This is a genomic window from Mesorhizobium sp. WSM4837 (assembly GCF_055811435.1).
Genome location: NZ_JBVVQE010000024.1, coordinates 1 through 56,182, shown reverse-complemented (window position 1 = coordinate 56,182; position 56,182 = coordinate 1). Strand labels below are relative to the sequence as shown.

Sequence of the window (56,182 nt, the reverse complement as noted above, 5' to 3'; positions counted from 1 at the left end):
TGCACCGCCTCGTATTTGATGATCTTCTCCAGGATGTCAGCTGGCGTGGACCAGTCGATCGGACGCAGGGTCAGAAAACCGCGGTTGAACCATGAGCCGAACAGGTGGGCGAAGTCGGCATCGACAGCGCGAAACGGTTCCGTCGCATCCTTCATGGCTAATAGGCGTTCGCGCATCTCCACCAGCCTTGCCGTGCCTTTGGGGGCCAGGTTCAGTCTGCGCACCAGTTCCTGGCGACGCGGCTCGGCGGCCTGGTGCAGTTCGATGACGGCGTCCGAGCTCCTGTCGCTGCGGTAGCGCTCGATGGCTTTGTCAAGCTTGGCGATGTCTGGGCCGAACTGTTCGTGCAGCATACGCGCGAAGTCTTGCTGACCGGCCGCGTCCAGTTGGGCCCAGCGCTGAAGGACCTCGGCGGCCAATGCCATGCCCGAGGCCTCGCCCCGGCTGGACAACAGCATGTCGCAGAGTGTTTCGATATTCGTCTCGGCTTGGACCGGTTCGCTGCGCGCCCCTGCCGCAACCAGCCTGCGGCCGCGATCGGTAATGCTTTGCACCATATCGCTAAAGAACGAGATGCCTGCCATGTCGGAGTCCCTCCTGGCAAAAAAATCGAAATCGGCGCAAGCAGACCCGCCGCGCGGCCTCGACGCGTGCCGGGTGCTCGGATGCGTCCACCCATTTGTGTGCGACTTGCCTTTTGTGGTATTGTTCTTAAACGTTCTTGTACGCAAAGTCAATGTTCTTGCATACAAGATTTATCATGCTGCATTGGAAGGCCCAGAAAATGTCGGAGAATGTCGTTCAGCGCCTACGTGACGAGATTGAAAACGGCATAATCTCGAACGACTTCGCCCCCGGTGCACGACTGGACGAGGTGCAATTGGCAACACGCTTCGGCGTGTCGAGGACGCCGGTGCGCGAGGCGCTGATGCAGTTGAACGCAATCGGGCTGGTGGAGATCCGGCCGCGCCGGGGTGCCGTGGTGATCGATCCGGGACCGCACCGCATTTTCGAAATGTTCGAGGTGATGGCGGAACTTGAAGGCTTGGCCGGTTCGCTGGCCGCGCGACGGTTCACCGATGCCGATCGCACAACCATCCTGGCCGCGCATGCAGATTGCGAGCGTTCGTCTTCGGCCGGCGACAGCGACGCCTATTATTACGATAACGAACGCTTTCACAAAGCTATCTACACTGCCAGCCACAGCGGTTTTCTGGCCGAGCAGTGCGTCGCACTGCACCGCCGTCTGCAGCCCTACAGGCGTCTCCAACTGCGCGTGCGCAACCGCGTTGCCACGTCGTTCGCCGAGCATGGCGCGATCGTGGAAGCAATCCTCGCCGGCGACGCGGAGCAGGCGCGCACGCTCCTGCGGCAGCATGTCAGCATCCAGGGCGAACGCTTCAGCGATCTTGTAGCGACGCTGGCGAGCAGATAGTCCGTCGCAAGTCGAGCCTCTCGCCTTTCACCGTCGCCTCAATGAAGTCAAGCCGCATGCCGAGGCCGGCATGGCAGCGGGCGTGCATCTGAGCAAGCGGGCGTTCCGGTTATCGGAAATCCCGTGTAGCAGCCGCCTGCTACCAGCAAAGCAAATTTTGGCGCTATCTTGATATGAATGGCGAACTTCGCCGAGGCGGTGTAGGGTTCACCGCAAAAGAAGAATTGAGCCGTAGAAACGGCGACGCGGAGCGAATCTGGGAGGATTCATGGTCGAGATTATCTCCAAGCGGGATGGCCCGCGGCGCGAGGACGCACACGTCAAAAGACTGATCGAGCAGAACCGCTCGACCATCGTCCGCCTTGCCGACCAGATCAGCGGTGGCGGCTATTCAGCTTCCAGGAAGCCACGACAGCAACCAAAGGCGGAAGGCCTGATCATCCATGTCGGTGGCGGCGCGGCACCGGTTGCCGAGGCCAAGCCGTCCATCCAAGTCACCATGAACGGCCGCGTCATTTCGAAGGATCGGAACACCGGCCGTCAACTTCATCACATCGGCGATATCCGCGACCGCGGCGGCGACCAGGTCTTCGTTCTGGCGACGAAGCAGAATGGCTTCTTCTCGCCGGTCGACGAAATCGTTGCCGAGGCGCTTGCCGACATGGACGGATCCCGCCTCGCTGCCACCTATACCGAAGAACAGCTTGCCTTCGACATCGGCGCGAAACTCGGCATCAACTGATCAGGCTAACGCCTGGGCGTGCTTCTTCACGTCCAACTCGCGGCAGCCTACGAACGCGACAGCATACAGAAATGGCATGCCTCAAAGGTTTTGTGATGACTGAATGAAACAAAGGTTCTGTGATGACTGAATGAAACGCGAGATAGCCCCCAATCAGATGAAGATCGATGCCCTTCCGGCGCGTAGGTCGCTGACCACCGGCCAAATGGCTCTGAGCAACATCGACTATGACGAGCATGCCACCATGCGCGCCTGGGAAAGTTTCCTGGCTGACGAGCCCAAATGCGCCGGCGATGCTGTCCACCCAAGCCACGTCCGCTCCCTCATTCACGATTCCTGGTATCGCAGTGCCACCGGCGGCATCAACGCTCAAGGCATTGAAGCGCCGCTGAGCAGTGATCGCGACGAAATCGAATATCTTACCCGGGCCAATGCAGAACTGCTTTCGGCGGCGCGGCGGTCGTTCGCATCGCTTGGCCAGTTACTGGACGGGACCGGCGCGATGCTGGTTCTGGCCGACAGCGACGGCGTGCTGATCGACGCCATCGGCGACAAGAAGACGCTGCATGACGGCATGGATATCCACTTGGCCATCGGCGGCAAATGGAACGAGGATGCCGTCGGGACGAACGGCATCGGTACGGCGCTGTGGACCGGCGAGCCGACTTTCGTGCATGCGGCCGAGCATTTCTGTGCCGGCATCAAATCCTGGACCTGCGCCGGCGCGCCGATTCGCGACCCGCTGGACGGCAAGATCATCGGTGTGGTCGACCTGTCAGGCTATTCGCCGATCTTCAGGCCGCACAACACCGCGCTCGTCGCCGCGACAGCCCGGCAGATCGAAAAGGCATTGGCCGAACAGCAGCAGGAACAGCGCACGCGCCTGCTCGAAGCTTTCATTTCATCGGCTCCCGGCTACCGCCGAAAGGACGGGCTGGTAATCGTCGACCACCGCGGTCGTGCCATCTTCTGCAACAATGTGCCTGATGGCGAGGCCACTGAGATGATGGACGGCCCGATGGAGCCAGGCCGTGGCCGCTGGCTGATGAACCTTCCGTCCTCCGGCTCCGAAGCCGACCTTGCCAGGGCGCTGCCGGCCCATCTGCGATCCTGCCATATCACCCCGCTCAAGCTCGATGGCGACCTCCGCGGCGCGGCGCTGGTGTTCCCCTCCGTGCCGGCAGTCTCCAGTGCGGCGGTGGTCCACCGGGAAGTGAACAAGCATCTTCAGGATGCTGTCGCCATGATCGTCGGCGAAAGCGAAGCGCTGCATGCCGCCATCGACGTCGCCCGCCGCGTCGCCCGGTCGAGCAGCGTAACATCGCTGTTGGTCGAGGGTGAAACAGGGGTCGGGAAAGAGCTGTTTGCGCGGCTTGTCCATGCCGGCGGCCGGCGCACGGCGAACGATCCGTTCATCGCCATGAATTGCGGGGCGATCACCAGGGACCTGTTCGGCAGCGAGTTGTTCGGCCATGTCGCCGGCGCCTTTACCGGCGCCTCGCGTGAAGGCAAACCGGGGGTTTTCGAGCTCGCCCATGGCGGCGTCCTCAGTCTCGACGAGATCGGCGAATTGCCGCTCGAGATCCAGCCGTTTCTGCTGCGTGTCCTGGAAGAGCGCGTGGTCAACCGCATTGGCGACAGCCGGGGCCGCCCGGTGGACGTGCGCCTGGTCGCCTCGACCAATCGCGATCTCAAGCACGAAATTGCCACAGGCCGATTCCGCCGCGATCTCTACTATCGAATTGGCGCGGTTTCGATCACTGTTCCACCGCTGCGCGAGCGTGGCGAGGATGTGCTGCTGCTGGTCGAACATTTCAACCGGCAGATCGCCACCGCAGCGGGCGAGGACCCGCTGGAATTTTCCCAAGAAGCGCTCGATGCCCTGCTCGCCTATCAATGGCCGGGCAATGTACGCGAACTGAGGAACCTCATCGGGCGGTTGCATGTCCTGGCGCGGGGCCGAGATATCGGGCTCCACGATCTCCCCGGTGAAATCGCGGCGCCCAGCGCCACGTCCGATGATGGCAAGACCCTGTCGGCCGAATCGCCTGGAGGCACACTCGTCGAGGCGGAACGCCAGGCGATGAAGAACGCATTGGCAGCCGAGGGCGGCAATCTCAGTCGGGTCGCGCGGCGGCTCGGTATTTCCCGGCCGACGCTCTATCGCAAACTCGACCAATACGGCATCCGCCGCGGTTTCCTCTAGGATCAGAACCCGTCACCGGCACAAAAGCGCCGAGCGGCATTCGCGCCACTGGCTGGGGAAAGTCATGCCAATGGTCAGCGAAATTGCCACAGCCGCGCCGATCTTGGTGATGCCGCCCGGACCCTTTCTCTCCCTCTAGATGTGACCGGACACCGCACCCGACCGCGCGAAATCCGGCCCATATATTTCAGGGCACGATGACGCCGCGGCCGGTGAACCGGCGGTTCTTGAAATCGTCGAGCGCAGTGTTGATGCTGGCAAGGTTGTATTCGGTGTAGTGCATCTTCACCTTGCCGTCGGCGTTGAGCTCCATCAGTTCGACAAGCTCGGTGAAATTGCCGACCAGGCTGCCGCCGATGTTGATCTCCTCGATGACGAGATGGGCGGTCGGCACATTGATATTGCCGCCATAGCCGACGACGAACAGTTGCCCGCCCTTGCGCACCATCTTCCAGCAGATGTTCTCGACGCCGAGCTCGCCGACGAAATCGATGACCACATGGGCGCCTCCGCCGGTGATCTGGCTGACCTCCTCGATGACGTTCGGCCCGCCATCGAGGACGAAGTCGGCGCCGAGATCCTTGGCCAGCACCTGTGCTGCCGGCTCGCGATCGACGGCGATGATGCGGCAGCCCGAGATCGCGTGCAGCGATTGCAGCGCGATGTGGCCGAGCCCGCCTATGCCGAGCAGCACACAATAGCTCCCTGGTCGCAGCAGTTTGGCGGCGCGCTTGGCGGCGCGATAAGCGGTGATGCCGGCGTCGGCAAGCGGCGCCACCTCGATCGGTGTGACGTTGGCGTTCAGCTTGATCAACGAACGCTCGCTGGTGATGAAATACTCCGCGAAACCGCCGTTCATGCCGAGGCCCGGAAATTGGCCGTTATCGCAGTACATATCCTCGCCGTGGCGGCAGTTGAGGCAGATGCCGCACGAGCGGAAGGGGTGGCAGATCACGGCGTCACCGCGCTTGACCGACCTGACGCCGCTGCCGACCTCCTCGACCCAGCCTGCATTTTCATGGCCCATGATGTAAGGCAGCAGCGTCCCCTCTGGATCCATGGTCGGCTTCCACACACCCTCGATGATGTGGAGGTCGGTTCGGCAGAGGCCGGCAGCACCTACCCGCACTATGACCTCGTCGGGAGCGGTAATGGTCGGCGCCTTGACCTCCTCGACCCTGAGCTGGACGTTCATATGCGGGTCGTATTCGTAAAGTCTGGCAGCTTTCATCGTCGTATCCTTTCAACGTCGGGATTGTTCGGATTGCTTCAGGCGCGGCCGAGCTTTTCAGAGCCGCCACCGCGAGCCGGTCCGGCCGTCGGGTCCTCGTCCTCGGCGAGATGGCCGATCAGCGTTTCGGTGGTCAGGATCAGCGTCGCCACCGAAGCTGCGTTGGCGAGTGCTGTGTAGGTGACGCGGACCGGATCAATGATCCCTGCCTCGAACATGTTCTGGTAGCTGCCGGCAGACGCGTTGTAGCCGTAGCCGCCGTTGATGCGCGTGACTTCCGCCACGACCGCTTCGGGATCGGCGCCGGCATTGACGGCTATGCGCCAGAGCGGCCGCGACAGCACCGATCGCACCAGGCGCACGCCTTCGGCGACATCGCCGTCGACGTCTGCCGCCACCTTGTCGAGCAGCGGCGCGATCTGGGCAAGCGCCGAGCCACCTCCGGCGACCACGCCCTCTTCGGATGCGGCGCGCACCGCATTCAGCGAATCCTCGATGAGCTGAATGGTTCGCTTTTGCTCGACCGGCGTGACACCGCCGGCATAGAGAATCGCGGTGCCGCCAGAAAGCTTGGCCAGGCGTTCGCGCAACTTGTCCTGATCGATATTCGGCGGCGAAGCTTCATACTGCCGCTGCACCTGAGCGCGACGCGACGCGATTGCCGCGTGGTCGCCGCCGCCGCGGATGATCGAGGTGTAGGACGAACTGGTCTTCACCCGGTCAGCCGTTCCGAGATCGTCGGCGGTGATGTCCTCCAGCCGACCGCCGAGGTCGCGCGCGATCACCTTGCCGCCGGTGATGATCGCCAGATCCTCCATCATCGCCTTGCGCCAATGGCCATATTCCGGCGGATGGACAACGAGGTATTTTCCAGGTCCTTGCTTGCCGAGCAGCGTTACCACGACTTCCGGCGACATTTCCTCGGACACGATCAGCAGCGGCCGACCATCCTCGGCGGCAATGCGGCGAGCCGCATCCAGCGCCTCGGGCTGCTTGATCTTGAGATCGGTCATCAGGATGTACGGCCGTTCGAGAACAGCCTCCATCTTCTCCTGGTCAGTCACCATGTGATGAGAGAGATAGCCGCGGTCGAAGGACATGCCCTCGACCACATCGAGCGTGGTCTCGGTGGTGACGCTGAAGTCCGTGGTGATGACGCCCTCGGCCCCCACCCGCTGGTGGGCTTCCGCCACCAGTGCGCCAAGCTTGGTATTGGTCGCCGCAATGTTGGCGACCGAGGCGAGAATGCCGTTGCCCTTAGCCGGTTTGGCCGAAGCCTTGAGCGCCGCCACCACCGCTGTCACGGCAAGGTCGATGCCCTTGCACAGATCGACGGATTTCACGCCGCGTTCATTCGCCTCCACACCGCCCTGGATGAGAGCGTTGGCGAGCACGATGGCAGTCGTGGTACCGTCGCCGGCGACCTCGTTGGTTTGCATCGACACTTCGCGAACGACCTGCGCGCCCATGTTTTCGAAACGGTCGTGCAATTCGATCTCGGAGGCGATGCTGACGCCGTCACGGGTCACCATCGGCGTGCCGATCGGCCGATCGATCATCGCGTTCATGCCTTTGGGGCCGAGCGTCGGCTCGACGGCAGCGGCCAGCCGAAAGACGCCACGGGCGAGAGCGCGGCGGGCGTCGGAATTGTGAAGCATTATTTTGGGCATGATTCCTCCTTCCGCCTTACGGGCGGGTTGTTGGTTAGGGGCCTCGTGCGAGGGAGGCCGTTGTTTTCGGCTCTACTTCAGGCGGTCGGCGCGGCTCGTGCCGGCACGCGATCCATGATGAAATCGACCAGTGTCGGTTCGCCGTCGACCACATACAGTTCCCTGTATCTGGTCTGCTTGAGCCCACGGCAAAGCGCGCCGTTGAACTCCATATTGACGCGCACACCGCGCAGTTCAGCGAGATGGGCGCCGAGTGCGGCAGTCTGTATGCGTTGCCCTTCCCAGGTCACGAAGACAGGATCATCCGCCCGGCGGCCGGGAAAACGCTCGATCAGAGCCGCCCGGTATCTCGGCTTCTGTTTGGCCGCTTCGCCCGCCTCGAGCCGCGCGACGTCGTATGCCGGCAGGTCCATGCCGAGGATTTCCCGATCCGTCAGACCATGCTGCCGAAGGCCCCGCAAAACCGCCTCCTGGCGCCGCTTGAATGCCTTCATCCTGAAGGTTTCGCGCAAGGCGCCGAGATCCTGATCCTCGGCAAGTTCAGCGAAAATATCGCCGAACGTCTTGCCGGCTGCCATGCCGCGATTGACCTCTTCCGCGAACATGTGGTCGTGCAGCTTGACGCGATAGGCCGGCGACCATGAGAGTTGGTCGAGCGCCTTGCGGACGCCGTCCAGCATCAGGAACGCGAAGTTGGGCGAGCACCAGTAGGTCGGCAGGCGGAAATCTATCTCCACGCTGCCATCGCCCGTCATCACGGCTCGCTCGACGAAGCCCATCTCGGTAATCGGTTCGTCGAGTTCGGGGTCGTTGACCTCACCAAGGCACCGCCAGAGCTCCTTCTCGCGGTTGCCGGAAACGCTGGCGGCGGTTGCCATGGCCCCTACTCCGCCGCGATGCTGAAGGGCGAACTGGCGAGCGCCTTCTTCTTGGCTGCGATGTCGATGTTGTAGAGACGCGCGGCATTAAGACCGAGGATCTTCTCCTTGATCTCGTCGGTCAGCTGCACGCCGCGTTCTGCGGCGATGTCGTCGGGGATCTGGTAGGCCCAGAATTTCTCGACCAGCCAGCGTGGCGTCCAGATCGCGTAGTCGGAACCGAACAGGATTTTCTCCGGCCCGATCCAGAACAGCAGTTCGGCGATGACTTCGCCGAAATAGCGCGGGCGGGCATGGATGAAGGGCAGCGCTACCGCAAGCCCGCCATAGACGTTGGTTTCCTGCGTCGCGATCCAGCAGAAATCGTCGAGGCGCGGCAGGCCGCAATGCTCGATGATCCAGTTGAGGCCCTGGAAATCCGTCGCCGCATGATCGACGTCATGCACGTCGAACGCATCCTTGCTGAGCGGCAGGATCGTCGGGCCCTTGTGGACGTGGATGTTCCTGATGCCGAGCTTGTCGCAGAGTTCGAAGCATTTGTAGGCATCGGGATCGGTGAGCTTCCAGCCCTTGGAGGCGCCGTTCCATTCGGCCGTGTACATCTTCACGCCCTTGACGTCGTAGGTCTCCTTGAGGAAATGGATGTACTCAAGCGCCTTCTCACCGTCGCGCGGATCGAAGGCGCCGTTGACGATGAAACGCTCCGGATAACGCTTGGCCACCTCGGCGTTGCGTTCGATCGTGTTGAAGCCGTTCTTGTAGAAGTCCTTGAGATAGGTCGACTGGACGATCGCCATATCGTCTGGACCGTCGATGAACAGGTCGCGATAGAGATCGTCGGCACTGTATTTCTCGAACTTGCTCTTCTCCCACAGCTGGTCCTTGGGGCTCATCCCCGTGTGATAGGCGTAGAAGCAATCGATGAACTGCTTGCCGTGAATATTCTTCTGGTTCTCCGGGCTGCCGTCCCAGAAATGGGTGTGGCCGTCGACCACGAAAATGTCCTTGCCTTCCGGTGTCCTAAACATTCTTTCCTCCGCAAGATGCGTGTTGATCGGTTCGGCGTGCCGCAATCAGGCGGCACGCCTGATTTTTTGCCGGCTATTCGATGTATTCGAACATCTCGTCCATGTTGCCGAACAGGATCACGGTGTTGTCGTCGATGCGCACCATCCGCCCGTAGTGGGTGGAGCTGTTGACCTCGAAGGTTTCCGCCGTCATCTCGCGGCCGAGATATTCGCTGATTTCATCCATCTTGAAGATCAGCTTGCCGGTGCCATCGATCCGGATCATCGCCGGTTGATAGGTTACGATCACGTTCGGCTTCAGGCCCATGAATTCGGCGATGGCTCTGGCCTCGACCGAGTCGTTCATGGTGACGCCGCACTGATGCGAAATCGTCTGTTCGAAGGTGATGTCCTTCATCGCCCTGAAGATGTTGGATTGCGATGCGTCGCGTGCTGCAGTTGACATGACGGTTTCTCCCTGTGTCAGCGCTTGAGGCCAAGTTCGCGGAGTATCTGACCAATCCGTTCCTCGGATTTGGCACGGACATCCGCAAAGGCGACCGGCTTGGAATGCGGCATCGACCAGATCGGCTGCAGGCCGGTGGCTGCCTTGTCGGCGAGCGCGCCGTGTTTCTCGACCCAGCCCTGGAAGAGCTTCTTGTTCGCCGCGCCGTGCTTCTCGTCGTTGGCGAGCATGTGCATGAGGTCGATCGTGTTGGCGAGGTTGCGTTCGTAGTCGGCCTCGGCTGCCGAGATCACCGCAGGCGTTATGAAGTCGTGGTTGGCGGCAGCGATCTGCATCAGGAAGCCTGAGCGGAATGCCTCCCCGACCAGCGGCTCGAAGACGATGTTGATGGCGAAATACTGTTCGAGATAGTCGGTCGCGCCCATGATGGTTTCGACCGCCTCGCGGGTACCTTGCCAGTTGTTGTCCTCGAGCCAGGCCTTCTTGCCAAGTTCGTCGTCCCAGCCGGGAAGGTCCATGCCGATCTCGGCAAGGTAGAGCGTGATGTCCTGGGCAAGCCGCAGCTTGTAGGACGAGTTGGTCAGCGTCGCGTTGTTGATCATCTGGGTGTAGCCGTAACGCTGCGCCTGCATCAGCGAGGTGCCGAGCCCGAATTCGGAGTGCTTCCAGGCGCCGAGCTGCGTCTGCAGAATCTTGACCCAGGCCTTGTCGAAGGTCTTGGGCGCCCCCGACTTGCGGGCGTTGTTGATGACGCTCTGCACCATCGTCTCGATTTTCGACTGGCGCTGGTAGTGCGTGCGTTCCCATTCCTGATCGGGGGCGCGAAAGGCATGCCAGTTGGAGCTCTGCGCAGCAGTGTTCTGCTTGACATAAGCGCCCTTGCCGTCGGCAAAGGAGATGATCCAGTCCTGGATCAAGTAACGCTCCGGGTCAGGCTGCACGTCGACCGTCATGTCTTCGTAGTGCGTGGCGCGCTGGCCCTTCGGGTCGAAATACCGGTACTTCCGGCTGTCGGAATCGGCAAAGATCGCCGCGCCGGCGGCTCCGGATCCGACTGAACTCGAGATAGCTGGCATAGTCTTCACTCCCTTGTTGCAGTTGTGGTTGCAGTTGCGTGGCCGTCCCCTCAGTGGGTCGGCGTAGCACCTGTCGATGTGGTGAACTTGTCGAAGAAGATCCGCTCGGTCTCGAACCCGTTCATGAATAGAACCGGCTGAAGCGCATCAATCATCGGTGGCGGGCCACAGGCATGGACATCGCCCTGCCCGTCGACCGCAAGTTGCTTGAGCTTGGCATCGACACTCTGGTGTACGAAACCGCGTTCGCCTTCCCATTCGGCGTCATCAGTCGCGTGCGACAGCACGGGAATGAAAGTGACATCCGAATGCTGGCCGACCAGCTCGGCGATCCTGTCGAGATAGAACAGGTCGTTGCGGGTCCTGGCACCGTAGAAGAAATAGACCGGACGTTTCTCGCCGCTCTTCAGATGGTCATTGAGGATCGACCAGATCGGCGACATGCCCGAGCCGGCGCCGACCAGGACTAGGGGTCCTTGCCGTTCTTCCCGACGGAAACAGGTTCCGTAGGGTCCGACGACGGTGACTTCGGCTCCAACCTTGATTCCTCCGGAATCGAGTTCTCCAGAGAACTTTCCCTCAGGGTATTTTTTGATGATGAAGCAGAGTTTTTCGGTTTGGTCCGGCGTATTTGCCATGGAGAACGAGCGCGTAATCGTCTCCCCTTTTTCCGTGGTAACCGTGAAGTCGACATATTGCCCCGCCCAGAACTTTATCGGCGAGCCGAGTTCGATCTCGATGCCGCGAATGTCGTGGGTCAGGTGCTCGATCAGAGCAATCCGGCCGTTGAACGTCTTCACGGCGATCGCTTTCGCCAAAATCTCCTCGTCGTAGTTGAGAAGCTCGACTTCCAGATCGGAGTAGGCGATGCAGCGGCACAAAAGGACGTGGCCACTCTCCTTCTCCATGTCGTTCAGCGCGAAAGTCGAGTATTTCAGCATGTCGACTTCGCCTTCGAGCAACACGCTCTTGCAGGCCGAGCATTGCCCTTCCTTGCAGCCGTGCGGCAGGGCGATGCCCTGGCGGAAAGCGGCGTTGAGCACCGTTTCGCCATGCTCGACATCGAATTCGACGCCGACCGGGCTGAGCCTGACCGTGTGGGTTTCCGACATACGGACCTCCAGTGAAAGGAAGGGGCGGGACGAACCCGCCCCCCCTTTGGCCTGATCAGTTGCAGGGGGTGATCGTGAAGCCGGCCCGGTATTCCGCCAGGTGCTTTTCACGATCCGCGGGTGACATGGCACGCAGCGCGTTGAGCGGCGACCCGAGCTTGTTGCCTCGCACGTCGTCCAGCGTCCACATCTCCTTGTCGGCGAAACGCATATGCGGCTGCGGGACCAGCGTCTTGCCGTCGGAGCGGACGAAGTTCAGGTCCTTGATGGCATCGGCCAGATCCCAGCCGTCATAGAGCGTCTCCCATTCGCGCTTGCCGCTGAAGCGGCCCATCGCGGGTGTCGGACGGCCCTGATATTCGTCGGCGAACGCCACGGTGGCAGTCCACTTGTCGAGTTCGTGGGCGAAGGTGTGCAACTGGCCGTCGATCTCGCCGACCACCATATCCTCGCGGATCAGGCAGGGAACAAGGCAGGACCAACAGCGATGTGGATAGACGTAGCCGACGTCGCTGTTGAACAGCAGTACCTTCTCGCCCTTGTGGCTGAGCTTGGCGTACCATTTCCAGAAGTCGCCGAATTCGGCGTACCAGCCCGGATATTTGTGCTCGAACCACTCGAAGTCCTTGTCGGTCTGGGCTTCGATGCGCCAGAAGTTGACCGGCCAGCCGACCGCGAAGAACTGTCCGACCTTGTGGACATAGTTCTTCTTGGTGATGCGTTCCCAGGCCGCCTGGACGTCGTCGTGATGGACCTTGATGCCGTATTTCTCGAGCGGCAGCATGTAGGTGCGGTAGTAATCCTCATAGATCCAGCGGTGCCACATTTCCGCGTAAGACTCCTTGTTCTTGTCGCGGTTGGTGGTGCCGTATTCGATGAAGGTGCCGATGGCCGCATCGACGATCGCGTGGTTCTGCCAGAAGGCATAGCGAAGGTCGCGCTCGAGCAGCAGATGATTTTCCGGCTCCTTGAGAGCCGCCATCAGCAGTGAGTGGCCATTACCGATATGCCGGCTCTCGTCCGACTGCACCGACAGGAAGACGGTCGGCAGCGCATAGTCGCCGTTGCGGGCGGCTTCCGAAGGCATGGCGACAAAGAGCGTGTTGGTGAAGGCGGTTTCGGCCACCACGGTCAGGTACATGCAGGCGGCAGTCATGGTGTCGCCGGTGATGAAACCTTCCGCGAACTGCCGGCCGATAGTCGTGGCGTAGCATTTGCCGAAGGCTTCCTCGGTGATGTCGAAGCCAGCCGGATCGATGTAGTTCTCCATGTACCATTTCTTCAGGTTCATCTGGATCGTCGAGTGCCGGAACTCGTCGATCATCTGCATCGTGAAGCCGGTCCTGAGTTCCTCGCCAGGGGCGATACGGGCGACCATCGCCATCGAGCGGGCAGCCGAAATTTCCGGGAAGGGAATGATCGCCAGAAAGAGTTTCATCCACTCGACCCAGCGCGGTTCCACATTGCGGAACATGTCGCCGCGCAGCGCCGCATCCAGCGCGCCGTAGACCCGGTTGTCCTTCTCTTCCTGCATCGGGAAGTAGGACCGCAGGACCTGCTTCATCGGGTCGCGCGGCGTCTTGTTGATCTTGTAGTCCGTCGGAAACGTCATCGCTTCCTGGACGTAGGAAGGATTCCAGCCGAGATCGGCAATCTTCTTGGTTGCCTCGCCGACGGAGATTCCGCGTTGCGAGGTAATCTTGTTGAGCGTCAGAGACGTCATGGTCATAAGCCTCCACCAGGTTTGAGCCGCAGGTCCCTTGACCCCCGGCATGGAGCGGCGCACAGCACCGCTAGTGAGAGTGCGAACGGCACGACAAAGGGTTGCGCAGTCAGGCGCGACTCATGGTCCGGCCATTCAAGTGGATCGTGGCAAAGGTTCTCGAGGCGTCTGGCAGGGACCGCGGAGCCAACCGCATATGCGATGGGCGTATCGAAGCGAGGTGACCTGCTTCCTCCGTTCCTTCGTTCTTTTGGCACCGCGTCAAAAGCGCGATGGGCTTCTTGTGGAAATATATAAAGCAAGCGCCGTGCCAACTTGAAAATGGCGCCCGTGCCTGACGCTAAAAACAAATCGCCGCCCTTTCGGCACATGAAGAGGACGGCAACTGTAACGTTCTTTTACAGTTGTAACGTACGCATGTAATATTTAATATCTATTCGCAATTGCGATATATCAAGTTAGCATTCGCAGCAAATTTGAAAAACACACATCATCTATTTTATTCTTCTCCTTTCTCTACTATTTGAGGGCGATGGCTCACGGACGGGCCTCGCACTGGAGAAAAACCGTGGCGAACGACAAAGACAGCCGGAGGCAGCCCGAGCCAATGTCCAGCCAGGCTGATGGCGTCACCGGCGATCTTGTCAGGCTGATGCCCAGTGACCTGGTCTTTGTCATGCGCTTTATGGGCGAGAGCCAACATCGCCTCCAGAGCCACTTCCAAGACTTCATCCGGGCCGAGCTTGCCGCCGGCGGCGTCACCACGGAAACGCATCCGATGATCCATCTGTTCATCGAGAACCATGCGATCCTGTTGCGCGACTTCGTGTTTTCCGGCGTTTCACTGTCGCGGCAGTTCCGCGTCGAGGAGATCGAGCGCCTTACCGGCGATACGACATCGATGATCCGTGTCGACATCTGGGATCAGCTCAAGAGCCACATCGAAACGGCCGAAAAACAGTTTCAGTCGCAGGCCGGCACATTGCCCAAATTGCTATCGGCTTTCGAAAAACCACCGGACCGACGGCTGGGACCGAAAAATGATGGAGGATCCGATGGGGCAAACTACCAGGCGTGACATGTTGCTCGCCCGCCGGCTCGATCTTGTCGCCAACGTCTCCGCGCTGACTGCCGACGCGCTGCGGCTCGATCAGAAACGCGCCGGTATCGAGATGGAGGTGCTGCGCCTGGAACTCGAAATCGGCATGAGCGGCGCCAGCGCGCAACTGGTGCAGGATTTGCATGAGGCGGAGGAGAGAGCCGCGGCGGTCATGCAGGAAGGCGCGAGGTGCGAGCAACGCATCGCCGCCGCGGAAGCCGACGTCGAGGACGTCGACCGCAGCCTCGCGGCGACGGTGGGTAACTGACGAAGGGAATGGTCATGAACCAGCACGCGATACAGAACCTGACCTTGTTCGACCTGCTGGCGCGAAGCTGGCGTCGCCCGTCGGCGATCGCCAACCTGCGCTTCAGCGCCGATGGCTCGGCTGTCGCATGCACCAGCGTGGACGGAACGGTCGCCATAGCCGCGGTCGCGGACCAGGAGCCGCCGGAATCGCGGATCAGGGTGAGCGGCGATCTCGGCCAGACGACGATCCGCCCGCGGGAGAAGCCACCGGCACCATTGATCGCCACCGCTGCGTTGGGGGATGGAGACGTCCCGCTCGCCAGCTATTTTTCCTTCGGCTTCCTCGTTGGAACGGCGGCTGGCGAAGCGGTGCATCTGGCCGCGGACGGCAATGTGATGGAGACGCTGGTCAAGATCGACGGGCCGGTCGTCGCCGTCGACCACAACCCCCGGACGGCCATCACAGCCGTCAGCAACGGCCAGGATGTCTTCCTGGCACGCGGCCAAGGCGATGCAGTACGACTGCGACACGATGCGACACCGTCCACGGATGCGCTAGCCTTTTCGCCAGGCGGAAGGCGCCTAGCCTGCGGCCGGGATGATGGACTATCGATCTGGGCGGTCGACGGCGACGCTACCCCGATACGCGACGTTTCTTTTTCGGCGCGCCCGGTGTCGATCCGCTGGAGTGGCGATGGCACATGGCTGGCCTGTGGGCTCGAAACAGGCGGCTTTGCCCTGGTCAGCATGACCGATGATCGCTATGGCATCGTCGCGGGATTTCCATCGCCGGTCAGGACACTGTGCTGGAGCCGGCCGGAGCATGCGCTGTTTGCGTCGGGCGCCTTCCGGATCGCCGGCTGGTCAATGACGGCTCCGCCACTTGACGGCGACACCTCGGGCGCGCTGGAGACCGGCCGAGCCGGGCTGGTTCCGGTCGAGACAGTGGCTCCGCACCCGGAGAAAAAACTGATTGCGGCCGGCTATGCCAACGGCCGGATCACCATCGCCCAGATCGGCGCGCGAGACGAACTCCTCGTCAGGCCGCTGGGCAGCGCGGTGACCGCGCTTGTCTGGTCCGGCGACGGACGCCATCTAGCAGTGGGCGCAGCCGACGGCACCGCCGCGATCGTCACCTTTCCCGCACAGATGTTCAAATAGCAAAGGCAGGCCGCATGCAAAAGGAGCACAAAATGCAAACCGAACCCACCCCCGAGGACGAGAGCAAGGACGAATTCTTCGAACGGCTCGCCAAGCTGTCGGAAGAAATGGTGGCCAAACACGGCAAGGATTTCAGTATGGGCGCATTGGTGCTTGCCGCCCGCTGGATTGCCGAAAACCGCGTCGGCCAGCTGAAGACCAACTAAACTCACGACCAATCAATGCGCTCGAAAAGCCAAAGCTCCGAAGGAGCTTGAGGCGGAGTCTCCGTACAGGTTTTGCGCTGGGCTGGCTGTGTATGCCATTCCTTCAGATTGCGACTTACCCTGGTCGAGGCTCACCCAGGCGCGACTCAATCCAGCGCTCGCAGATGCCGCAGGTATCACCCTACAGTCGGTGCGCTGGCGATCGGCGCAGGTACCAGTTGCGCCGTAGTCATTGATGGCCGTGTCCATCACGGAGCGCATGGGGAGCCTTAGTTATGAGCGCACCACCAGAGGCACCAGACCCTCATGGCGGTGGTCGAGATAACACACAACACGGTCGCCAATGCGCTCGAAGATGAGATCGACTTTCGCCTCGCCGATGGCCAGGTGGCGGATAACGATGTTGTCGATGCCGATCGGCAGCCGCGGGCGTTCGACGGTGATTTCGCGTTTCCAGCCGTCAACCCGAATGCCCAGGCAAGCCTGCAGCATCATGAAAGCGGCGCCAGCCGACCACGCCTGCGGCAGACAGGCGACCGGGTAGGCCACCGGTGAATCGCTGGCGGCACGCGTAAAGCCGCAGAACAGCTCTGGCAGCCGCATATTGAAACGGACCGCCGCCTCGAACATACCGCTCATCAGCTTCACGACGCTGTCGCGCTCGTGATAGCGGGCGAGACCGGAGGCGCAGAGCGCGGTGTCGTGCGGCCAGATCGAGCCATTATGATATGACATCGGGTTGAATGGGATCTCGTCGTCGGCCAGTGTGCGAACGCCCCAACCGCTATGGAGATGACCAGAGAGCAGCTGGGTGGCGACTGACTGAGCCCGTTCCGCCGACGGCAGCCCGACGTAAAGCAGGTGACCGGCATTGGACGTGCGAACCGCGCATTGCTTGCCTTCTCCGTCGATTGCCAAAGCATAGAAATCGCGGTCCGGCATCCAGAAATGCGTCTCCACCGCCTGACGGATCCTCTCTGCCAGGGCGCTCCAGTGCGCCGCCTTTGCGTCGTCGCCGCGCCTGGCGGCCAGCGCCGCCATTCCCTGATATGCGGCGAAGGCATAACCTTGCACCTCGACCAATGCGATCGGTCCTTTGGGGATCGTGCCGTCGGCATGGAAGATGGCATCGGAACTGTCCTTCCAGCCTTGGTTGAACAGACCCGTGTCGGCCGCCCTGTTGTAGGTTACAAAGCCTTCCCCGTTGCGGGCTCCGACCTCTTCCATCCACGCAGTGGCAGCGCCCAGGGAGTTCCACATGCGATCGACGAACGCCTCGTCTCCGGTGCGATCGGCGTAGGACGAAGCCAGATAGACATAGAGTGGCGTGGTGTCGACGCCGCCATAGTAGCGGCCGAACGGCAGCTCGCGCAGCACGGCCATTTCCCCCTTGCGGGTTTCATGCATGATTTTGCCAGGCTCCGCATCGTCGAATACAGAGGTCTCGGTCGATTGATAGTGGGCAAGGAAGGCCAGGACCCCACGAGCAAGGTCCGGATTGAGCCAAAGCATCTGCAAGGCGGAAATGACGCCGTCGCGGCCGAAAGCCGTCGAAAACCAAGGGATGCCGGCATACGGGTATGGCCCGGTCTCCAGATCGGTCGTCAGCAGCGCGATGTCGGCGCGTGTGCGTGTCAGCCAGTCATTGAACACGCGCCCGGAGCTGAAGATGGTGGCGCCCTGCCGGCGCTTTGAGCGCATGGCGAAGCGGGCTCGCGCAGCGGCCGCGCGAAAGCGGTCGCTGGAGGGGGTTTCTTCGCTGTGGCCGACCTCCAGGTACAATGCTCTGCTGTCACGCCTTGCCACGACGATGAGGAAATCGGCGTGATCGGGGTGCACCTGATCGGGCTTGATCGAGAATGCGATGACCGATTGACGAGCCACATTGTCGAGGCCTTCATATCGGAACGTTACGCTCGCCTCGCCGACCAGTGCGTCATGCGCGCGACCGCGGCGGCTACGCGTAGTGCCGCGCACCTCGAACATGTCACGGAAATCGGCGTCGAAGTCGAGCCGGACCGGCAGAACCACCTCGCGCGCGGAGTAGTTGGTGAACTTGATGCGTTCGAACATGCGGTCCTGCCAGATGAACCGCGTCCGATCGACGTGGACGACGCCCGGCAATGCTTCGCTGCCATTCGGCCCGATAGTGGCTAGATTGGTAAGATTGGCGGTGAATAGGATGTTGTCCTGCGACAGCGAGGCGCCGAGCAGCGACGGCATCCGGCCGCCAATGAACAGACGGAAGCGCGACAATACACGCGTGTCGTCGCGGAAAAGCCCGTCGCCGGTGCCGCGTATGTCGCCGTAGCTGTCTGCGACGACGAAACAATCCTCGTGTTTCAGCGCAAATTGCCGATGCGGCTCGCGCGGTGCCGTTTCGTCGATTGCCGGCAGCGCCACGGCTGGATCAATCTTGCGGTCTTCGAGTTGAGTGGTCATGGTCAACCTCCCGTTCAGAAGCGACCAAGGCGGCTCAGGCGCTGATCCGAGCAGCCGAGCCGTCTCCTTGCTCGATCAGGTAGACATACTCATCATTGCGGCATTTTTAGCGCGCTTGTTTTGAGAACCAAGTGCGGTCGTTATGTCGTCCGAGAGCGAGCCATAGATCGCTGCATAGTCGCGGCACATGCGCTCGACCGTGAATCGCTCTTCAAAAGTCCGTCGCACCTGTGCACGATCGAGGCCGTTTATCCGCCGTACCGCGTCCACAGCTTCGTCGAGCGTGTCGACGATCAACCCGGACACGCCGTCGTCGACGACCTCCGGAACGGCGCCGCGCCTAAACGCTATCACAGGCGTGCCACAGGCCATCGCCTCGATGGTTACGAGTCCGAAGGGTTCCGGCCAGTCGATGGGGAATAAGAGCGCTGCCGCATTACCCAAAAAGTCTGCTTTTTGCCGTTCGTCGATCTCGCCGATGAATTCCACGTTCGAATGTCGAAGCAATTGGGGTTCCACCCCCTCTTTCCAATATGATTGGTCTACCTTGTCGATCTTGGCGGCGATCTTCAGCGGCATACCGGTACGCGATGCGATTTCAATGGCCGTTTCCGGCCCCTTTTCCGGTGAGATGCGGCCGAGGAATGCGAGATAGCCCGAGGCTTTCGGGCGAAAAGGAAGAAGGTCGCGTGGCAGCCCGTGGTACACCGTGCCCGCCCAATTCACCGGCGGCATGGGCCAGCGTTGGTCGTAGGAAATCGAGACCAGCGGAATGTCATCGAACATCGCGTAAAGCTGCGCCAGGTCCGGGAGGTCGAGCCGTCCATGAAGTGTCGTAACGGTTCGCTGGGCAAAGTCCCGGAGTACGGGGAAGTGAAGAATATCGATGTGAAAATGCAGCACATCGAATTCATCGGCCCGCCTGCGCACCTTTTCAAGCATCGTCACGTGGTGGGGAATGTCGTGCCGAACCCTGGGATTCAGGCGCAATGCAATATCGCAACACGGGACCAATTCGGCAGAGGTGCGTGAATCACCGCTGGCGAACAAGGTCACGTCATGCCCCTGTCGAACAAGCTCCTCAGTCAGATATGAAACTATCCGCTCGGTCCCGCCATAGGTCCGCGGCGGCACGGCTTCGGTAAGGGGGGCGATCTGAGCAATTTTCATCTGCAACACTTCTCGAAAGCGAAGGTCATCCTCCAAAAAGCTCCGACGGCAATCCCCTTCCTCGCGTTCATTGCAGTGCGGTCCTCCCGGGCCAACTCTCGAAGGGTCGATATGTTCCCGGCGGGAACAATCGCTGCGTCAGGCGAGTTCAACTAGGGACCAAAGGAGAACCAGAATGGCTACGAAGCTTCAGGACACAAAAGCCGTCAAGGGATCGAGCAGCGAGCACGGCGGCAACCGCGCTGGCAATCACGACAAGAAGGACAAGCCGCAAAAGAGCAGCCAGGCTGCCGGCAAGGATCCAAGGCGTGGCAAGGACTAACCGACGCCCTGCCCCGGAGGCGGACAATAATGGCTGCGACCATCGAGAGGAGTGACACATGGCAAAGACAAACTTGTCTGCGAAAACCAACCAGCCTGTATCGGGAAAGAGGGCAAGCGGCAGCGACAAGGCCAAGCAACCGGCCAAGGGCGGCGCCCAAGCCAGGAACGCCCAGGAATGGGGCGGCGGATCGAAAGCGTCGAAAGGCAAGATCACCCGGGCAGACCGGGAAAACCCCAACTCAAGCCAGCGCAGCTAAGCTTTTCGCATTCATCTAATCAGTCGGCCCAATCAGTCGGGGCGGAATTTCGAACTGCTCGGCCGGATGGGTTCGGATTGGGGTTGGGTTCGGATCCCGGCACGTCTCGCCGGTCGTTGGCGCCGCTTCGACATTGCAATTCGAAAATGATCGAAGGCTCCGTGCCACGGCGCCGGTAATTGCGGCCTTGACGCGATGTGCATTAGGTCGTTTGTTGCGGGCGGAAGTGCCACGGGAGGAAACCATGGAAGTCACCCCGGGGGCGGATGGCCTCGCAGCGCGGTTCCACGTTTTCACGCCGATGACCGGCGAGGGCTGCCGCGCATGAATTCCGGGGCGATCCTCGAAGCGGCGGGATTGACTAAGGAATTTGGGGGCTTTGTCGCCGTCAACAATGTCGACCTGACGGTGGAGCGAGGATCGATCCACGCGCTGATCGGCCCCAACGGAGCAGGCAAGACGACCCTCTTCAACTTGCTGACCAAATTCCTCCAGCCAACGCGCGGCGCGATCCGCTACCAGGGCCGCGACATCACCAGGATGCAGCCGGCCGACATCGCGCGGCTGGGCCTTGTGCGCTCCTTTCAGATATCGGCGGTGTTTCCGCACATGACGGCTCTCGAGAATGTCCGCATCGCGCTGCAGCGCCGGCGCGGCGACAGTTTCGATTTCTGGCGCTCCGAAACAGTGCTCTCCAGGTTCAACAGCGAGGGTGCGGCGCTTCTCGCCGATGTCGGCCTGACCGCGTTTTCAGACATCCGCGCCAGCGATCTGTCCTACGGCCGCAAGCGCGCGCTTGAAATCGCGACGACGCTGGCGCTGAACCCTGAAATGCTGCTTCTCGATGAGCCCATGGCCGGCATGGCGCAGGAAGACATCGAGCGCATCTCGGCGCTGATCCGGCGCATCGCCAAGAACCGCACCATTTTGATGGTTGAGCACAATCTGTCGGTCGTCGCCTCGCTGTCGAACCGCATCACTGTGCTCGCTCGCGGCAAAGTCCTCGCCGAAGGCGACTATGCTGCCGTTTCCAAGGATCCGCGCGTTATCGAAGCCTATATCGGGGCCGGACATGCCTGAAGTTGAACTTGCAAGCAGGCCGGCTGCTGGCCCCTCGACGAGACCCCTGCTTCGCGTCGATGGCCTGCAGGGCTGGTACGGCGAGAGCCATGTGCTTCACGGCGTCAGTTTCGAGGTTGGCGAAGGTGAAGTGGTGACGCTGCTCGGCCGCAATGGCGCCGGCAAGACGACAACGCTGAAGGCGATCATGGGAATTCTACCCAGGCGCTCCGGCTCGGTCACCTATGAAGGTCGGGAAACGATCAAGCTGCCGTCGCGGTTGATCGCACAGATGGGCATCGCCTACTGCCCCGAGGAACGGGCGATCTTTTCCAGCCTCTCTGTCGAGGAGAATTTGATGCTGCCGCCGCAGGTGCGCCCCGGTGGGCTCACCGTCGAGCAGATTTTCGAGCTCTTCCCGAACCTGAAGGAACGGCTTTCGAGCCAAGGCACCAAGCTATCGGGCGGCGAACAGCAGATGCTCGCCATCGGCCGGATCTTGCGGACGGGCGCCAAGCTCTTGCTGCTCGACGAGCCGACCGAAGGGCTTGCGCCGGTCATCGTGCAGCAGATCGGCCGCACAATTGCCCGGCTCAAGGACGAGGGATTCACGATCGTGCTCGTCGAACAGAATTTTCATTTCGCCGCGTTGGTCGCGGACCGTCACTACGTGGTGGAACAGGGGCGCGTGATCGACACCATCCCCAACCACGAGCTCGACGCCAACATCGACAAGCTGCACGCCTATCTCGGCGTCTAGACATCATCAACGGCGCGTTGCGCCGCAATCGGAGGGAAGTAGCGATGAAAAAAATGGGATTTGTCCTGGCTTCGACGGCGAGCCTGCTGATGGCCGGCGCGGCCTATGCCACAGATGTCAAGATCGGCGTTCTGAATGACCGTTCCGGCATCTATGCAGACATCGCTGGCGAAGGCTCGGTCATCGCGGCCCAGATGGCGGTCGAAGACTTCAAGGCGACGGACAAGGGCATCAATGTGTCGATCGTCTCCGCCGACCACCAGAACAAGCCGGACGTCGGCTCGAACATCGCCCGCCAGTGGTACGACACCGAAAATGTCGACGTGATCGCCGATGTGCCAACCTCGTCGGTGGCGCTCGCCGTCAACGAGATCACCAAGGAGAAGAACAAGATCTTCCTCGCCTCGGGTCCGGCCTCGTCCGACCTCACCGGCAAAGCCTGTTCGCCCAACACCGTCCACTGGACCTACGACACCTGGGCGCTTGCCAACGGCACGGGCTCGGCCATGGTCGCACAGGGCGGCGATAGCTGGTTCTTCGTCACAGCCGACTACGCCTTCGGCCACGCGCTCGAGCGCGATACGACGGCGGTCGTCGAAGCATCGGGCGGCAAGGTTCTCGGCGCCGTCCGTCATCCTTTCCCCGGCCAGGATTTTTCGTCCTTCCTGCTGCAGGCGCAAGGGTCGGGCGCCAAGGTCGTCGGCCTCGCCAATGCCGGCGGCGACACGATCAACGCGGTCAAGCAGGCGTCGGAATTTGGCATCACCCAGGGAGGCCAGGCGCTCGCCGCCCTGCTGATGTTCATCAACGACGTGCATGCGCTTGGCCTCGAAGTGGCGCAAGGCCTCGTGCTCACCAGCGCGTTCTACTGGGACAAGAACGATCAAACGCGGGAGTTCTCTGCCCGTTTCCAGGAGCGGAATGCCGGACAAAAGCCTTCGATGATCGAGGCCGGAGTCTACGCTTCTGTCCTGCATTACCTTAAGGCCGTCGAGGCCGTCGGCGACAAGGATGCGGCCAAGGTGATGGCCAAAATGAAGGAAATGCCGACCGAGGATCCGCTATTCGGCAAGGGCACCATCCGCGCCGACGGGCGCAAGCTGCACGACATGTATCTGTTCCGCGTCAAGAAGCCGGACCAATCGAAGGCTCCATGGGACTATTTCGAGACGGTAGCCACCATTCCGGCCGACAAGGCGTTCCGCCCGCTCGCCGAAGGCGGCTGTTCGCTCGTCAAGTAAGCGAGCCTCGCCAACGATGCGCCGAACAGCTCGGCGCGTCGTTTTGTCGATAAGTCAGCTGGAGCGACCATGTTCGAACTGCTTGGAATTCCGCCTCAGGTCCTGTTCGGGCAATTGCTGCTCGGGCTGATCAATGGCTCCTTCTATGCGGTTCTGAGCCTCGGGCTGGCGGTCATCTTCGGTCTCCTGAACATCATCAATTTCACGCATGGCGCCCAGTACATGCTGGGCGCCTTCGGCGCCTGGATGCTGCTCAACTATCTTGGCGTCGGTTACTGGTGGGCTGTGTTCATCGTCCCGCCGATTGTCGGCGTCACCGGCATCGTGCTTGAGCGCGTCCTGATCCGACGGCTCTATCACCTCGACCATCTCTACGGGCTGCTTCTCACATTCGGCCTGGCGCTGATCATCGTCGGCTTCTTCCGCCAGTTTTTCGGCGTATCCGGCCTGCCGTACCCGCCGCCGCCGCTTCTGAACGGCGGGTACAATCTCGGCTTCATGTACCTGCCCAATTCGCGCGCCTGGGTGATCGTGGCTTCCCTCGTCGTGTGCCTCGCGACCTGGTTCATCATCGAAAAGACCCGGCTTGGCGCCTATCTCAGGGCTGCGACCGAGAACCCGACCATGGTCGGCGCGTTCGGCATCAACGTGCCGCTGCTGGTCACACTCACCTATGGTTTCGGCGTCGCACTCGCGGGTTTCGCCGGCGTGCTCGCCGCGCCTATATATGCTGTCAATCCGAACATGGGGGCAGACCTGATCATTGTCGTCTTTGCCGTCGTCGTCATCGGCGGCATGGGCTCGATACTGGGCTCGATCCTCACCGGCTTCGGGCTTGGGCTGATCGAGGGCTTGACCCGCGTATTCTATCCGGAAGGCTCGGCGGTGGTGATCTTTGTCATCATGGCGCTCGTGCTGCTGGTCAAGCCCGCGGGTCTGTTTGGACGGAGTGTGTGATGACAACCGACACCAACCCGATCGCTATGGCGGCCATAACGTCGGTCGGCGCTGCGGGCATGCCCCGTCATCACCTTGCGATCTTCGCCGCGCTGTTCGTCTTCCTCGTCGCCGCGCCATTTCTGCTCTATCCGATCTTTGTCATGAAGGTGCTGTGCTTCGCGCTGTTTGCCTGCGCCTTCAACCTGTTGCTCGGCTTCGGCGGTCTCCTATCCTTCGGCCACGCGGCCTATTTCGGCATGGCGAGCTACGTCTCGGCCCATGCGGCAAAGGTGTGGGGCCTGACGCCTGAACTTGCCATTATCGCGGGCACGCTGGTGGCAGCCGTGCTCGGTCTCGCCATCGGCTCGCTCGCCATTCGCCGCCACGGCATCTATTTCGCCATGGTGACGCTGGCTTTTGCGCAGATGATCTATTTCTTCTCGCTGCAGGCGGCGTTTACCGGCGGCGAGGACGGCATCCAGGCCGTGCCGCGCGGCCATCTGTTCGGGCTGATCGACCTGCGTTCGAGCGAAGTTCTCTATTTCTTCGTGCTCGCCATCTTCTTCGCCGGCATATTGCTGATCTATCGGATCATCCATTCGCCGTTTGGCCAGGTGTTGAAGGCGATCCGCGAGAACGAGCCGCGCGCGATCTCGCTGGGCTATCGGGTCAACCGCTACAAGCTCGCCGTATTCGTGCTGTCGGCCACGCTCGCCGGCGTCGCCGGCGCAACCAAGGCCATCGTGTTCCAGTTGGCGTCGCTTACCGACGTCTACTGGACGATGTCCGGCGAAGTCGTGCTGATGACGCTGTTGGGCGGCATGGGCACGGTGTTCGGACCGATCGTCGGCGCGGCAGTCATCGTCACGATGCAGAACTACCTCGCCACATTCGGCGACTGGGTCACGATCGGCCAAGGCATCATCTTCGTTGTCGCGGTGCTGTCGTTCCGGGAAGGCGTCGTTGGGGTCCTGGCAAAATGGATGCGAAAACCGCTCTGACCGGATTGTGAAACCTAAATTTCGGATGATCCTGATCCACGGTCGACCAAGTGGGGCCGCAGCGACACGGCACACAGCGTGGTCAGCATCCTCAACTAGGCAGATTTCTCATCGGATGCGACAACCAGCAGTTCGAACGTCACGCAGACGGGGTTAGCGTCGCGGCGAAGGCGACCTGAGCTTATCAGACCGTCCATGCCGACCAGCGCGATGTCGAGCGTGCAACGACCGGAGCGCACGGCGCCGTCCGTGACGAGAACTTCCGTCGCATAGGAGGAGACCGCCGAGCCGTCGTCGAAATCCGCGCCGGCCAGGCTGCCGATGCCCTGGATCGAGGCGTGGTCAAAGCCGTGCCGTCGGCAAAGTGCTTCGATCGCCTGGCCGATATCCTCGTTGGGCCTTACCGTGCAGATGGCGGCGCGGCGGCCGCGGCGCTCACCCAGGAGCGGAGCCCTGATCGGCGCGAAAAGGCGAAAATTCGTCTCGGCGTCGTCGCGCACGTCGAACAGCGCGCCCTCGATACCCCAGGCGGTGACCTCAACCGGCTCCGCCAAGCGCGAGTCGAGCGGCAGGAGATGGCCCATGCGGCGCACGCCGTCGGGGGTGCGCCAGATGCCATGGCAATGAAAAAATGCCCGCTCGTCGCGCCGGCCGGCGACGAGGCCCGCATCCTCGATGACCGTTATGCCTTCCGGTGCGAATGTATCGCTGTACCACGCGGCGTGCGTGCCATCTGGAGAGGCGGCGGGGACGACGTAGCGCATTGGGTCAACCCGCGCGTTGCGCAGGCGGATATATCCGCTGCTGAATCCGGCGACCGCGAGGGCCTGCGCCACGGCGTCATTGATCGAGCTGCCGGCTTCAAGCCGCAGCGTCAGCGGCTCTGCGGCGCAGGGCATCGCTGCGAAACGTTCCGATGCGATCGGACCGGGATGGCGGATGCTGCGCATCGGAGCCATCTCAGGCGACAAGGCCGGCATGGATGAAGCCGCCATCGACGGCGAGAATCTGGCCGTTGATGTAGCTGGCCTCGTCTGAAATCAGGAAAGCCACCGCTCCCGCGATCTCGCGCGGCGTGCCGTAGCGGCGCTGCGGCACGCGCTCCAACCACTGCCGACGAACATCCTCGGTGTGGACAGCCTGCGTCAACGGCGTTTCGATCGGCCCGGGTGCGACGGCGTTGACGCGGATGCCATCGACGCCGAGCTCATTGGCCATGACGAGCGTGAGCAGATTCTGACCGCCCTTCGATGCGCCGTAGGCGCTGCGGCCCTTGTTGCCGCAAAGACCAGAAACAGAGGTGATATTGACAATCGCCCCCGGCAGCTCCCGTTCAAGCCAGTAGCGCGCCGCAGCCCGCGAGACAATGAACGTTCCGGTGAGGTTCACGTCGACAATCCGGCGGAAATCCTCGACGCTGGTCTCGACCGACGGCCGGTCCATCGCTATGCCGGCGCAGTTCACGACCGCGGCGAGGCTGTGCGCGGCGGTGATCCGGCCGATGGCCTCGTCGACAGCCGCTTCGTCGACGACGTTGCAGACGATGCCGCGTTCCTCGCTGAGGCCGAGATCCGTGCAGGCCGAACCCAGCGCTGGCGCGGCGAGGTCGAGGAGGAAGACCTCGAAGCCGCGCTCGGTCAGCAGGCGCGCCGTCTCAAGGCCGATGCCCGATGCGCCGCCGGTGATCGCCACGGCGCGGCCTTGGTGGCTGCTGTTCATCGCCTGCTCCTCATGCCGAGAGCTTCGGCTCGGACGGTCCCAACTCGCCGCGGCGCTCCAGCTCTTCGCGAATCAACTTCTTGGCGATCTTGCCATAGGCCGATTTGGGCATCGTCTCCCACCACACGAAGCGCTTGGGCATCTTGTAGCGGGCGAGCTTGCCTTCCAGCCAGCGCTCAATCGCGATGGTTTCGCGCACAACGCCGGCGCGGGCGACGCAAACCGCGACGCCGACCTCGCCCCAGACGGGATCGGGAATGCCGAGAACGGCGGCTTCGCTGATGTCGGGATGGAGCAGGATCTTCTCCTCGATCTCGCGCGGATAGATGTTGGAGCCGCCGGAGATATACATGTCGGACGAGCGGCCGGTGATGTAGACGAAGCCGTCCTCGGACATGTGGCCCAGATCGCCGGTGCGGAACCAGCCGTTGCGGAACGCTGCGGCGTTGGCTTGCGGGTTGTCGTAATAGCCGGCGAAGACTGCAGGCCCGATCACGCAGATTTCGCCGGTTTCGCCCGGCGAGACGGCATTGCCGGCGTCGTCCTGGATCTCGACCTGCATGGCTGTGCGCTCGAAACCGCAGGTTCCGATGCGCGCTTGCGGGCCATCCTCGACGGAATGATAGGAAGGAGGCTGCACAGTGATATTGCCCGTGACTTCCCCCAGGCCAAAATACTGGACCAGAACCGGCCCGAGCTTCTCGAGCGCCCGCTTCTGGTCGTCGCGGTACATCGGCGCACCGGCATAGATGACATAGCGCAACGAGGAATGGTCGAACCGGTCGACGCTGTCGTCCTCGACCAGCATCTTGAGGATGGTCGGCACGGTGAAGGCGTTGGTCACCCGCCATTCTTCGACCAGCGCCCAGACCGTCGGCACGTCGAGCTTGTCGGTTGGCAGCAGGATAGACTTGGCGCCGTGCGCCACCTGCACGAGTTGATGAATGCCGGCCCCATGCGACAGCGGCGCCACCACGATCGAGGCGTCGTCGCGCGTCGTGGCGGGCATCAGGTCGCACAAATGATTAGTGATGACAAAGCCCATCTGGCCATGCGTGAGCACGGCGGCCTTTGGCCGGCCGGTCGTGCCGGAGGTGAAGAAGAACCAGCAGGGATCGTCGCGATCGACGGCGACGCTGGCAACGGTCCGGCCGGCAAAACGGGCGGCGACGGCGTCGTAGTCATCGCCGAAGTCGGCCGCGCCGATCGACAGGACGAAGTCGATCCCGGGGGCTGTTTCCCGGCAGGCAGCAGCATGAGCCGGGAAGCCCGCGCCGCAGATCAGGCCACGCGCGCCGCTCGCCTTGGCGAGGTAGGCGACTTCGTCCGGCGACTGGCGGTAGTTCGCCGGCACCCAGACGGCCCCGAGCCGGAAGCAGGCGAACATAGATTCGAACATCTGATTGCAATTGGCCGACTGGACGAGGATTCGATCGCCCTTTGTCACGCCGAACGCGTCGCGGAGTGCAGCGGCCATCGCGTTGACGCGCGCTTCCATCTCGCGCCATGTCCACTGCCGCTCGCGCCAGACGAAGCCAATATCGTGCGGATTGCGGCGTGCCGCCTGGGTCAAAAAATGCGAGAGGTTCATGACGCGCGTGGAGGAAGGCGTCACGCCGCCTGCAGCCATGGTCATGACTTCGCGCGCTCCAGCGAAGACACGTAGACGAAGATGGCGGCGACGTCGCAGGGCTCGACACCGGCATGAGCAAGCGTGGACGCCGCTGCCGTCGCCATCAACTGCCCGGTGTTTTCCAATTCCGACTTTCCTAACGCGGAATGCGCCCGTCCGTCGGTGTGAGCCTCCGTCATTGTGACAACCTCCTGGTGCGCGGCTTTAAAGTGGGGTGCTCGCGCACATGCGCGCGCGAGGCGAACATCTGGGCAAGCCGTTCCTCGACGCGCTTTGCCTCCAGCATGAGATATCCGACGAGTTCGATTTGCCTCGCCGGCTGCATCCGGCTGTCGATCGCCGCGATCGACAGCGCGCCGACTGGCCGTGCGTCGGCGCTGCGAAGCGCAACCCCAACGCCCCAGGAATTGGCGACGATGCGGCCGGGATTGAGCGAATAGCCGTTGGCGCGCGTCCTCTCTACATCGCGCCGGATCTGCTCGACCGGCAGCATTGGGTAGTCGGATTTGAGCACCGCGTCGTTGGCGGCAAGCACCGCTTCCACTTCCTCGTCGGGGAGTGCGGCGAGCATGGCGAGCGAGCCGGCGCCGACGCCCAGTGGATGCTCGAAGCCGGCCTGCAGCGCGTGGGTTCTGACCGGATAGGTCCCCTCCTCGCGATAGAGGCAGACTGAGTATGTGTCGCGGCGGACCGAGAGGAAGCTGGCATCCTCAGTCTTCTTCGAAAGGCGCAGCAGACTTTCCATCGAGACCTGAAGCAGGCCGAAACGTCGCGAGGCGAGGCTGCCCAGCACGTAGGCCTCCTCGCCGAGATAATAGCGCCGCGTCGTCTCGTCCTGCTCGATCATTCCCGCGCGCATCAGCGCCAGCAGCAGGCGGCGCGTTGTCGGCTTGTTGAGCCCACTTTCCTCGACGATATCGGAGAGCGAAACACCGCGGTCGGCGTGCCGGCCGACCATCGAAAGAAGGCTGAGCGCCCGGTCGACGCTCTGCGAGCCGGTCTGATCGCGGTCTGGGGGCGGCGCCATGTCCATGGTCAGCGGAGCTCGCAGACGGCGCAGCTTTGGCCGCCATCGACAGGCAGGCAAACGCCGGTGACGAAGCGCGCCTCCTCGGAGGCAAGAAACACGGCCGCCGCAGCGACGTCCCACGCTGTTCCCATCCTGCCCATCGGCACCATGGCGTTGCGGGCGGCCACCATCTCGTCAGCCGAGCCGTATTGGCTGGAAATCTGCTGATAGATCATCGGCGTGTCGATCAGGCCCGGCATGATGCAGTTGGCGCGAATACCTTGCCGGGCATATTGCATGGCCAGCGCCACAGTGGCCTGGTTCACCGCGGCCTTGGCCGCATAATAGGCGAAATAGGGATAACCGACGTAGCGTATCGCGGCGAGTGACGAGATATTGACGATCGCACCGCCGCCGCCCTTGAGCATATGCGGCAACACCGCCTTGGCGGTGCGGTAGACCGATCCGATATTGAGATCGAAGGCGGCCTGGAACGCGTCCTCATCGAGTTCAATGGGACCGCCCATATGGGTCACGCCCACGTTGTTGTGCAGGATGTCGATGGCGCCGAACGCCTCCATTGCCGCCGCTGCTGCCAGTTCGACTGAGGCCAGATTGGTCACGTCGGCCGACAACGCGATCGCCTGGTTGCCTTCGTCGCGGATGATTTCAGCGGTTTCAGCGGCGGCCGCCGCAGCGAGATCGACGCAGGCGACGCGCGCGCCTTCGCGCGCGAAGGCGACCGCGGCTGCCTTGCCGTTGCCCCAGCCGGGTCCGGACGACCCGGCGCCAAAGACGATTGCGGATTTTCCCCTGAGCCGGTCGACCACCATGGAATTCCTTACAAAAATCGCGGCAGTTATCGGGCGGTTGAGCCACATGCCCTGCCCGCCCGGGAACTGCCCTGCGCTCAGGTCAGGCTGGCGCCAACAGCCTTTTCCAGGATGGCCCAGGCTTCGTCGCCGTACTTGCCCTTCCACTCGGAGTAGAAGCCGGCGTCCTTCAGCGTCTGCCGGAACGGGGCCGCATCCGGATGGTTGATCTTCATGCCCTTGGCGGCGAGCTCCTGCTCAAGCGTGGCATTGAGCTTGGCGACGTCCTCGCGCTCCTTCACGCCGGCCTCGTTGAGGTTCCTGGCGACGATCTCGCGCATGTCCTGCGGCATCGCCTCCCAGGCCCGCTTGTTGGCGAGGAACCAGAAGCCGTCCCACATGTGGTTGGTGACCGAGCAGAACTGCTGCACCTCGTAGAGCTTGGCCGTCGAGATGATGGCGAACGGGTTTTCCTGCCCGTCGACAATCTTCGTCTGCAGCGCCGAATACACTTCGGCGAAGTTGATGCTGGCCGGCGCCGACTTGAAGGCGGTGAACATCGAGGTCCAGAGCGGGCTGACCGGGACGCGAATCTTGAAGCCTTCGAGGTTAGCGGGCGTCTCGATCGGGCCGACGGAACTGGTGATCTGGCGAAAGCCGTTGTCCCAGATCTTTTCCATGACGACCAGGTTCGATTTCTCGATCTCGCCGCGCACATATTTGCCGAGGTCGCCATCCATCGCCGCCCACACGGCGTCGTAGTCCGAGAAGGCAAAGCCGATGCCGCTGATCGAGGCATTGGCGACGAGCGTGGAAAGGATCAGCGGCGACAGCGTGAAGAATTCGACGCCGCCCGAGCGAACCTGGCTCAGCATGTCGGTGTCGGCGCCGAGCTGGTTGCTGGGGAATATCTGGATGGCGACGCGGCCGCCGGTCTCCTCGCGGATCTTCTCGACGGCTTCCTGCGCGCGCAGGTTCATCGGGTGGGTGAGCGGCAGGTTGTTGGCGTATTTGTAGTTGAACTCCGCCGCCTGCGCCCCGGCATAGCGGATGGTGCTCACGAGCGGGATGGATGCGGCTGCGCCAATCATCAAGCTGCGGCGGGTGATGGTCATCGTGTTTCCTCCTGGTTGAATCCGAGTGGCTAGAGATAGGCTACCGACAGCGCCGGGACGGCGGCGATCAGCAACAGGCCGGCAAGCAACGCACCGAGGTAGGGCCAGATGGCGCTCATAGCCTCGTCGGGCGAGACGTCGCCGATCTTGCAGGCGATGTAGAAGCCGATGCCGATAGGCGGCGCCATGAGTCCGATGTTCATCGCCGTCACGACGACCATCGAATAGTGCACGTCGTTGATGCCCAGCCGAGCGGCGATCGGAAACATGATCGGCGCCATCAGAACGATCGCTGGCAGACCTTCAAGGACGCAGCCGAGAACCATGAAGACGGCGATGGTGACGAGCATGAAGGAGAACCAGCCTCCCGGCAGGTCGGTCATGTAGATGGCCAATTGGTTGGCGAAGCCGGTTTGCGTCAGCGCCCAGGCCATTGCCGAGGCGGTGCCGAGAATGAGCAGGATGGCGCCGGACAGCGCCGCCGTCTCGACCAGCATGGCGTAGAATTTCTTCGCGCCGATGCCGCCATAAAACAAGGCGCCGATGACCAGCGCATAGAGCACGGCGATTGTGGAAACCTCGGTGGCGGTGGCGACGCCGCCGCCGACGGCGCCGCGGATCAGGAAGGGAAGCACCAGTGCGGGGGCGGATAGGAGCAGCGTCTTCCAGACGAGCGAGAACGGAGCGCGATGTACGCCTTCCATGCTTTCGCCCGAAGCCTTCCAGCGCGCGAGCACCGCAAGGACGAGCAACAGAACCACGGCGATGATGAAGCCGCTGGTGAAAAGCGCGGCGATCGAAACGCCGGCGACCGAGCCGAGCACAATCAGCACGATCGATGGCGGCACCGTATCGGCCATCGCAGCGCCGGTTGCGAGCAACGCGATCATCTCCTTGGGCTTGTGGCCGCGACGCTTCATTTCGGGGAAAAGTGCCGGAGCGACAGTCGCCATGTCGGAAACCTTCGAACCGGAAATGCCCGAGACGAGGAACATCGAGCCCAGCAGCACGTAAGACATGCCGGCCTTCACATGGCCGAGCAGCGACGCCATGAATTCGACGATCGCCTTGCCCATGCCTGTCGCGTCGAGCACACAGCCGAGCAGGACGAAGATCGGCACCGACAGCAGGATGAGGCTCGACATCCCCTCGTCGATGCGGCCGACAAGCACGATCATCGGCACGTGCGTGCTGAAGGCGATGAAGGCGATCGTGCCGACGCCGAAACAGAAAGCGATCGGCACACCGAGCAGAAGGCAGACCGCCACCACGCCGACGAGAAAGATGACGATGTTGGCGTAGCCGAGCGTGAGGAACAATGGCGAAAGCAGCCAGCCGACCACGGCCAGTGCGGCAATGACTGCGACAGCGGCGGCCAGGTTGGCGAGCGTCGCTGCGCGGATCGCGTGGCCCACGGCGATAACCGACATCAATGCCAGCCCGGCGACAATTGCCGAGGCGCGGAAGCTCATCGGAATGTTGAGCGCTGCCGAGGTGACGTACCACTCTTCCTGTACATACTGGCTTGCCGGCACGATCAGCGCGAGCAGCACCGTTGCCACGACGAGCAAAGCGAGGGCGTCCACGAAGTGGCGGCCGCGCTCGGGGATCAGGTTGAGGAAGATGGTAAGACGCAGATGCTCGTTGCGGTCGATGGCGATCGCCGAGCCGAGCATGGCGAGCCAGAGAAAGGAGATGGAGGCGGCCTCATCGATCCAGACGATCGGCAGCGATAGTACGTAGCGCGAGATGACGCCGGCGAGCAGCAGACCGATGACGAAGACGAGCAGGATCGAGGCCACCGCCTCGACCGGCCACATCAGCCGTGACCCTGGCCGCGCATCCAGCACCTCGGCCGGCGTATCGATGATCATCGTGTTGTTGCTGGCGGCTGCCATGCTTCAAGCTCCTCCGCTCGGACCAGGCAACAACGCCTGCTCACGCCGAAATCGGGAACGAAGCGATCTCCTCCCGCTCATTCCGGATTTTCGCACACAGGTCTATATCATGGACCAATTATTTCGCATAACCGATTTTTGCCATGCAATCGGCTGTATATCAGCGACTTGCGGCGAAAACGCGATCCATATTGTGGATCGATGTCGCTAGTCGCGACTATTTATGGTTGCAACAAGACATGTGGCAGCGCCGAGGCAATCTCCCGATCACTCGCAATCGAGAAGCCAGGTATCATCGAATTCCATGCCCGCAGTGGCTGCTTCGCACGAGACGATCACTGTCGTTTGCGCGGCACGCGCGTGTGCAAGAACGGCCGCAAGCAAGTCCCGGTCCTTGCAGACATCGATGTCGTCGATAAGGAGCACGGCCGCTGATCGAACCAGCGCTCGTGCGGCACGGATCCGGGCGGCCTGCATGGCACTGATTTGAGGGGGCTCCAGTCTCTGGCCGCTGTCTGGCGGTCCATCGACTGCCAGGCCGCACAGCGAGGCCGTGGCGATTATCTCTTCCTGCGGGGTCGCTGAGGGCGCTCCCAGGGCTATATTGTCGACCATTGTAGCCCGCACCAACGGGATCGCCGGCGACAAAAGGGTGATTGCCCGGCGCCGGTCGCGCCGCGAAATCTTGTCGACAGGAATGTCATCGAGGAAAATCGCCAGGCCGCTGTTTTCCTCAAAACCTGCGATGCTGGAAAAAAGCGCGCTGCGTGCTTCAGGCGTATCACCGCCAAGCAGGATCGAGGCGCCGGGCGCGGCATCCAGCACTTTTGACGGCGTGCCGTTTCGGCAATGAAATTCGATGCGCAGCCGCCGGCCTGACGTCGAGCGCGGCAGGGGAACTGGATTCACAGGATCCGCAAGCACCGGCCTTGCCAGGATGGAGGCAATCCGGCGGCGGGACTCGACATAGGCAAGCCGATAATCGGCGGCGCGAGCGAGGTCGGAAAGCTGGCCAACCGTCAGTCCGGCGAGGAGCAATAGCGTGCTGAGATCGCCAACCAGCATCGCCGGGCGGCCCGAAAACGCATAGGCCACGAGAATGACGACGATCACGGGCATGACGAAGTCGCTGGACGCGCGCGCAGCCCCCGACCACCCTGCCCGGCGAACGAGCCACATGTTGAGCGCTTCCGACATCCGGTCGATCTTGCGTGTGGACGTTCCGCTTTTGCCGAAATGGGCAAACGCCGCCCGGGCGGCAACGATGTCGCCGAGACGACCGGCAAGCCGTCCCCGCCTCCGCCGGCTTTCGCGGATGGCCCGGTGAAGAAACGGCAGGGCAACAAGACAGACGATCGACCAGGCAAGAACGCCGCAAAGCAGGAACGGCGCAACCCCTGGGGCAAGCCAGAAGGCGCCAACCACGATGAGAACGACGGAAGGACCCGCAACAAAGAGGGAAGCCACGCCGTCGGCCAGCCAGGATCTGATGGCGGAGAGGTCGGTGACGAGGCGGGTCATTACCAGGCCGAGACCGGTCCGGCCGGCGCCAGGCGGCAACGCGAAGAGTTGCTCGACCAGCAGTCTGCGGACCTCGCGCACATAGTCCAGTGCAAAAGCTGCCCCCTGTCGGCGCTGCATCACCCCGAGTGCGAAGAGGGCGATGCCGAGCGAAAGGCTGGCCACGATCAGCCTGCCCTGCCCGAGCGGCTGCGGTTCCCCGGAAACCGCTGCACCGACGATGGCGACAAGAGCGAGCGACGTGGCGGCCTTGGCAAAGCCGATGGCGACAAGAACCGCAAGGGCGACCAGTCGCGTGCCGATCAGGATTCCTGGTAGAGGCATTGTGCACCTCCAGCGATCACCATCAGGCGCGGGTTCAACATCCCTGAGACTATGCTTGCCGCGGTCGCCGGATCGGTGAGTTCCTTGACGCCATAGACAGGGACGTTGGCAGCGCCTGCTTCCCGGCGCGCCAGCGGCGAGCAGGTCAGGACCCCGCTGAGCCCGAGCACGTCGTATCCAAGCTCGCGCAGCCTTTCGCAGCCCGCCACCGCCCCCATCGCATCGCCTGCGGCAAACAGCACGCCGCCGGTCAGCTCGCGGAATTTCGGGGACTTTGCCAGCGCGGCCGTCTCGGACTGGAATAGCCCATCAGCGACCTCCAGAACCGCGATCTCCGCCCCGGTGGCGGCAAGAGAATGCAGCAAATGCTGCGCGCCCTCGACGATGGCATCGATTGGGGCAAGATAGGTCGTGGCAAAGCCGGCATCAGTAAAATCAAGAGCGGCGCATGCTCCGGCATCCATCATCGACCAGAGATCATTGCCGGCTCCGGTTCCGGTCACCTTTGCCGCACCAACTGCCCTGGTCAAACCACGCACGAGGCTTGCAGCTGTTGTCGTCTTGCCCGAATTCATCGACGTTCCGAAGACAACGATTGTCGGCGGGGTGAGCCGCGCCGGCTGCGGCGCGACCGCAAAGTCTGCAACGTTCAGAACGCGGCCGCATGAGTTGGTGACGAGGCCGAGCGGCACGATCGCAGTCGGAGACATGGTCTTGTCGTGCCATGCCAACGCCCGCGAAGCCACTCCGCCTGCCGCCACCATATGGCACGGTCCGAGATCTGCCGGAACGATCGCCTCGAACTGATCAGGGGCGTAGCGGTTGCCGTAGGCCAGGACGACTTCGTCCGTCGCGGCAAGTGCCGCCTTGCGTCCCGAGGGCAGCTCGACCGACTTGTGGTGACCGAGCGCCTCGATCCGCGCGAGCACCAGGTCGCCTGCCTTCGGTTCGGCGGGAGGCGAAAGCAACATCCGCATGCGCTCAGTGGGAATTCGGCGGGTCGTGAAAGCCCGCTTGGCCTTCGCGATGCGTTCGCAGTCAAGAATTTCCATTGTGGTCTCTCCGGTCACCAAGGGGGCGCTGTTACCGGGGGAGAACGCAGTCGAACCAGGATTATTCTCGGTGGAGTTGCAATTCTTTTCGCCACGATCGCCGTAGACCCAAGCCGCGGCGCCTACGCACACGTGTTCTCGGGCAGGCGGGCTGTTCAGGCGCCCGGTGCGATCAGTTTCAGCGATGGAAAATAGGTGCGGTAGCGGCCAACGTCGCGGGTGAGCAGCGGCAGTCCATTGACGGCCGCATCGGCGCCAATGAAGAAGTCAGGCAGCACACCAGTGCGCGATCCGCCCGATTTGCGATACTGCGTAAAGACCTTTCCGGCGAGGAACAGTGCTGCCCGGGGCATCGGAGCCATTTGGAGACCGGCTTCGTCAAGAAACGCGTCGATACTCTCGATGCGGTCATAGCGGACGGCAAGTTCGGCATAGACCGCATCGTTGATCAACAACGGCCCATTGAGGCTTGCCGCCTCAAGCTGGGCGATCGACCAATCCGCCCAGTTCGCATCGTCCGTGACAAGATCGAGCAAAACGTTGGTGTCGACCAGCGTCACGCGTCGCCACGCGTCAGTGCCATGATCGCGTCGGTGTCGAGCCCCTTGCCGGCATGGCCGCGCAATTTCGCGAAGCGGCTCACGAGCTGCTTCTTGTCACTACGCACAATCACCACATTGCCGTCATCGGTGCGGCGGAAATCAACCTTGCTGCCCGGAACGATTCCGAGCAGGTCCCGGACCGGCTTCGGGATGGTCACCTGTCCTTTGGCTGTGACTGTGTTGGTCATCTCATCTTGCACCTTGGTAATACCCATTTTCCACAAGGTATTACCATGTCAGCCGAATTTCAACCTCCGCAAGCGGCTGCCAAAGCCATGATTTTGTGACTTGTTTTCCCAGGCGCGCCTGTCGACGTCGTAATCCGCAGGCACGCACCCTATCTAGGCCGCATGAATGACATCACGAACAGACGCGCGCTTCTACTCATCAATCCAAAGGCACGACGCGGGCAGGAACCTCTCGCACCGGTCGTCGAGCGGCTGGAAGCCGGAGGGCTCCGCGTCAGCGTCGAGACATTTGAGGCACTGCCCGAGATAGCACGCGACATCGTGCGCCTTCGCCATAGGGCCGATCTTGTGATCGTGTGCGGCGGCGATGGCTCGGTGTCCTCGGCGGCGGTCGCGGTCATGGAAAGCGGGCTGCCGATGGGCATCATTCCGATGGGGACGGCGAACGATCTGGCGCGTACCCTCGAAATACCGTTGGATCTTGGGAAGGCGGCTGACGTGATAGTAGAGGGCGGACGACGTCTGATCGATATCGGGACCGTCAATGGCCACGCTTTCTTCAACGTCGCGAGCATCGGCCTCAGCACCGATCTTGCCCAGGGGCTGGATCCGGCGCTGAAGAAGCGTTTCGGCAGGTTTGGCTATGCCTTGGCGGCCATGAAAGTGTTGACCAAGGCCCGCCACTTTGAAGCAAGGATTACCGAAAAGGGCGCAACGACCGAAGTCGAGACCTACCAGATAGCGGTCGGCAACGGCCGCCACTATGGCGGCGGCAACGTCGTCGAGGAGACGGCGGAGATCGATGACGGCCATCTCGACCTGTACAGCCTGGAAATGACGAATCTCTGGAAGATGGCGCTCTTGTTGCGCTCGTTCCGCTCGGGCACGCACGGCGCCTGGAGCGAGGTTCGCACAGCCAGATGCGTCGAGTTCGACATCGAGACGAAAAGGCCGATGCCGGTGAATACTGACGGTGAGATCGTCACCTCGACCCCGGCGCATTTCAAGGTCCACCCGAAGGCGATTTCGGTGTTCGCGCCTGCCGCCGCGCGCATACAGCCCCGCACAAGGGTGCCTGGTGACGCGGTCAGCGCAAACAGCGGCTAGACTGGCGACCAAGCGCGCGTCGAACAAACCCAACTGCCTGCGGTCATCTCTCGATCAGGAGTCGGCGCTCTGGAAGAAGGACGCGGGCTGATCTGGCAACAGCAACATAGCCTTCCGGGCATGTCTTCGATCATTGCTTGACGAACGCGCCCGTGTAGGTCTGACCGGCAAGCCTGACGGTTCCGGCCAGGGTTCTGTCGGGCCGCATGACAAAACTGACGTCTGCGCCATTCGGCAGGCGCTCGAGCTTCAACGTAGTCCCCACAATTCTTCCAACGCCGGCGGCCTCTCCCGGATGGTTGTCGCCCAGAGTTCCCCACGCATAGGTGACCGTCACCTTGCCATTGGAAGAAATCGTCTGAACAGCAAGTTTGGCGTCATACATCCCCTCCAATCGTCCGGCCCATTCACCCGAAAAAGCAGCATATTTTGTCGGGACGGTCTTGGCAGGCGGAGTGACCGCCACGGATTGATCAATAATTGCCGAGCCGGAAGGAACAGCGGCAGGATCCGGGGCGATTTGGGCCGGAATGGGTCCAGATCCTAACGCAGGTTCGACAGTGGGTCGCGGCGTTTCAGGGGCCGATTGGCACGCGGTCATGGCAAGCGCCGCGAAGCCAAGCATTGCGTTGCACATTCGACGTGCCATCTTGTGATGCCCCGGCCATCTCTAGATCTAGCGCAGGCTAACCTTATCGCGCGTTTTCACGACCTCTGTCTACCCGAGATGTCTCATACAACAGCGGCTCGTCGAGGGACGTGCAGTGGTCGTGAGTGAATGCCTCCATTCGTCGCCAAAGCAGCCGCCATGATGATATAAAACGTATTTGATTCAAAGATTTATGCCATAATTTCGATCTATTTTCTAGGCTTTTGGCTTTCGACCACAGATGCCTTAGGCTGCTATCGATGCAGTCGCTGCCGTTTCGGCGGCGACGCCGTCCACCATGACATGACCGATGCCCCGCGAGCAGCGCTCGATCCTCGCCTCGACGCGGTACACATCACGCAAAAGCGCCGGCGTGACGACCTCTTCCGGCGCGCCGCAGGCGACCATCCGCCCCTCGGCGATGACGATGCATTTGTCGGCGAAGCGCAGGGCCTGATTGAGGTCGTGAATTGCGATCAACACCGCAATTCCGTGCTTGCGCGCAAGCGCGCGCATGAAGGTCAGCACCTCGACCTGCCGGTGCAAGTCAAGCGCGGACGTCGGCTCGTCCATCAGCAGGATTTCAGGTTCGCGAGCCAGGGTCTGGGCAATGCTTACCACCTGCCTTTGCCCCCCGCTCAATTCTCCGACGTTGCGAAAGGCAAGATCCGAAATGCTGAGCGCGGCCAGGATGCCGTCTATGAGTGCGAGGTCGCCGTCGCTGACCGACCAGGCCGAGCCCTGCTTGCGGGCGAGCAGGATCGATTCATAGACGGTCAGCACCGCGTTGGCTGCCGTATCCTGCGGCATATAGCAGATGCCGTCCGGCCCCTTCACCGCTCCCTCGAAGCAGACGCGTCCCGGGCCCTTCAGAAGTCCTGCGATGCGCTTGAACAGCGTCGACTTGCCCGCTGCGTTGGGTCCGATCACGGCGACAACCTCGCCACCCCGGAAAATGGGAGTTGAAACATCCGAAAGGACGAGCCGCGCCCCGTGGAAGGCTCCGAGACCATCGAGCCTGATCGTTACCATGTGCGCCTCACATTCGAGAGGATAAGCGAGATGAAGAAGGGAATGCCGATAAGCGAGGTGACGATGCCGATCGGGAAGATCGTGCCTGGAACGAGCGACTTGCTAGCAACCGAACTCGCCGAAAGGATGAGCGCCCCCGAAAGCGCCGAGGCGGGCAGGAAGAAGCGCTGATCTTCTCCGATCAGCATGCGGGCGATGTGCGGACCGACAAGCCCGATGAAGCCGATCGTGCCGACGAAGGCGACGGGAATGGCAGCAAGGAGGCTCACCATCATCATGGTTTCGAGCCTGAGGCGTGCGACCTTGACGCCAAAGCTCGCGGCCTTGTCTTCGCCTAGCCGCAGCGCCGTCAGCGCCCAGGCGCGGCGCACGAACATCGGAAGTGTTGCGAGAAGGATGAGGCTGGTAATGATGAGCTTGGGCCAGGTGGCTTTGGTGAGGCTTCCCATCGTCCAGAACACGACCGCGGCGAGCGCCTGCTCGGAGGAAAGATACTGGACGAGCGACAGCAGCGCATTGAAGGTGAATACGAGCGCGATGCCGAGAAGCACGATGGTTTCGACCGTCACGCCGCGCTTGAGGCTCAGAAGGTGGATGACGAGCGCGGTCAGCATCGCCACCACGAAGGCGTTCAGCGGCACGATATATTCGATCGCGGCCGGGATCAGCGCGACGCCGAAGGCGAGCGCGAGGGCTGCGCCAAAGCTGGCCGCCGCCGAAATGCCGAGCGTGAACGGGCTGGCGAGCGGATTGTTGAGGATGGTCTGCATCTGCGCACCGGCGACCGACAGTGCTGCGCCGACGACCACTGCCATGAGCGCGATGGGAAGCCGGATGTCCCACAACACGACGCGCACCTGAAGCGGCACACTGCCGGGAGAAACCAGGGCGAGCACCACCTGGTCGAGGCTATAGCTTGCCGGCCCGAGCGCGAGGTCGATGCAGAGGCTCAGCAACAGCGCCAGGGCGAGCCCCGCCAGGATCAGCTGCTTGCGCAGGACAAGGGCGCGGTAGAGCCCGCGCCCTTGTTTGGCTGACAGTGCGGCCGGTTCACTGCTCATCGGAGAGCGAGACCCAATGGCCAGGCCTGTACCCGACCGGCAGGAGCTTCTCGTGCAACTCCTTGAAGGTGGCCTCGGCGTCGAGATCGGCGAACAGGTCGGGATGCAGCCATTTGGCCATCTGCTGTATGGCGACGAACTGATAGGGGCTGTTGTAGAACTGGTGCCAGATGGCGTGGACCTGCCCGTTCTCCACCGCCTTGATGCCGGTTAGCGCGGGCCGCTCGGTCAGGCCCTTGAGTTTCTTCAGTGCCGCGGCTTCGTCGGCGCCGGGACCGACGCCGACCCATTTGCCGCCCGGCACATAGGCCTCCCAATTGCCGCCCGTCACAATCACCTGGTCGGGATCGCTGGCGATGATCTGTTCGGGATTGAGCGCGCCAAACGTGCCCGGGATCAGGTCTGCCGCGATATTGGCCCCGCCGGCCATGTCGACGAACTTGCCAAAATTGTCGTTGCCGAAGCTCATGCAGCAATCATCGGAATAGCCCCCGGCGCGATCGATGAACACGGTCGGGCGCTTGGGGTTCTTCTCTGCGATCACATCGGTGACGCGCGCGATCTGGGCCGCGCGGTAGGCGATGAACGCCTCGGCCCGCTGTTCTTGGCCAAGCAGCTTGCCGATCAGGCGCATGCTCGGCTCGGTGTTGGTGAAGGGTTGCTCGCGGAAATCGACATAGACCACCGGAATGCCGACGGCGGCGAGCTTCTCGATGTATTGCGCGTCCTCGGTTGCCTGCTTGGACTCGATGTTCATGATCATCACGTCCGGGTCAAGTGCGATGGCCTGCTCGATGTCGAAGGTGCCGTCCTTGAAACCGCCGAAGGTCGGTATCGCCGCCATCGACGGGAATTTTTCCAGATAGACGGCGTAATTGTCCGGATCGGCCTGGGAGAAATCCTCGCGCCAGCCCACGATGCGCTTGAAAGGGTTGTCGGTATCGAGCGCGGCGATCAGGTAGATCTGCCGGCCTTCGCCGAGGATGACCTTCTCGACCGGCGTCTTCACCTCGACCTTGCGGCCGGCAATGTCGGTGACGGTCTCGGCGCGCGCGCCGGGGGTAAGCGGCATCAAGGCCGCGAGCGCGACCGCGGCCGCAAATATCGATTTCAAAATCATTGGGCTCTCGCAATTCAGTTGCCGGCCCCGCTTATGAAACATGAATTGTATAATCAAGATTTTTCTTTTAGAGCAATTCCAATGTAGCCGCTTTGGGGAGTGCGTTTCGGGCAATGACGGCTCACGCAAACTATTCGCTGCGCGATGAGATTCGGGACTATTGGTCCGACCGCGCCGAGACATTCGACCTGCAGGTCGGCCACGAGATTTTTTCCGAGCAGGAGCGTGCCGCCTGGCACGCGCTCATAACCAGGCACATTGGGCCAGGCGCCGGGCGGGCGTCTCTGGATCTCGCCTGCGGGACTGGCGTCATTTCGCATCTGATGCACGATCTGGGCTTTGTGGTGACAGGCCTCGACTGGTCGGAAGCCATGCTTGCCAAGGCGCGCGCCAAGGAACAAAAACGCGGCGCCGATATCCGCTTCATCGTGAGGGATGCCGAACGGACGCTCGAGGACAGGGCGAGCTACGATGTCATCGTCACCCGTCACCTGGTCTGGACGCTGCTGCATCCGAAGGCGGCCTTTGCCGAATGGTTCTCGCTGCTGAAGCCCGGCGGCAGGCTGCTGGTCATCGACGGCGATTTTGTCAGCCGCAACTGGGCGACGCGTATGCGGGAACTTTGGCAGAAGCTCACGGCCGGCAAGTCCCAGGTCTCGGACGATGACGGCGCCGCCATGGCCAGACGTCACCAGAACATTCTTGCCCGTGTCTATTTCTCCGGCGGCGCACGGGCGGAAGAGATAGTTCGCTTGCTGGCCGAAGCCGGGTTCGAGCAGCCGGTCGTGGACTGGAAACTGGGCGCGATCCATCGCGCCCAGGCTCGACGGATGAGTTGGCCCAAGGCGCTCGAACGCGCCACTCAACATCGCTTCGCGATCTGCGCGACAAAGTCGCAGTAACACCTCGGCGCTGCCGGAATCGGTCGCTCCATCGTCCGTCGCCTCAAAGGAGCGGGGAGACGGCACGACAACGAATAGCTGCCGGTCTGCTTTAGCTCAGATGCGCCACCGACGATCATTTCTCATGGTTGGCGTCCTGCAGGATCATTTCTGAGGCCTTCTCCGCGATCATCACCGCTGGAGAGTTGGTGTTGCCGGAAATGATCGTCGAGCGCGCGGCCTTGGTCGCCGGCGTCCGCGGCGACCTTGCCGGAGGGCGAACGGGCGAAGAAGTTCGCGGACCAATCACTGAGCGCTGGCCTAGCTTTCGTAAGCCGAGGTCGACGAACGCAATGTGCAAAAAACAACTCGGCCATGCCTCCGCCGGGATGCCCCCCGCTATCAACGCCGCAGAGACCAGTTCCGGGTCAACCTGACCAAGGCTTGGAGGCAAAAAGCCTGCCCTACCCTGCTTCCAAGCCGCCAGGTCTGAATTGGCGTGGCAGGCGAGCGGTTCAATAACTAGATAACGAGAACGCCTTTCACTCTGACGTGGCATTCTCATGAAAAAAATCGGGTTTCTGTCGTTCGGACACTGGGCGCCCTCGCCGCAATCGCAGACGCGATCAGCCTCCGACGCTCTGCTGCAATCCATCGAGCTTGCCGTTGCTGCCGAGGCGCTGGGCGCCGACGGGGCATATTTCCGTGTGCATCACTTCGCACGGCAACTCGGCTCGCCATTCCCGCTGTTGCGGCAGTCGGCGCCAAGACCAGCCGCATCGAGATAGGCACAGCGGTGATCGACATGCGCTACGAGAACCCGCTCTACATGGCCGAGGACGCCGGTGCCGCCGACCTGATCGCCGGCGGGCGTCTGCAGCTGGGTATCAGCCGCGGCTCGCCCGAGCAGGTGATCGACGGCTGGCGCTACTTCGGCTACGCCCCGCAAGAGGGTGAGAGCGACGCCGCCATGGCCCGGCGGCACACGGGAGTGCTGCTCGAAGTCTTGCGCGGCAAAGGATTTGCCCAGCCGAACCCGCGGCCGATGTTTCCAAACCCGCCCGGCCTGCTTCGCGTCGAACCACACTCGGAGGGTTTGCGCGACAGGATCTGGTGGGGCGCCGCGACCAATGCCACCGCGGAATGGGCGGCGAAACTGGGAATGAACCTGCAGAGCTCAACGCTCAAATTCGACGAGGGCGGAAAGCCTTTTCACATTCAGCAGGCCGAACAGATCCGGGCCTTTCGTGCGGCCTGGAAAGCGGCCAGTCACGAACGCGAGCCGCGGGTGTCGGTGAGCCGTAGCATCTTCGCGCTGGTGGACGATCGCGACCGCGCCTATTTCGGCAGCAATGAGAGCGAGGATCATTTCGGCTACATCGAAGCGGACAGGCGCGCCGTGTTCGGCCGCACCTATGCCGCCGAGCCGGACGGCCTCATCGAGGAACTGAAGAAGGACGAGGCCATTGCGGAGGCCGACACGCTGCTGCTCACCGTTCCCAACCAGCTCGGCGTCGATTACAACGCGCATGTCATCGAGGCGATCCTGACCCATGTTGCCCCGGCCCTGGGCTGGCGCTGACGCCTGCGGCCAAAGCCCTGCCCTTCCGCGAATGCTTCATCGCCAGGACAGCTGGTCCTTCGGCAGCCGGCCGCTCGGATCGAATACATTCACCTTGTGCGGAAGATCCGGCCCCCAGTCCCACAGCACCAGGTTGCGGTCCTCCGTCTCGGCGCCCGGAGCAAAACTCGGAACCAGAATACCGGCAATGCCTTGAGGCCGCAGTCGGTCATAGATGAACCAGGATGCAGGACGCTCTCCCCCGCTGAGAGCCGTCGCCCAGGCGCAGGCCATGTCCTCGAACGTGACAGAAGATTCTCCCCTCCCCTGCTCCGTCGTCAGATCAGTGATGTCCCCGCAGTCCACCTCATAAGAGCACAGCACGCAGGGGTCGATCCGATGCGCGAAACCCTGGTTGGCTTCCTTGACCGCTGTCATTACGGTCAGCGCCAGATAAAGCGCCGGCACACCTTTGGGATTGAAGCGGGCACCCCTGATCGCCGCTCCATCACCGGAAGTCGGTTTGAATGCCCAGCGTGGATCATGCGCCCTGTAGCAGGTTCCGACAAACCTCAAGCAAAGCCACCCAAAGCCATATGATCGAGATAGTCGCGAACGGCGGCGGCTTTGCCTTCCTTCACGAGGGCTTCGGCGGTGCGTCCGCCGAACGCCGGCAGCGGTTGGGCTCGATACCAGGCCATGGCCTGTTCCTTGCCGCCCGCCCAATCGGCCACGCGGCTGATGATCTCGAGCATTTCCCGTAGACGCCCCTGTGTCTTGGCCGTGCGGCTGCGCTCTAGCCGATAGAGGGTTTCGCGGGCAAGACCGGTGGTCTCCGCCAGTTGGCTCTTGGACATTCCAAAACTGCCCGCCACCTGGTCAATGGCAATTTTCCCGGCCCGGTCCATATAGGACAAAATCAGAGATTCATTCTGCACCGGTGTCTTAAGGGCCTGACCCATAGATCTCTCTCTTGTCATATCCATAGTCACATTCACTGTGCAAAATATATGACAATTATCGACCGTCTTCAAGTCCCGGAAGCCGATGGCATCTCCAACCGAGCAGCGTGCCGCCACGGGCCGTCCGATGTATCCACGTGACGTGCTGCTTCGAAGCACTCTTGTCCTACGTCTGTCGAACACATCGATTCGGCGGGACGCTGAGAATCGCATGCACTGCTCATTCGTTTCAGTTTAGCTCAGACGCGCCGAGAACATTTCTCGTGGTTGCGTCCTGCAAAACCATTGCCGATGCCTTCTCCGCGATCATGACCACTGGAGAGTTGGTGTTGCCGGAAACGATCGTCGGCATGATCGAAGCGTCGACGACGCGCAGGCCAGAAATGCCGTGCACCCGCAGCCGGCCGTCGACCACTGCCGTCGAGCCTGAGCCCATCTTGCAGGTGCCGACCGGGTGGAAAATCGTCGTGCCGATATCGCCGGCCTTGCGGACGAGTTCTTCGTCGCTTTCATAATGTGCACCGGGCAGCATTTCCTCAGGCGCGAAACGGGCAATGGCGCGCGCCCTCATCAAGCGGCGGACGTGGCGGAGCGATGCCACAGCCACGGCCCTGTCTCCGTCGGTAGACAAATAGTTCGGCCGGATCTTCGGAGCCGCCTGCGGATCGGACGCCTCCATGTGGACGCTGCCGCGGCTTTCCGGTCTGAGATTGCAGACCGAAACCGTGACCGCGGGGAAACGATGCAGCGGCTCGCCCAGCCGGTCAGTGCTCAACGGTTGGACATGGTATTCGAGATCGGGCGTCTCCAGGCGTGGGTCGCTCCTGGCGAAGATGCCAAGCTGGCTCGGCGCCATCGACAGCGGTCCGCTGCGACGGATAGCGTATTCGACGCCCATGGCCGCGCGGCTGAACAGATTGTGGTAGCGCTGGTTTAGCGTCGAGGCGTTGGCGACCTTGAAGACTGTGCGGATCTGCAAATGATCCTGCAAGTTCTCGCCGACGCCTTCCAGCGCGTGGCGAACCGGGATACCTGCTGCGCCAAGCACGGCAGGTCGGCCGACGCCGGAAAGCTCGAGCAGCTTCGGCGAATTGATCGCGCCGGCGGCAAGGATCGTCTCGCCTGCCCGCGCACGATGCAGTTGGCCGCCCATGCGAAAGACAACGCCGGTGACGCAAGCTCCGTCGAAATCCAGCATCTCGGTCTCGGCGCCGGTGACGACGCGCAAATTCGGGCGTCGCAGCGCGCTGCGCAGGAACGCCTTAGAGGTATTCCAGCGCACGCCTTTCCTCTGGTTGACCTCGAAATAGCCCGAGCCTTCGTTGGTCCCGCCGTTGAAATCCTCGGTCCGGGGGATGCCGAGTTCCTCGGCAGCATCGCGGAAGGCATCCAGGATTGGCCACGACAGGCGCTGGCGCTCGACGCGCCATTCGCCACCGGCGCCGTGAAGGTCGTTGGCGCCACCAAAATGGTCCTCGGACTTGCGGAAATACGGAAGCACGTCATCCCAGCCCCAACCGAGATTCCCGGCTTGCCGCCAGCCATCATAGTCGGCCGCCTGGCCACGCATGTAGATCATGCCGTTGATCGACGAGCAGCCGCCCAGAAGCTTGCCGCGCGGATAGTTGAGCGCACGACCGTTCAGCCCGGGCTCCGGCTCGGTCTTCATCAGCCAATCGGTGCGCGGGTTGCCCATGCAGTAGAGATAGCCGATGGGAATGTTGACCCAGTGATAGCGATCGCTGCCGCCGGCTTCCAGAAGCAGCACGCGCATGCCTGGATTGGCCGACAGTCTGTTGGCCAGCACGCAGCCGGCTGAACCCGCGCCGACGATGATGAAGTCGTACTGTCCAAAATCGGCAGCGGTCTGTGTCAATTGGACGTCCGTTCGCTTGCCATCCTGTCCCATAGCGGACCCATGGCCTTGTTGATCTCACCATAGAGACGATAGCGCCGCTCATAGACCGGTGCGATCGCGCAATTGGGCTGGTAGCATCGGTCGGGCGCGGTCATCGCGGCGGCGCCCGCAGAGAAGTCGGCAAACAGGCCGACGCCTGTCCCGGCTGCAATCGCAGCTCCCAACGCACCTGTCTCACGGCTGCGCGCCACGGTCACCGGCACGTCCAGCACATCTGCGAATATCTGCGGCCAAACGGCGCTGCGCGAGCCGCCGCCCGAAAGAACCGCCTGGCTGACAATGGCTCCCGCTCGACGCAGCGTCTCGACATGGCGCCGGTGCTCGAAGACGACGCCCTCGAACAGTGCGCGCAGCATATGAGCCCGCGTGTGCCAGCCGGCGATGCCGTAGAAACCGGCACGCGCCTTGCCATTCTGCTGCGAGCCGTAAAGGAATGGGTGGTAGATCGGCATGTCTCCCGCGGGATCGACGGAAGCAACAAGCTCGCTGCAGATCTCGAACGGCGATGCGCCTGCCGGCGGCGCATGCTCGAAGAACTCACGCACGATCCACTCGAGATTTGCGGCCGAAGTGGCGCTCGATTCGATGGCGAGATAGCGCAGCGGATCGAAGGTCGACAGCATGAAGATAGACGGATCGCGGATCGGCTCTTGGGTGATAACCTGGTTGATGCTCCAGGTGCCGGCAATGATCGAGGCGGCGCCGGTGCTGGTGACGCCCGAACCGATGGCGCTGGCGACGACGTCGAACAGGCCCGCCACCACAGGCGTGCCCGCAAGAAGGCCGGTGGCAGCGGCGACATCGCGCGTGACATGGCCGGCGATGGCGGAGGCTTCCAGCACGTTCGGCAGCAGTTCCATGCAATCGTCGAGACCATAGGCGGCCAGCAACTCAGGCTCGTAGCGTCGGCCGGGCATGTGCAAAAGCCCGCAGCCCGACATATCCGAGGTCTCGGTCGAGCGCGTGCCGGTGAGGCGGTTGACGATAAAATCCTTGCATAGGAAGACGGTGCCTATTTTGGCAAAAAGTGCCGGATCATGGCGCTTGAGCCACGCCAGCAGAGTCGGCGTCTGCGCCGCCCAGGGCCGTTGCAGGCAGTGGATATAGGTCCGGTCGCCAACGCCTGCGGCCGCCCATTCGCTGACGATGCCGACGCCGCGCGTGTCGAGCGACTGGATGCCGAGCAGCGGGTCGCCGCCGCGGTCCAGCGCATAGAGCCCGTTGCCGTGGCCGGCGCAGCCGATCACCGCGATGTCGCGGGGGTCGATGCCCGATTGGTCGAGGCACTGGCGGATGACCTCGACGGCGTTGCGCCACAATTCGCCGAGGTCCCGCTCGACATGGCCGGGCTCTGGCATGCAGGAACGGCCGTCGCGAGCGGCAAGGGCGAGTTCGCGACCGGCGGTGTCGAAGATGATGGCTTTGATGACGGTATTGCCCGCATCAAGGCCAAGAATGTATCGCTGCATTGAAGCTCCTCCCAAGCTGCAAAGATTATTCTTGCTGGTAGAGCTCCCAGGCCGCCGCGCCGTCCGCATTCTCATGGATGATCGCCATCAATCCTCTCACGACGGCACGAGGGTTGGAATGCTGGTATATGTTGCGGCCATAGACCATGCCCGCCGCGCCTTGTGCCATCAGCGCCGCCGACTTGTCGAAGACGGCGCGCAAATCCTCCCTGCCCCCACCGCGCACAAGGACAGGACAGCGTGCCGCAGCCACCACCCGGTGGAAGTCGTTCGGATCGGTCGTCGGATCCGCCTTGATGATGTCGGCGCCCATCTCGCTGGCGAGCCGGGTCAGGGTGACGATCTTTTCGGGGTCGCCGTCGACCATGTAGCCTCCGCGCTCTGAATTGGGCAGCATTGCCAGCGGCTCGATCATCAGCGGCAAGCCATATCTTTCACAGTCGGCGCGAACGCTGGCAATGTTGTGGACGCATTGCCGAAACAGGTCCGGCTCGTCGGGCAGCATGAACAGATTGACGACCACGCAGGCCGCGTCCATCTCCAGCGCGCCGATCAGCGGCTCGGCTTCGTTCTGCAGGATGGCCCACATCGAGCGATGGCGGGTTTTGTTGTATGGATTGCCCATGTCTATGCGCATGACCAATGCCGGCTTGTCCTTGCCGGGCAGGGTCTGCAGCAAATCGGCCTCGCCATAATTCATCTGAATGGCGTCCGGCCCCGCGGCGACCAGCTCGGCGACGACGCCAGCCATATCCTCCAGCCCTTCCAGGAACGACGGCTCGTTGCATACGCCATGGTCGATTGCGACGTCGAGACAGCGCGCCCCGCCGAACAGCCGGTTCATGCGGACTTTCTTGTTGATGCGCATTCGGCGCTCCTTCCTTGGTCTTTTTGCGATAGCTGGTCGAGATCGACGCCGTGCTGGCGTCGCAACAGGGCGAGGAAATCGGTGCGCTCGAATGCCTTGCGCGCAGCGTCCCAGCTCTTTTCGACTGCGAGAATATCGAGAACCGCATCGAGAAGGTCGCAAGAGAGTGCACCGGTGATGGCAATTGTCGTGCGGCGGAGCAGCAGGTCCTCCAGCTGCTCGACATATTCATTGGCGATGAGATACTGAATCTCCCGGACCGAGTAGTCGCTGCCAGGCAAGAGCTCGTCCTGTCCCGCTGCCAAAAAAGCGGCGACGGCATCCGCCACGGTGCCGTAGCGCGCGAACAGGCTGCGCATGCGGTCAAGCGACAGGCCATGCGCCGCCGCGCGTTCTGCGCACCATTTCTCGGGGGCCATGGGAAAATGCCGGCCGCCGCCGATCGGCATGTTTTCGGTGCCGACGATGCGCTGTCGGCACAATCGCTCGAGCACGATATCCGCTGCCAGTTCGCCGAACGACCGGAAGGTTGTCCATTTCCCGCCGATCATGCACAGCGTCGGCGGCACCATACCGGCGCCCTCGATGAGCTCGCAGAAATGATCGCGGGGAATGCGCCCGGTAAAACTGTCCCGGCTTATCGGTAGCGGCCTCACCCCGGTGAACTGAAAGACGATGTCGGTATCAGTGATCTCGATCCCGGGAAACACGAAGGACACGGACTGCCGGATGTATTGCCGCTCATCGTCCTCGCAGCGCGCCTGGTCGGGATCGTCGGCACGGATATCCGTCGAGCCGACCAGCACATTGCCGAGATAGGGGAACAGGATGCAGATCCGGCCGTCCTCGTTCTCGTAATAGATCATGTGGCCGTCGAGCGCGTCGTGAAGCTCGCGATTATCGACGATCAGATGCGATCCTTTGGTGCCGCCCATAAACTTGGGCGCAACGGCTCCGATAGCCGAATTGGTCAGGTCGATCCAGCCGCCTGTGGCGTTGACGACGAGCCGCGGCTTCACGGCAACTGTTTCGCCAGACAGTCCGTCGTTAAGCGCAAGGCCCGCGTCACCGAACGATATGCGTGCATAGTTTAGCGCTCGAGCCGATGGCCTTTCGTTCATGGTGTCGCGCAGCATCTCGGTACCCAGCCGCTCGGGGTGGCTGACCCAGGCGTCATAGTATGTCGCCGAATTGCGGATAGCAGGATTGATTGCAGGCCAGACCTTGAGTGTTTCAGCACGGCTCCTGAACTTGTGCGTCGGGACGATACGCCGTGCGGCGGTGAAGAAGTCATACATCGCCAGGCCGGTCTTGATGACCAATGCGCCACGCCGACCCGGACGACGGCTTAGCCCAAGGAAGCGGAATGCGCCATTTGCGATGCCTGAGAACAGGTCGAAGATAGGCACTGTGGTTGGCAATGGCGCAACGTAATGCGGCGCGTTCTTCAATAGCCGATCGCGTTCGAGCAGAGATTCACGGACCAGCTTGAACTCGCCGTTTTCAAGGTAGCGCAAGCCGCCATGAACCATGCGCGAGAGGGCTGCGCTGGCGCCGCAACAATAATCGCCCTTTTCGGCGAGCAGGACATCGACGCCCTGCAAAGCGAGCTCGCGAAACACGCTGATGCCGTTGATGCCGCCGCCTATGACGAGGACGTCAACATCGGGATTCTCGCGCAAGCCGGCGATCGTCTGGATGCGATTCATCTCAGGACGCGCTTTCGATCACGCGTCTATCGCTACGAGATGCCCGGCCACCGCCGCATCGATCGTTCCCAGTTCCGCCGCGCTCAATAAAATCTCCCCTGCCCTGGCGTTGTCGAGCGCCTGCGTGGCGTTTCGCGCTCCACACAACGCGAAGGTGATGCCGGGCTGCGCCAGCGTCCAGGCGATGACGATCTGCGCCATGCTTGCCTGGTGGATCTCAGCGACCGGGGCCAGGGCATGTTTCAGCGCGGCTACCTTGCGCCGGTTGGCCTGAGAGAATCGAGGATTGTCCTTGCGCTGGTCGTCGCCGCTGAACTCACGCGCCGGATCGATGGCGCCCGAGAGCAGGCCGAGTGCAAGCGACGAATAACTGAGTGCTGCAACTTGATGCTGGCGCGCGATCGGCAGCAATGTCTGCTCGATGTCGCGATCCAGCATCGAATATCTTTCCTGGATCGCGTCGAGCTGGCCAGCGGCGACATACTGCTGCAGCTCGGCAGCATTGAGATTGCTGGCGCCGATGGCGCGGATTTTGCCAGCGGATTTGAGGCGTTCGAGCGCATCCATTGTTTCGGCAATGGGTGTCGTCGGGTCCTGCCAGTGGGTGATGTAGAGATCGATATAGTCGGTGCCGAGCCGCCGCAGGCTCTGTTCCACTTCATAAGCGATGCCGTCGGCGCCCAGATATCGGTTCACCGGCGTTCCATCCTGATCGAAGAAGTGGTTGCCCTTTCTCGAATGCCAGTTGAGGCCACATTTGCTGGCGATGACCGCGCGGTCGCGCCGGCCCTTGATGGCCTTGCCGACGATCTCTTCGCTGCGGCCAAGACCGTAAGCCGGCGCGGTGTCGATCAGCGAAATGCCGGCATCGAAGGACGCCTGGATGGCGGCGATCGATTCTGCTTCATCCGTGCCACCCCACATCCAGCCGCCGATAGCCCAAGTGCCGAGTCCCACCGCCGAAGCGACAACGCCGGAGTTGCCGATTGAGCGGGTGATTTGTCGAGTATTCATGCTGCATTTCCTTCGGCAAGCTCGAGGATCTTCAAGCCGGTGGTTTCGTCGGTGACGAGAGTGTCCAGGTGAGAGCCGCGCATGGCACTGAGGATCGGGACCACCTTGCTGGCGCCGCTTGCGACCCCGATCGACTGCGGAATGGTCGCGAATTCCTCGAGCGTCAGCGAGACCAGTGAGCGGTTGAGGCTGTAGTCCGCGAGCTTGCCGTCGCCGTCTATGAGATGGGCGAGCAGTTCGCCCGCCGCCCCCGAGCGCTCGATGGCCAGCCGGTCGGCGCTCGAGGACGGGTGCAGATCGTAGTAGCTCGAATCGTCGGCCAGGATGGAGCCGATGCCGACGACCGCAAGCGTTGCTTCGCGCGCCTTGCTGAAGACGTCCGAAACGGCCCGGACGCCCATCAGCATGTCACGTTGGGCCGGGCTGTCGGCAAACAGCGGTGCGTGAATCTGATAGGCGCGCCCGCCGAGTTTGTCGGCCATCAGAGACGCGACATGATTGACGTCGGTGTAATGCTTGCCCTGGACCAGGCCGGTCGCGGGAACAACCTCGACGTCGTAGCTGCGGCTCGGCTTGAGGCCGGCGACGACGGCACTCACCCCCTTGCCCCCGGTGATGGAAATCGTGTCGCCGTCCTTGATCGTCTCGAGCACCAGCCTGGCTGCGGCCTCACCGACACGCTGAAGCGCAGTCTGCGGATTGTCCGAAACGGAGGGGACGACGACGGCCCTTTGGAGTCCACCGATCGCGACAAGTCGCGCCTCGATGTCGATCAGTTGCTCGACCGGCGACTTGATCTTGATCTCGACAAGCCCGAGTTGATGACCGCGTTTGATGAGGCGGTTGACGGTCGCATGCGAGATGCCGAGCTCCTTGGCGATTTCCGCCTGCGTCTTGGCTTCCATGTAATGAAGCACAAGCGCCTGATACATCTGGCGGACGATCGTGACGTCGTCCCGCGAATTGGGTGGTGACATGATGGATGCTCAACTCTGGCGCTGCTGCTCAGGATTTCCTGCGGTGCAGGAAGTGGTCGATCGATACCGCCGCGAGCAGGATGCATCCCTTGATCATGTCCTGCCAATAGACGGAAACGTCGAGCAGGATCAGCGAGCTTGTGACGACCGAGAGCAGCGCCATGCCCAGTATGGCGCCGAAGATGGTGCCCGAGCCGCCATTGAGCGATGCTCCGCCAATCACCGCCGCGGCGATGATGTTGAGCTCCATGCCAGCGCCGAAGGTCGGGGTCGCAGCGCCAAAGCGTGACATATAGATGATGCCGGCAAAGCCCGCGAGGGTGGAGCAGAGAACCGTGACCCAGAATTTGACCTGCTTGGTCTTGATGCCTGAAAATTGGGCCGCCTTCTCGTTGCTGCCGGTATAAAAGACCTTGCGGAATGCCGTGGCACGCCGAAGCAGAAAATCGAATATGGCCACGACCACAACAAAGATGACGATGACATAAGGCACATTGCCGAAGCTGCCCTGGCCGATCGCCTTGAACCCGGGCGGCAGGGTGAACAGCGACAGCGGGGTTCCCTTGGTGATGACAAGACAGAGACCGCGCACGATCACCATCGCCGCCAGCGATGTGATGAAGTGATTGAGCCCGATAACGGTCACGAAGAAGCCCATCACCGCGCCGATCAGCGCGCTGGCGCCTATGCCGATGAGGCTCGCGGTCCACGGGTCCAGACCCATCAGGAACAGAGCGCCTGACACGACCATGGAGAAGCAGACCACCGACCCGACGGAAAGGTCGATGCCGCCGACAATGAGAAGTATCGTCATGCCGACCACGACGATGCCTTCAATCGAGAAGCTCATCAGCATGGCGCGGAAATTTCCCCAAGTCAGGAAATGCGGCGAAGCGAATGTCATGGCGATGCACAGCGCCAGCATGATAGCGATCAGCCCCGCCTCGCGCATCGACCCAAGACGCAGCCGGTTGCGCCCGCCAAGCCCGGGGGCGCTCGCCTTGATTTCAGCGTCCATGAGGGTTCCTCCGGTCTGTCTAAGCGACATTCTGAACCTGCCTTGCGTTTAATCGTTGCTGCCGGAGACCCGAAGCCAGCAGCATGATTGCCTCTTCGGTCAATTCGTCAGCCCCCAGTTCGCCGACGATGGCACCTTCGTGTATGACAAGCACCCGGTCGCTCAGCCCGATCAATTCCGGAAGCTCGGATGAAATCACGATGACGCCGACGCCCCGCTCGGCGAGATCGCGCAGCAGGCGATGAATTTCCACTTTGGCGCCGACATCGACCCCGCGTGTGGGTTCGTCCAGAATGACCACTTTGGGGCCGACCGACAGAAGCCTGGCGATGGCGACTTTCTGCTGGTTGCCACCGCTAAGCGTCGACACCTGTGTCTCGATGCCGCCCATGCGCACACCGTGGCGCACGACCAGATCGGTGGCTTGCTTTGCCTCGGCGCGGCGATCGAGCAGCCCAAGCGGCGTGGTTAGCTTCCGAAGATCGAGCGCGGAGATATTGGATGCAACCGACAGGTCGAGGAACAGGCCGGACGCCTTGCGGTCCTCCGAGAGGTAGACGAGGCCTGCGCGCACCGCATCGCTGTAGGTCCTGATGCTGACCGGCTCGCCGTTGAGTTCGACCGATCCCGACACTTTCGGGCGCAAGCCGCAAACGGTCTGGACCATCTCGCTGCGACCGGCGCCAATCAACCCGCCAACGCCAAGAATTTCGCCTGCTCGAAGCGTGAAACTGACGCCAGCGGAACCCTGTCGATAGGAGAGATTTTCGACCGACAGCACAGCGCGGTCCGTACGCCGTTCAGGCGAGAGCTTTTGCGGATAGAGCTGCGTGATTTCGCGCCCGACCATCTTGCGCACGACATCATTGGGAGTGACCGAAGCGATGGAATCGGTCGCTACGTATCTGCCGTCACGAAACACCGTGACGCGGTCGCACAGGCTGAAGATCTCCGCCATGCGATGGCTGATGTAGATGATTGAAATTCCGCGCGCCTTGAGATCGCGGACGATTGCGAAAAGGCGCTGCGCCTCGGTCTCGGTCAGCGCGGCCGTCGGCTCGTCGAGCATTAGCACCCGGCATTCGAGCGTCAGCGCCTTGGCGATTTCCACAAGTTGCTGGTTGGAAATAGAAAGATCGGCGACTGGCGTCTCGACCGGGATCGGTGCCAGCAGGTCCATTATCTTCTGCGCATCGGCGTAGAGCCGGCGAAAATTCATCAGCGGCGCGCGCCGATTGTTGACGGCCGCCATGAGGATATTCTCGGCCACCGTGGCATCCTGGCAGAGCGCGATTTCCTGATGGACGAGGCCTATGCCAAGCCGCTGCGCGGCGGATGGCGATGTGATGGTGACGTTCTTGCCTTCGAGACGAATGGCGCCTTCGTCGGGCTGCACAATGCCGGCGATGATATTCATCAGCGTGGACTTTCCCGCACCGTTCTCGCCGCACAGCGCATGAATTTCGCCGCGCTGCAGCGTGAAATCGACCCCGGTCAGCGCTTTGATGG

53 protein-coding genes and 2 pseudogenes (1 of these 55 cut by a window edge) are annotated in these 56,182 nt (G+C 62.2%); 18 read left to right on the top strand and 37 right to left on the bottom strand.

Features of this window, described 5'->3' with window-relative positions; genetic code table 11:
• A protein-coding gene (locus AC0L3D_RS16290) for a malonyl-CoA decarboxylase (protein ID WP_287172014.1) crosses the window boundary here: on the bottom strand, positions 1-584 show its beginning. 811 nt of this gene lie to the left of the window's left edge; 584 of the gene's 1,395 nt are visible here — the first part of the coding sequence; its start codon is at positions 582-584; the stop codon falls past the left edge of the window.
• A 200-nt stretch (positions 585-784) separates the two neighbouring features.
• Between AC0L3D_RS16290 and AC0L3D_RS16285 the strand changes: the two genes are divergently transcribed.
• From AC0L3D_RS16285 to AC0L3D_RS16275, 3 genes are all read left to right on the top strand, one after another.
• Complete coding sequence (locus AC0L3D_RS16285; RefSeq protein WP_128167928.1) at positions 785-1,435, top strand: GntR family transcriptional regulator; 651 nt, start codon at positions 785-787, stop codon at positions 1,433-1,435.
• A gap of 268 nt (positions 1,436-1,703) precedes the next feature.
• Complete coding sequence (locus tag AC0L3D_RS16280) at positions 1,704-2,177, top strand: hypothetical protein (RefSeq protein ID WP_128167859.1); 474 nt, start codon at positions 1,704-1,706, stop codon at positions 2,175-2,177.
• A gap of 130 nt (positions 2,178-2,307) precedes the next feature.
• A complete protein-coding gene (locus AC0L3D_RS16275) occupies positions 2,308-4,383 on the top strand; it encodes a sigma-54-dependent Fis family transcriptional regulator (protein WP_128172143.1) in 2,076 nt (691 codons plus the stop codon).
• A 187-nt stretch (positions 4,384-4,570) separates the two neighbouring features.
• Here the strand turns inward: AC0L3D_RS16275 and AC0L3D_RS16270 are convergent, their stop codons facing one another.
• The 8 genes from AC0L3D_RS16270 to AC0L3D_RS16235 form a co-directional block, all read right to left on the bottom strand.
• The gene (locus AC0L3D_RS16270) at positions 4,571-5,614 is read right to left on the bottom strand and encodes an NAD(P)-dependent alcohol dehydrogenase (RefSeq protein WP_027156423.1); all 1,044 of its coding nucleotides are present in this window, start codon (positions 5,612-5,614) and stop codon (positions 4,571-4,573) included.
• 38 nt (positions 5,615-5,652) lie between these two features.
• Entirely contained in the window at positions 5,653-7,284 is a 1,632-nt protein-coding gene (groEL, locus tag AC0L3D_RS16265) for a molecular chaperone GroEL (protein ID WP_128167861.1), read from the bottom strand.
• A gap of 77 nt (positions 7,285-7,361) precedes the next feature.
• A complete protein-coding gene (locus tag AC0L3D_RS16260; protein ID WP_473645047.1) occupies positions 7,362-8,162 on the bottom strand; it encodes an iron-sulfur cluster assembly protein in 801 nt (266 codons plus the stop codon).
• Between the two features lie 5 nt (positions 8,163-8,167).
• Complete coding sequence (locus AC0L3D_RS16255; RefSeq protein ID WP_128245224.1) at positions 8,168-9,190, bottom strand: amidohydrolase family protein; 1,023 nt, start codon at positions 9,188-9,190, stop codon at positions 8,168-8,170.
• Positions 9,191-9,263: 73 nt separating this feature from the next.
• Positions 9,264-9,635: an MmoB/DmpM family protein gene (locus AC0L3D_RS16250; protein ID WP_091589951.1), complete on the bottom strand. Its 372-nt coding sequence runs from the start codon at positions 9,633-9,635 to the stop codon at positions 9,264-9,266.
• A 17-nt stretch (positions 9,636-9,652) separates the two neighbouring features.
• Positions 9,653-10,711: an aromatic/alkene monooxygenase hydroxylase subunit beta gene (locus tag AC0L3D_RS16245; RefSeq protein ID WP_023799650.1), complete on the bottom strand. Its 1,059-nt coding sequence runs from the start codon at positions 10,709-10,711 to the stop codon at positions 9,653-9,655.
• Between the two features lie 50 nt (positions 10,712-10,761).
• Entirely contained in the window at positions 10,762-11,823 is a 1,062-nt protein-coding gene (locus AC0L3D_RS16240) for a 2Fe-2S iron-sulfur cluster-binding protein (protein WP_473645045.1), read from the bottom strand.
• 55 nt (positions 11,824-11,878) lie between these two features.
• Complete coding sequence (locus AC0L3D_RS16235) at positions 11,879-13,552, bottom strand: aromatic/alkene/methane monooxygenase hydroxylase/oxygenase subunit alpha (RefSeq protein WP_023799652.1); 1,674 nt, start codon at positions 13,550-13,552, stop codon at positions 11,879-11,881.
• A gap of 562 nt (positions 13,553-14,114) precedes the next feature.
• Between AC0L3D_RS16235 and AC0L3D_RS16230 the strand changes: the two genes are divergently transcribed.
• From AC0L3D_RS16230 to AC0L3D_RS16215, 4 genes are read left to right on the top strand one after another with little or no spacing between them, the layout of a single operon-like run.
• On the top strand, positions 14,115-14,624 hold the full coding sequence (locus AC0L3D_RS16230) for a hypothetical protein (protein ID WP_473626571.1): 510 nt from the start codon (positions 14,115-14,117) through the stop codon (positions 14,622-14,624).
• A gap of 1 nt (position 14,625) precedes the next feature.
• The gene (locus tag AC0L3D_RS16225) at positions 14,626-14,913 is read left to right on the top strand and encodes a hypothetical protein (protein ID WP_473645043.1); all 288 of its coding nucleotides are present in this window, start codon (positions 14,626-14,628) and stop codon (positions 14,911-14,913) included.
• A gap of 14 nt (positions 14,914-14,927) precedes the next feature.
• On the top strand, positions 14,928-16,055 hold the full coding sequence (locus AC0L3D_RS16220) for a WD40 repeat domain-containing protein (RefSeq protein WP_473645041.1): 1,128 nt from the start codon (positions 14,928-14,930) through the stop codon (positions 16,053-16,055).
• 32 nt (positions 16,056-16,087) lie between these two features.
• Positions 16,088-16,261 (top strand): hypothetical protein, encoded by a 174-nt coding sequence (locus AC0L3D_RS16215; protein WP_167366274.1) that lies wholly within the window; start codon positions 16,088-16,090, stop codon positions 16,259-16,261.
• A 273-nt stretch (positions 16,262-16,534) separates the two neighbouring features.
• On the opposite strand, the gene AC0L3D_RS16210 is transcribed toward AC0L3D_RS16215, so the two are convergent.
• Both AC0L3D_RS16210 and AC0L3D_RS16205 read right to left on the bottom strand, forming a co-directional pair.
• The gene (locus tag AC0L3D_RS16210) at positions 16,535-18,703 is read right to left on the bottom strand and encodes an amylo-alpha-1,6-glucosidase (protein WP_473645039.1); all 2,169 of its coding nucleotides are present in this window, start codon (positions 18,701-18,703) and stop codon (positions 16,535-16,537) included.
• 75 nt (positions 18,704-18,778) lie between these two features.
• Complete coding sequence (locus tag AC0L3D_RS16205; RefSeq protein WP_473645037.1) at positions 18,779-19,873, bottom strand: glycosyltransferase family 4 protein; 1,095 nt, start codon at positions 19,871-19,873, stop codon at positions 18,779-18,781.
• A 175-nt stretch (positions 19,874-20,048) separates the two neighbouring features.
• Between AC0L3D_RS16205 and AC0L3D_RS16200 the strand changes: the two genes are divergently transcribed.
• The 7 genes from AC0L3D_RS16200 (at position 20,049) to AC0L3D_RS16170 (ending at position 25,454) form a co-directional block, all read left to right on the top strand.
• Positions 20,049-20,195, top strand: coding sequence for a hypothetical protein (locus AC0L3D_RS16200; protein WP_473645035.1), 147 nt, complete (start codon positions 20,049-20,051; stop codon positions 20,193-20,195).
• 58 nt (positions 20,196-20,253) lie between these two features.
• Positions 20,254-20,454 carry a hypothetical protein gene (locus AC0L3D_RS16195; protein WP_287177729.1) on the top strand — a complete coding sequence of 67 codons (201 nt, stop codon included), beginning with the start codon at positions 20,254-20,256 and terminating at the stop codon, positions 20,452-20,454.
• Positions 20,455-20,778: 324 nt separating this feature from the next.
• Positions 20,779-21,534 (top strand): ABC transporter ATP-binding protein, encoded by a 756-nt coding sequence (locus tag AC0L3D_RS16190; RefSeq protein WP_287061335.1) that lies wholly within the window; start codon positions 20,779-20,781, stop codon positions 21,532-21,534.
• Positions 21,527-22,273 (top strand): ABC transporter ATP-binding protein, encoded by a 747-nt coding sequence (locus AC0L3D_RS16185; RefSeq protein ID WP_473626562.1) that lies wholly within the window; start codon positions 21,527-21,529, stop codon positions 22,271-22,273. Before AC0L3D_RS16190 ends, AC0L3D_RS16185 begins: the two co-directional genes overlap by 8 nt.
• A 53-nt stretch (positions 22,274-22,326) precedes the next feature.
• Positions 22,327-23,514, top strand: coding sequence for an ABC transporter substrate-binding protein (locus AC0L3D_RS16180; protein ID WP_413468402.1), 1,188 nt, complete (start codon positions 22,327-22,329; stop codon positions 23,512-23,514).
• A gap of 69 nt (positions 23,515-23,583) precedes the next feature.
• Positions 23,584-24,471 carry a branched-chain amino acid ABC transporter permease gene (locus AC0L3D_RS16175; RefSeq protein WP_023799665.1) on the top strand — a complete coding sequence of 296 codons (888 nt, stop codon included), beginning with the start codon at positions 23,584-23,586 and terminating at the stop codon, positions 24,469-24,471.
• Positions 24,471-25,454, top strand: a complete 984-nt coding sequence (locus AC0L3D_RS16170) for a branched-chain amino acid ABC transporter permease (protein WP_473645033.1) — start codon at positions 24,471-24,473, stop codon at positions 25,452-25,454. Before AC0L3D_RS16175 ends, AC0L3D_RS16170 begins: the two co-directional genes overlap by 1 nt.
• A 95-nt stretch (positions 25,455-25,549) precedes the next feature.
• Here AC0L3D_RS16170 and AC0L3D_RS16165 read toward each other — a convergent pair whose 3' ends face one another.
• The 12 genes from AC0L3D_RS16165 to AC0L3D_RS16110 all read right to left on the bottom strand — a co-directional run bounded on the left by AC0L3D_RS16165 (position 25,550) and on the right by AC0L3D_RS16110 (position 37,327).
• The gene (locus tag AC0L3D_RS16165) at positions 25,550-26,404 is read right to left on the bottom strand and encodes a PCC domain-containing protein (RefSeq protein WP_473645031.1); all 855 of its coding nucleotides are present in this window, start codon (positions 26,402-26,404) and stop codon (positions 25,550-25,552) included.
• Between the two features lie 10 nt (positions 26,405-26,414).
• The gene (locus tag AC0L3D_RS16160; RefSeq protein WP_473645030.1) at positions 26,415-27,173 is read right to left on the bottom strand and encodes an SDR family NAD(P)-dependent oxidoreductase; all 759 of its coding nucleotides are present in this window, start codon (positions 27,171-27,173) and stop codon (positions 26,415-26,417) included.
• Positions 27,174-27,183: 10 nt separating this feature from the next.
• A complete protein-coding gene (locus tag AC0L3D_RS16155) occupies positions 27,184-28,809 on the bottom strand; it encodes an acyl-CoA synthetase (protein WP_473645029.1) in 1,626 nt (541 codons plus the stop codon).
• Positions 28,806-28,985, bottom strand: coding sequence for a hypothetical protein (locus AC0L3D_RS16150; protein ID WP_128167876.1), 180 nt, complete (start codon positions 28,983-28,985; stop codon positions 28,806-28,808). Before AC0L3D_RS16150 ends, AC0L3D_RS16155 begins: the two co-directional genes overlap by 4 nt.
• A complete protein-coding gene (locus AC0L3D_RS16145) occupies positions 28,982-29,833 on the bottom strand; it encodes an IclR family transcriptional regulator (protein ID WP_473645027.1) in 852 nt (283 codons plus the stop codon). The genes AC0L3D_RS16150 and AC0L3D_RS16145 overlap by 4 nt, the downstream gene beginning before the upstream one ends.
• 8 nt (positions 29,834-29,841) lie before the next feature.
• Positions 29,842-30,645, bottom strand: coding sequence for an SDR family NAD(P)-dependent oxidoreductase (locus tag AC0L3D_RS16140; protein ID WP_473645061.1), 804 nt, complete (start codon positions 30,643-30,645; stop codon positions 29,842-29,844).
• Between the two features lie 80 nt (positions 30,646-30,725).
• On the bottom strand, positions 30,726-31,742 hold the full coding sequence (locus tag AC0L3D_RS16135) for a TRAP transporter substrate-binding protein (RefSeq protein WP_287182598.1): 1,017 nt from the start codon (positions 31,740-31,742) through the stop codon (positions 30,726-30,728).
• A 29-nt stretch (positions 31,743-31,771) separates the two neighbouring features.
• Positions 31,772-33,616: a TRAP transporter large permease gene (locus tag AC0L3D_RS16130; RefSeq protein WP_473645059.1), complete on the bottom strand. Its 1,845-nt coding sequence runs from the start codon at positions 33,614-33,616 to the stop codon at positions 31,772-31,774.
• A gap of 291 nt (positions 33,617-33,907) precedes the next feature.
• Entirely contained in the window at positions 33,908-35,485 is a 1,578-nt protein-coding gene (locus tag AC0L3D_RS16125; protein WP_473645025.1) for an ABC transporter transmembrane domain-containing protein, read from the bottom strand.
• On the bottom strand, positions 35,464-36,537 hold the full coding sequence (locus AC0L3D_RS16120) for a hypothetical protein (protein ID WP_473645023.1): 1,074 nt from the start codon (positions 36,535-36,537) through the stop codon (positions 35,464-35,466). The genes AC0L3D_RS16125 and AC0L3D_RS16120 overlap by 22 nt, the downstream gene beginning before the upstream one ends.
• A 155-nt stretch (positions 36,538-36,692) precedes the next feature.
• Complete coding sequence (locus tag AC0L3D_RS16115) at positions 36,693-37,097, bottom strand: type II toxin-antitoxin system VapC family toxin (RefSeq protein WP_473645021.1); 405 nt, start codon at positions 37,095-37,097, stop codon at positions 36,693-36,695.
• Positions 37,094-37,327: an AbrB/MazE/SpoVT family DNA-binding domain-containing protein gene (locus tag AC0L3D_RS16110; RefSeq protein WP_128167930.1), complete on the bottom strand. Its 234-nt coding sequence runs from the start codon at positions 37,325-37,327 to the stop codon at positions 37,094-37,096. Before AC0L3D_RS16110 ends, AC0L3D_RS16115 begins: the two co-directional genes overlap by 4 nt.
• A 162-nt stretch (positions 37,328-37,489) precedes the next feature.
• Here AC0L3D_RS16110 and AC0L3D_RS16105 point away from each other — a divergent pair, with 162 nt between their 5' ends.
• Positions 37,490-38,434, top strand: a complete 945-nt coding sequence (locus AC0L3D_RS16105; protein ID WP_473645019.1) for a lipid kinase — start codon at positions 37,490-37,492, stop codon at positions 38,432-38,434.
• Positions 38,435-38,564: 130 nt separating this feature from the next.
• On the opposite strand, the gene AC0L3D_RS16100 is transcribed toward AC0L3D_RS16105, so the two are convergent.
• The 4 genes from AC0L3D_RS16100 to AC0L3D_RS16085 form a co-directional block, all read right to left on the bottom strand.
• Positions 38,565-39,059: a hypothetical protein gene (locus tag AC0L3D_RS16100; protein ID WP_473645018.1), complete on the bottom strand. Its 495-nt coding sequence runs from the start codon at positions 39,057-39,059 to the stop codon at positions 38,565-38,567.
• Positions 39,060-39,329: 270 nt separating this feature from the next.
• Positions 39,330-40,115 (bottom strand): ABC transporter ATP-binding protein, encoded by a 786-nt coding sequence (locus AC0L3D_RS16095; RefSeq protein ID WP_473645016.1) that lies wholly within the window; start codon positions 40,113-40,115, stop codon positions 39,330-39,332.
• Positions 40,109-41,176, bottom strand: coding sequence for a FecCD family ABC transporter permease (locus AC0L3D_RS16090; protein ID WP_473645014.1), 1,068 nt, complete (start codon positions 41,174-41,176; stop codon positions 40,109-40,111). The genes AC0L3D_RS16095 and AC0L3D_RS16090 overlap by 7 nt, the downstream gene beginning before the upstream one ends.
• The gene (locus AC0L3D_RS16085; RefSeq protein ID WP_473645012.1) at positions 41,166-42,296 is read right to left on the bottom strand and encodes an ABC transporter substrate-binding protein; all 1,131 of its coding nucleotides are present in this window, start codon (positions 42,294-42,296) and stop codon (positions 41,166-41,168) included. The genes AC0L3D_RS16090 and AC0L3D_RS16085 overlap by 11 nt, the downstream gene beginning before the upstream one ends.
• 113 nt (positions 42,297-42,409) lie before the next feature.
• On the opposite strand from AC0L3D_RS16085, the gene AC0L3D_RS16080 reads away from it, so the two are divergent.
• From AC0L3D_RS16080 to AC0L3D_RS16070, 3 genes and pseudogenes are all read left to right on the top strand, one after another.
• Positions 42,410-43,198, top strand: coding sequence for a class I SAM-dependent methyltransferase (locus tag AC0L3D_RS16080; RefSeq protein WP_473645010.1), 789 nt, complete (start codon positions 42,410-42,412; stop codon positions 43,196-43,198).
• A gap of 203 nt (positions 43,199-43,401) precedes the next feature.
• Positions 43,402-43,670, top strand: a pseudogene (locus AC0L3D_RS16075) (hypothetical protein); the annotation flags it as partial.
• A 70-nt stretch (positions 43,671-43,740) separates the two neighbouring features.
• Positions 43,741-44,759, top strand: a pseudogene (locus AC0L3D_RS16070) (LLM class flavin-dependent oxidoreductase).
• A gap of 36 nt (positions 44,760-44,795) precedes the next feature.
• Here AC0L3D_RS16070 and AC0L3D_RS16065 read toward each other — a convergent pair.
• The 10 genes from AC0L3D_RS16065 to AC0L3D_RS16020 form a co-directional block, all read right to left on the bottom strand.
• A complete protein-coding gene (locus AC0L3D_RS16065; protein WP_473516205.1) occupies positions 44,796-45,314 on the bottom strand; it encodes an RES family NAD+ phosphorylase in 519 nt (172 codons plus the stop codon).
• Entirely contained in the window at positions 45,311-45,700 is a 390-nt protein-coding gene (locus AC0L3D_RS16060; protein WP_473516206.1) for an antitoxin Xre/MbcA/ParS toxin-binding domain-containing protein, read from the bottom strand. The genes AC0L3D_RS16065 and AC0L3D_RS16060 overlap by 4 nt, the downstream gene beginning before the upstream one ends.
• 229 nt (positions 45,701-45,929) lie before the next feature.
• The gene (locus AC0L3D_RS16055; RefSeq protein WP_473626541.1) at positions 45,930-47,576 is read right to left on the bottom strand and encodes a GMC family oxidoreductase; all 1,647 of its coding nucleotides are present in this window, start codon (positions 47,574-47,576) and stop codon (positions 45,930-45,932) included.
• Positions 47,573-49,087, bottom strand: a complete 1,515-nt coding sequence (locus AC0L3D_RS16050; RefSeq protein ID WP_473626539.1) for an FGGY-family carbohydrate kinase — start codon at positions 49,085-49,087, stop codon at positions 47,573-47,575. The genes AC0L3D_RS16055 and AC0L3D_RS16050 overlap by 4 nt, the downstream gene beginning before the upstream one ends.
• 25 nt (positions 49,088-49,112) lie before the next feature.
• The gene (locus tag AC0L3D_RS16045; RefSeq protein WP_473645008.1) at positions 49,113-49,955 is read right to left on the bottom strand and encodes a class I fructose-bisphosphate aldolase; all 843 of its coding nucleotides are present in this window, start codon (positions 49,953-49,955) and stop codon (positions 49,113-49,115) included.
• The gene (locus AC0L3D_RS16040) at positions 49,928-51,664 is read right to left on the bottom strand and encodes a glycerol-3-phosphate dehydrogenase/oxidase (RefSeq protein ID WP_473626536.1); all 1,737 of its coding nucleotides are present in this window, start codon (positions 51,662-51,664) and stop codon (positions 49,928-49,930) included. The genes AC0L3D_RS16045 and AC0L3D_RS16040 overlap by 28 nt, the downstream gene beginning before the upstream one ends.
• An 18-nt stretch (positions 51,665-51,682) precedes the next feature.
• Positions 51,683-52,678 (bottom strand): aldo/keto reductase, encoded by a 996-nt coding sequence (locus AC0L3D_RS16035; protein ID WP_473626535.1) that lies wholly within the window; start codon positions 52,676-52,678, stop codon positions 51,683-51,685.
• Entirely contained in the window at positions 52,675-53,655 is a 981-nt protein-coding gene (locus AC0L3D_RS16030; protein ID WP_473626534.1) for a sugar-binding transcriptional regulator, read from the bottom strand. Before AC0L3D_RS16030 ends, AC0L3D_RS16035 begins: the two co-directional genes overlap by 4 nt.
• Positions 53,656-53,683: 28 nt before the next feature.
• Positions 53,684-54,673: an ABC transporter permease gene (locus AC0L3D_RS16025; protein WP_473509414.1), complete on the bottom strand. Its 990-nt coding sequence runs from the start codon at positions 54,671-54,673 to the stop codon at positions 53,684-53,686.
• Positions 54,674-54,692: 19 nt separating this feature from the next.
• Positions 54,693-56,180 (bottom strand): sugar ABC transporter ATP-binding protein, encoded by a 1,488-nt coding sequence (locus AC0L3D_RS16020; protein ID WP_473645006.1) that lies wholly within the window; start codon positions 56,178-56,180, stop codon positions 54,693-54,695.
• Positions 56,181-56,182: the final 2 nt, after the last annotated feature.

What these genes read in the sequence shown, in the direction of transcription:
- AC0L3D_RS16285 (WP_128167928.1), top strand. Translation starts at nt 785, where the DNA reads ATGTCGGAGAATGTCGTTCAGCGCCTACGTGACGAGATTGAAAACGGC.
- AC0L3D_RS16280 (WP_128167859.1), top strand. Translation starts at nt 1,704, where the DNA reads ATGGTCGAGATTATCTCCAAGCGGGATGGCCCGCGGCGCGAGGACGCA.
- AC0L3D_RS16275 (WP_128172143.1), top strand. Translation starts at nt 2,308, where the DNA reads ATGAAACGCGAGATAGCCCCCAATCAGATGAAGATCGATGCCCTTCCG.
- AC0L3D_RS16270 (WP_027156423.1), bottom strand. Translation starts at nt 5,614, where the DNA reads ATGAAAGCTGCCAGACTTTACGAATACGACCCGCATATGAACGTCCAG.
- groEL (WP_128167861.1), bottom strand. Translation starts at nt 7,284, where the DNA reads ATGCCCAAAATAATGCTTCACAATTCCGACGCCCGCCGCGCTCTCGCC.
- AC0L3D_RS16260 (WP_473645047.1), bottom strand. Translation starts at nt 8,162, where the DNA reads ATGGCAACCGCCGCCAGCGTTTCCGGCAACCGCGAGAAGGAGCTCTGG.
- AC0L3D_RS16255 (WP_128245224.1), bottom strand. Translation starts at nt 9,190, where the DNA reads ATGTTTAGGACACCGGAAGGCAAGGACATTTTCGTGGTCGACGGCCAC.
- AC0L3D_RS16250 (WP_091589951.1), bottom strand. Translation starts at nt 9,635, where the DNA reads ATGTCAACTGCAGCACGCGACGCATCGCAATCCAACATCTTCAGGGCG.
- AC0L3D_RS16245 (WP_023799650.1), bottom strand. Translation starts at nt 10,711, where the DNA reads ATGCCAGCTATCTCGAGTTCAGTCGGATCCGGAGCCGCCGGCGCGGCG.
- AC0L3D_RS16240 (WP_473645045.1), bottom strand. Translation starts at nt 11,823, where the DNA reads ATGTCGGAAACCCACACGGTCAGGCTCAGCCCGGTCGGCGTCGAATTC.
- AC0L3D_RS16235 (WP_023799652.1), bottom strand. Translation starts at nt 13,552, where the DNA reads ATGACCATGACGTCTCTGACGCTCAACAAGATTACCTCGCAACGCGGA.
- AC0L3D_RS16225 (WP_473645043.1), top strand. Translation starts at nt 14,626, where the DNA reads ATGTTGCTCGCCCGCCGGCTCGATCTTGTCGCCAACGTCTCCGCGCTG.
- AC0L3D_RS16220 (WP_473645041.1), top strand. Translation starts at nt 14,928, where the DNA reads ATGAACCAGCACGCGATACAGAACCTGACCTTGTTCGACCTGCTGGCG.
- AC0L3D_RS16215 (WP_167366274.1), top strand. Translation starts at nt 16,088, where the DNA reads ATGCAAACCGAACCCACCCCCGAGGACGAGAGCAAGGACGAATTCTTC.
- AC0L3D_RS16210 (WP_473645039.1), bottom strand. Translation starts at nt 18,703, where the DNA reads ATGACCACTCAACTCGAAGACCGCAAGATTGATCCAGCCGTGGCGCTG.
- AC0L3D_RS16205 (WP_473645037.1), bottom strand. Translation starts at nt 19,873, where the DNA reads ATGAAAATTGCTCAGATCGCCCCCCTTACCGAAGCCGTGCCGCCGCGG.
- AC0L3D_RS16200 (WP_473645035.1), top strand. Translation starts at nt 20,049, where the DNA reads ATGGCTACGAAGCTTCAGGACACAAAAGCCGTCAAGGGATCGAGCAGC.
- AC0L3D_RS16195 (WP_287177729.1), top strand. Translation starts at nt 20,254, where the DNA reads ATGGCAAAGACAAACTTGTCTGCGAAAACCAACCAGCCTGTATCGGGA.
- AC0L3D_RS16190 (WP_287061335.1), top strand. Translation starts at nt 20,779, where the DNA reads ATGAATTCCGGGGCGATCCTCGAAGCGGCGGGATTGACTAAGGAATTT.
- AC0L3D_RS16185 (WP_473626562.1), top strand. Translation starts at nt 21,527, where the DNA reads ATGCCTGAAGTTGAACTTGCAAGCAGGCCGGCTGCTGGCCCCTCGACG.
- AC0L3D_RS16180 (WP_413468402.1), top strand. Translation starts at nt 22,327, where the DNA reads ATGGGATTTGTCCTGGCTTCGACGGCGAGCCTGCTGATGGCCGGCGCG.
- AC0L3D_RS16175 (WP_023799665.1), top strand. Translation starts at nt 23,584, where the DNA reads ATGTTCGAACTGCTTGGAATTCCGCCTCAGGTCCTGTTCGGGCAATTG.
- AC0L3D_RS16170 (WP_473645033.1), top strand. Translation starts at nt 24,471, where the DNA reads ATGACAACCGACACCAACCCGATCGCTATGGCGGCCATAACGTCGGTC.
- AC0L3D_RS16165 (WP_473645031.1), bottom strand. Translation starts at nt 26,404, where the DNA reads ATGCGCAGCATCCGCCATCCCGGTCCGATCGCATCGGAACGTTTCGCA.
- AC0L3D_RS16160 (WP_473645030.1), bottom strand. Translation starts at nt 27,173, where the DNA reads ATGAACAGCAGCCACCAAGGCCGCGCCGTGGCGATCACCGGCGGCGCA.
- AC0L3D_RS16155 (WP_473645029.1), bottom strand. Translation starts at nt 28,809, where the DNA reads ATGACCATGGCTGCAGGCGGCGTGACGCCTTCCTCCACGCGCGTCATG.
- AC0L3D_RS16150 (WP_128167876.1), bottom strand. Translation starts at nt 28,985, where the DNA reads ATGACGGAGGCTCACACCGACGGACGGGCGCATTCCGCGTTAGGAAAG.
- AC0L3D_RS16145 (WP_473645027.1), bottom strand. Translation starts at nt 29,833, where the DNA reads ATGGCGCCGCCCCCAGACCGCGATCAGACCGGCTCGCAGAGCGTCGAC.
- AC0L3D_RS16135 (WP_287182598.1), bottom strand. Translation starts at nt 31,742, where the DNA reads ATGACCATCACCCGCCGCAGCTTGATGATTGGCGCAGCCGCATCCATC.
- AC0L3D_RS16130 (WP_473645059.1), bottom strand. Translation starts at nt 33,616, where the DNA reads ATGATCATCGATACGCCGGCCGAGGTGCTGGATGCGCGGCCAGGGTCA.
- AC0L3D_RS16125 (WP_473645025.1), bottom strand. Translation starts at nt 35,485, where the DNA reads ATGCCTCTACCAGGAATCCTGATCGGCACGCGACTGGTCGCCCTTGCG.
- AC0L3D_RS16120 (WP_473645023.1), bottom strand. Translation starts at nt 36,537, where the DNA reads ATGGAAATTCTTGACTGCGAACGCATCGCGAAGGCCAAGCGGGCTTTC.
- AC0L3D_RS16110 (WP_128167930.1), bottom strand. Translation starts at nt 37,327, where the DNA reads ATGACCAACACAGTCACAGCCAAAGGACAGGTGACCATCCCGAAGCCG.
- AC0L3D_RS16105 (WP_473645019.1), top strand. Translation starts at nt 37,490, where the DNA reads ATGAATGACATCACGAACAGACGCGCGCTTCTACTCATCAATCCAAAG.
- AC0L3D_RS16100 (WP_473645018.1), bottom strand. Translation starts at nt 39,059, where the DNA reads ATGCTTGGCTTCGCGGCGCTTGCCATGACCGCGTGCCAATCGGCCCCT.
- AC0L3D_RS16095 (WP_473645016.1), bottom strand. Translation starts at nt 40,115, where the DNA reads ATGGTAACGATCAGGCTCGATGGTCTCGGAGCCTTCCACGGGGCGCGG.
- AC0L3D_RS16090 (WP_473645014.1), bottom strand. Translation starts at nt 41,176, where the DNA reads ATGAGCAGTGAACCGGCCGCACTGTCAGCCAAACAAGGGCGCGGGCTC.
- AC0L3D_RS16085 (WP_473645012.1), bottom strand. Translation starts at nt 42,296, where the DNA reads ATGATTTTGAAATCGATATTTGCGGCCGCGGTCGCGCTCGCGGCCTTG.
- AC0L3D_RS16080 (WP_473645010.1), top strand. Translation starts at nt 42,410, where the DNA reads ATGACGGCTCACGCAAACTATTCGCTGCGCGATGAGATTCGGGACTAT.
- AC0L3D_RS16060 (WP_473516206.1), bottom strand. Translation starts at nt 45,700, where the DNA reads ATGGGTCAGGCCCTTAAGACACCGGTGCAGAATGAATCTCTGATTTTG.
- AC0L3D_RS16050 (WP_473626539.1), bottom strand. Translation starts at nt 49,087, where the DNA reads ATGCAGCGATACATTCTTGGCCTTGATGCGGGCAATACCGTCATCAAA.
- AC0L3D_RS16045 (WP_473645008.1), bottom strand. Translation starts at nt 49,955, where the DNA reads ATGCGCATCAACAAGAAAGTCCGCATGAACCGGCTGTTCGGCGGGGCG.
- AC0L3D_RS16040 (WP_473626536.1), bottom strand. Translation starts at nt 51,664, where the DNA reads ATGAATCGCATCCAGACGATCGCCGGCTTGCGCGAGAATCCCGATGTT.
- AC0L3D_RS16035 (WP_473626535.1), bottom strand. Translation starts at nt 52,678, where the DNA reads ATGAATACTCGACAAATCACCCGCTCAATCGGCAACTCCGGCGTTGTC.
- AC0L3D_RS16030 (WP_473626534.1), bottom strand. Translation starts at nt 53,655, where the DNA reads ATGTCACCACCCAATTCGCGGGACGACGTCACGATCGTCCGCCAGATG.
- AC0L3D_RS16025 (WP_473509414.1), bottom strand. Translation starts at nt 54,673, where the DNA reads ATGGACGCTGAAATCAAGGCGAGCGCCCCCGGGCTTGGCGGGCGCAAC.